Here is a 54,829-nt window from a genome sequence, read left to right as displayed (position 1 = left end):
GTGACGGGCGGTGTGTACAAGGCCCGGGAACGTATTCACCGCGGCATGCTGATCCGCGATTACTAGCGATTCCGGCTTCATGCAGGCGAGTTGCAGCCTGCAATCCGAACTGAGAATGGTTTTATGGGATTGGCTAAACCTCGCGGTCTTGCAGCCCTTTGTACCATCCATTGTAGCACGTGTGTAGCCCAGGTCATAAGGGGCATGATGATTTGACGTCATCCCCACCTTCCTCCGGTTTGTCACCGGCAGTCACCTTAGAGTGCCCAACTAAATGCTGGCAACTAAGATCAAGGGTTGCGCTCGTTGCGGGACTTAACCCAACATCTCACGACACGAGCTGACGACAACCATGCACCACCTGTCACTCTGTCCCCCGAAGGGGAAAATCCTATCTCTAGGAGTGTCAGAGGATGTCAAGACCTGGTAAGGTTCTTCGCGTTGCTTCGAATTAAACCACATGCTCCACCGCTTGTGCGGGCCCCCGTCAATTCCTTTGAGTTTCAGCCTTGCGGCCGTACTCCCCAGGCGGAGTGCTTAATGCGTTAGCTGCAGCACTAAAGGGCGGAAACCCTCTAACACTTAGCACTCATCGTTTACGGCGTGGACTACCAGGGTATCTAATCCTGTTTGCTCCCCACGCTTTCGCGCCTCAGCGTCAGTTACAGACCAGAAAGCCGCCTTCGCCACTGGTGTTCCTCCACATCTCTACGCATTTCACCGCTACACGTGGAATTCCGCTTTCCTCTTCTGCACTCAAGTCCCCCAGTTTCCAATGACCCTCCACGGTTGAGCCGTGGGCTTTCACATCAGACTTAAAGGACCGCCTGCGCGCGCTTTACGCCCAATAATTCCGGACAACGCTTGCCACCTACGTATTACCGCGGCTGCTGGCACGTAGTTAGCCGTGGCTTTCTGGTTAGGTACCGTCAAGGTACCGGCAGTTACTCCGGTACTTGTTCTTCCCTAACAACAGAGCTTTACGACCCGAAGGCCTTCATCGCTCACGCGGCGTTGCTCCATCAGACTTTCGTCCATTGTGGAAGATTCCCTACTGCTGCCTCCCGTAGGAGTCTGGGCCGTGTCTCAGTCCCAGTGTGGCCGATCACCCTCTCAGGTCGGCTACGCATCGTCGCCTTGGTGAGCCGTTACCTCACCAACTAGCTAATGCGCCGCGGGCCCATCTGTAAGTGACAGCCGAAACCGTCTTTCAGCTTTCCCTCATGAGAGGAAAAGGATTATCCGGTATTAGCACCGGTTTCCCGGTGTTATCCCAGTCTTACAGGCAGGTTGCCCACGTGTTACTCACCCGTCCGCCGCTAGACTCCGAAGAGTCTCGCTCGACTTGCATGTATTAGGCACGCCGCCAGCGTTCGTCCTGAGCCAGGATCAAACTCTCCAAGAAAGTTGATTAGCTCATTTGTTACGTTGGCTCATGTTCTAACTATATATAATAGAAGAAACACGATTAATATTATTTGTTTGCACGATTTTGTTTGTTTAGTTTTCAAAGAACAAGCTCATTACTCCGTTAGAAGCAACTTTATTACTATATCATTTCAGCGAATCGTTGTCAATGTTTTTTATCAATATTTTAAACACCAACAAGTTGTTAACTTGTCATTAACGACTGCTTTAATATAATACCACCACGCCTATGCCGCGTCAACAAAAACCTAGAATTATTTTTCCATTACTGACTTTCTTCTATAATATAAGTAGAAAAGCCGGCCCAGTTACCAGGGCCAGCTTCCTTTTACTTTGTAATCTTAACGATTCCTTCTTGCTTCAATTCCACTTGACCCTGGTTATTAAGTACAACTTTTTCACCTTCGGCTAAGTTCGTGAAAACAATCGGAGTTATTGTAGATGTTGCATGTTCTTTAATGTAATTTAAATCAACTTTTAATAACGGCTGCCCCTGTTCAATGATGTCATCTTCAGAAACTAACGTCTCAAAACCTTGACCTTTTAAATTAACAGTATCAATACCAACATGAATCAGGATTTCACGCCCTGTATCAGATAAGATACCAATGGCATGTTTAGTTGGGAATAGGTTGACGATTTTTCCATTTACCGGTGAAACCACCGTTCCTTCAGCTGGTACTATCGCAAAGCCATCGCCCATCATTTTTCCAGCAAACACCTGATCAGGCACTTCAGTAATTGGCTTTATTTCCCCTTTAAGCGGTGCTGCAAACACTTCATTCTCACGCGCTTTTTGAATTGCATCTGAATTCACATTACTTTGTTCCGGACTTTTTTCCGCTGTATCAACAGAAGTGGTACGAGGTCTCTTACCGGACATAATATCTTTCATTTGACCCTTAATGGTTTCAGAACGTGGTCCGAAAATTGCTTGAATGTTATTTCCTACTTCTAAGACTCCAGCTGCACCAAGTTTTTTCAATTCAGCTTTGTCCACATTTTTAATATCATTAACCGATACACGAAGACGTGTAATACACGCATCTAAATGAGCAATATTATCTTTTCCACCCATTGCATCTAAAATATTAGCTGCTAAATCACCTGAACCTGATTTTCCTGTTGCCGCTTGATCTTCTTCTTCCTCAAGTTCACGACCTGGAGTTTTTAAATCAAACTTGCGAATCGCAAAACGGAAACCGAAGTAATAAATAACCGCAAAGACAAGACCTACTGGAATAACGATCCAAGCATTTGTTTGTGGGTTGATTAATCCAAATAAAATATAGTCAATTAGTCCACCTGAAAAGGTCATCCCGATTTTTACATTTAACAAGTGCATAGTCATAAATGATAATCCAGCAAAGATAGCGTGGATACCAAATAATACTGGAGCAACGAATAAGAACGAGAATTCAATTGGTTCGGTAATACCAGTAAGGAAAGAAGTTAACGCCGCAGAAGCCATTAAGCCTCCCACAAACACTTTCTTTTCTGGACGAGCTTCATGATAAATAGCTAATGCAGCAGCAGGAAGTCCAAACATCATGAATGGGTATTTACCTGTTGTGAACGTACCTGCAGTTAAATTTTGAACACCATCTTTAATTTGTTCCATGAAAATACGTTGGTCACCACGAACAAGGTCACCAGCAGCGTTTGTATAGCTTCCAAATTCATACCAGAATGGCGCATAGAAAATATGATGCAATCCAAATGGAATTAATGAACGTTCAATCACCCCAAAGATAAAGGCAGCAATCGTTTTGTTCGCATCAACCATATTCGTAGAGAACGCATTTAAGCCTGATTGAATTGGCGGCCAGATAAGGATCATTAACAATCCTAAAAGAACAGTACTTGCAGCAGTTACAATCGGAACGAAACGCTTACCAGCAAAGAAACCTAGATATGATGGTAATTCAATTTCAAAGAATTTATTATACATATAAGCGGCAATTAGACCGACGATGATACCTCCGAAAACACCCGTTTGCAGTGTAGGTATTCCTAGTACAGAAGCATAACTTTGAGGATGCTTCGCAAGTGCATCTGCATCAATGCCCAATGCAGTTCCCATTGTTGCATTCATAATAAGGAAACCGACAATCGCAGCAAGCCCTGCTACACCTTCTCCCCCTGCTAGTCCAATCGCAACCCCAACAGCAAATAATAATGATAGGTTTCCGAATATGACACTACCAGCTTGTTCCATAATCTTTGCAACCATCGCAATCCCGCTATTATCTAAGAATGGGGCGATGTCAATTAGTGTTGGGTTTTGAAGTGCATTACCAATAGCCAGTAAGATCCCAGCAGCTGGCAGAATCGCAACTGGTAACATTAATGCTTTACCGACTTTCTGTAAAACACCAAAAGCATTTTTAAACATATAAAGTCCCTCCTATTTTTTATTTAGCTCATAAAGCGGTTACATATTTGTTAGAAGTAACAACAAAAAAGGCATGAGTAAAGGTCCAATTGAATAAAGCTATGGGTATAGATTACCCCAATAACTTGAGTTCAATTAAACTTTTTACTCATGCCTGATCGAATCAGTAACACGTAAAAGAATAAGTGCTATTTATATTTTTTTTGAAGTCGTTGTAAATGCATCGTTAGATATACTGCTTCTGCATCAAAGACTTTTAATTTCAAGGTTTGTTGCATCACTTTTATGAGCTTCCATGAAAGATTATAGCATATAGGATATTCATCTTTCAATAGGGAAGAAATTTTTTCTGGCTCATCCACTTTTTCACCGTTTACAACTCGTTCAATCGCAAAACGGAGATGGCGAACAAGTCTCATATAATCGATTCCTTCTTTATCTATTACTAGCTCCAACTGTTCTTCAACCATATCGACCAGTCTGCTGACAAGTTGGGAATGTTGGTTTACATCAGATAGGTCTTTATTGGTTATTGCACTGTGAATATGCAAGGCGATAAAGCCAACTTCGCCGATTGGAAAGCTAATTCCGGTGTTATCCTTAATAAGTTGGACAACTTCTTTAGCCACTTCATACTCATGACGATATAGCGCTTTTGTCTCCACTAAGAAGGGATTTTTCATTTCCATCCCCTGGGAAGCCCGTGTTAAGGCAAACATTAAATGATCAGTTAAGGCAACATGAATATGTTCATTTAACATCGAATTTGTTCGTTGCTTGATTAACTCAATCGATGCGATGATCACCTCTAAGAAATCGTTATCAATAAAAGGGAGCAATTTAAGATAATTTTGTTGCTCCTTTTCATTTTTTAAGACAAAGAGCTTTTCAGCAGAGTCCTTCTCAATTAAATCACCATGTTTGCGATTAAAGCCGATCCCCTTACCAATCAAAACTACTTCACCATAGGAAGGGTGTTCAGCAATCAATACATTATTATTTAAAACCTTTTCAATTTTCAGCTGCGCCATTCCCTTTTTCCCCATTTCTCCCATTTTACCTTTGTAATTACAGAATAAAAGACAGAAAACAGGAAGTCAACGACAAAGTTCGACAACATTATGTCCTACCTAGTTGGTAAATTATTCGAACGATAATTTTTGACAAAATAAAAGGAACTGTGGTGCGCCCACAGTTCCCTTTAACATTATTTTAAGAAAATAAAATATAGAACAAAGATTACAAAGAAAAAGTACATAACTGGGTGAATTTCTTTTGTACGACCCTTGATAATCATTGTAATTGGGTAAAAGATAAAGCCAACCGCAATACCTGTTGCAATGCTGTAAGTCAGCGGCATAGCAATCATTGTTAAGAATGCAGGAACAGCAATTTCAAAACGCTGCCAATCAATTTTCCCTAGTGAAGATACCATTAACACTCCAACAATAATTAACGCAGGTGCTGTTACAGGTGCAGTAACCACTGATAATAACGGAAAGAAGAACAGCGATAAGATAAAGAATCCAGCTGTTACTAAGGCTGCAAATCCAGTTCTAGCACCAGAGGCAACCCCTGCAGAGGACTCGATGTAAGATGTTGTAGTTGATGTACCTAATACAGCACCAACAGTTGTTGCAATCGAATCCGAAATTAGCGCGCGTCCAGCTCGAGGCAGCTTATTGTCTTTCATAATTCCCGCTTGGTTTGCTACTGCAACAAGGGTACCTGCATTGTCAAAGAAATCAACAAACAAGAAGGTAAGAACAATTCCAAGCATGGCAGTTGTATAAAAAGAGCTATCTCCGAACGAAGAGAATGCTGCACCAAACGTCGGTGATAAGCTTGGAACAGAATCAACTACTTTAGTCGGCATATCAATTAAGTTAAAGATCATTCCTACGATTACTGTGATGACCATACCATAAAATACGGCTCCGTTAATACCTCTAGTCATCATAATTACTGTTACGACGATACCAAAAATAGCAAGTAGTGTAGGCCCGGCTGTCAAATCGCCTAATCCAACTAGTGTTGCATCATTATTGACTACAATCCCAGCATTTTGTAATCCAATAAAAGTAATGAACAAGCCAATCCCTGCACCAACAGCATGTTTTAAATCAACTGGAATCGCGTTAATGATTTTTTCGCGCAGTCCAGTAAGAGTCAATAAGAAGAAAAATACACCTGAGATAAGAACTGCTCCAAGGGCGTGCTGCCAAGGAATTCCGCTCCCTAATACCACCGTATAAGCAAAGAACGCATTCAAGCCCATTCCTGGAGCTAATGCCAGCGGATACTTCCCAAGGAGTCCCATGACAATTGATCCTAGTGCAGATGCAAGAGCTGTTGCCACAAATACTGCACCATAGTCCATTCTTAAGGCATCAGGATAGTCCTTTATGGATGCTAATGATAATGTTAATGGATTAACAACTAGTATATAAGCCATTGCTAAGAAGGTCGTTAGTCCCCCAATAAACTCACGGCGATAATTTGTCCCATGTTTCTCAAATTCAAAATACTTATGCATTCTTTTGCCCCCTAAGGTTCTTTCTTTATTGTTTATGCAAAAAAGCTCCGGTTTATTCTACCGGAGCTGACGTAAGGCAAGTGCAATAAATAGAGGAAAAGAAAACATACCTCTTATATTAAACACTGCCTCGTAGTCAAGCCATTTACGGTGGCTCGGTAGAAACTTTTGGGCCATATCCCCAAGATTATACGATGCAATTATTATTACCTTCTCTTAACACGTTTTTTATTTTAGCAGGAAAGAAACCTCTTGTAAACAAAAAATACGAACGATATTAAAATAAATTTTAACATCGTTCGTGAATATGGATGTTCCTGATAAAATTAGTCGCCTTTTCCAAAAATAAATAAGAACTGGAACCAATAATCGGTTCCAGTTCTTTGCTTTTCTTATTGTCAGCGCCTAGGCGCTTCCGCTTTTCTTATTCCCACTCAATCGTTGCTGGCGGCTTACTTGTAATATCGTAAACCACCCGGTTGACATGCGCCACTTCGTTAACAATTCTTGTTGAAATGACTTCTAAGACATCCCAAGGGATCCTTGCCCAATCGGACGTCATTCCATCAATGGAGGTCACAGCACGAATTCCAATCGTGTAATCGTATGTTCTTGCATCCCCCATTACACCGACGCTGCGAATGTCCGGTAGTACAGTGAAATATTGCCAAATTTCTCGGTCGAGACCGGCCTTTTTAATTTCCTCGCGAAGAATCCAATCCGATTCACGAACAATCTCCAGTTTATCCTCTGAAATGGCCCCAAGCACACGAATGCCAAGACCTGGTCCAGGGAATGGCTGTCTCCAGACGATATCATCCGGAATGCCTAGCTCAGTTCCAAGTGCCCGGACTTCATCCTTAAATAAGGTGTTTAGCGGTTCGATTAGTTTAAATTGCATATCTTCCGGTAATCCGCCTACATTGTGATGGGACTTAATGGTTTGTGCAGTCGCCGTACCACTTTCAATAATATCGGTATAAAGCGTACCTTGGGCCAAGAACTCAATACCTTCCAGTTTTGTCGCTTCATCATCAAATACATAAATAAATTCATTACCAATAATTTTTCGTTTTTTCTCAGGGTCAGAAACACCTTCTAACTTCGATAAGAAACGGTCTTTGGCATCAATTTTGATAACATTCATGTGGAAGCCTTCTGAAAAAGTCTTCATCACGCTGTCAGCCTCATTTTTCCGAAGCAAGCCATGATCGACAAAAATACAAGTAAGTTGATCACCGATTGCCTTATGAATCAGCACAGCAACAACGGATGAATCCACCCCGCCGCTTAAAGCACAAAGAACTTTTTTATCGCCAACCTGCTCACGAATCTTTGCCATTTCCATTTCAATGAAATTACCCATTGACCAATCGCCAGTGCACTCACACACGTTAAAAACAAAATTTCTTAGCAACTCATTCCCATAAACGGAATGACGTACTTCCGGGTGGAACTGAACAGCATAAAGTTTTTGCTCTTCATTACTCATTGCTGAAATTGGACAGGTTGGATTTGTGCCATCAACAGTAAAACCTGCAGGAGCTTCGACAACAAGATCACCGTGACTCATCCACACGGTTTGCTCATTTGGCAGTCCGGCAAATAACGCTGATGGATTCTGTACCGTCATCGTTGCTTTTCCGTATTCACGTTCTTTCGCTTTTTCAACTTTCCCATTAAAATGGACGGTCATTAATTGCATCCCGTAGCAAATACCAAGGATCGGCAGACCCATTTCAAAAATGGCTTCATCACAGCGGAAAGAATTTTCATCGTAAACACTATTTGGCCCGCCGGAGAAAATAATCCCTTTTGGGTTTAACTTGCGGATTTCTTCAGCTGTAATCGTATGCGGATGTAATTCACTGTATACTCCGAATTCACGGATCCTGCGGGTTATTAACTGGTTATATTGACTTCCAAAATCTAATACAATAATCATCTCATTCTTGCCTGGCAAAGCATCCACCTCAATTTTCTCAAGTTATAGTTATTATGAACCTTTACAGCAAAGGATATAAAAAAAACTAGAATTCTCCCCTCCAAAAAATATCAGGAAGGCAGAATTCTAGTTTTCTCGTAAAAAGACCACAGAAAAATCCTGCCTTCATAGTCAGGTCATTATACGGTGACCCGGTAGAGACTCTCGAACCAAATTTTCGAGGATATATGAAGGAATCGTACTATATTTTGAATAGTACAAGCATCTTTTTAGGCAAGTGCTTGCGCTAAACATGAATTAGTACATATTGTAACAATAGGTGGTTTTTCCGGTCAAGCAATTGTCTTTTTGATTAAATTTTCCCATAATTCATGCGATTCTTTCCAAGTGCCCTTTGGCAATTGCTGATGATACAGATAATTTTCATAAATAGCCGTTAGTTTTGACATTTCTCTTGTCGAAAAGAAGGAATCAATGTAACAGGCATAGTTTCGTAGGGTTTGGTTTTCCTTCCGCTTTAATCCGTAGCGTTCAAACTGTTCCAACAAAGCTAAGTAGGCAGCACTGATGTTTTCGTCCTTTTTCTTAAATCGGTATATGACTAACAGTCCATATGGAAACCACTTACCGCGACTGCGGTAAAGAATACCAACTACTGCAGCCACTATTATGATTATGAAAACCATCCGCTTCCAATTGTTTTTCACAAACAATTGGGTCTCTTCCCAGACCCTTTTAACATCAAAGAAAGATTTCGAATCATTTGCTTTATTAGGATCCTTAATCTCTTTCTGCTGAGGCTTCTTCACTGGAGCTGGACTGGCTTCTTGATTATTGGATGATGTTGGGCCATTCGTTTCGTAATTGATGATAATTTCATTTGAAAAGCCCTTGGTTGGCTCAAATGGAACCCAGCCTTGTTTCGGAAAATAGACCTCAACCCAAGAATGGGCATTATTATTTGTTACCTCATACACTTGAGTCCCTGAAGTCTCATCACTATATTGGAGGAAATCTCCGCCTGTGAACCCTTTTACCCAGCGCGTTGGAATCCCGAGTGTTCTCAGCATCACCGCCATCGAAGAGGAGAAATTGTCACAATAACCCCTTTTTGTCTCAAACAAAAATTGATCCACATAGTCATCTTCGGTGTCAGGCACCGCAACATTTTTCTGGTCATAAGTGAACGCAGATTTTCCAAAATAACTTTCGATCGCTTTTGCTTTATCAAACCAATTGGTTTTTGTGGCCGTAATCTCTGCTGCTAATTCTTTCACTCGTGGCGGAAGATTCTCCGGCAGGAGTGTATATTTTTGATAAAATTTCTCGTTGATGATAGTTGGGTCATAGCTCGTTGTTTGGACTAAGTCTGAAGCTTTATACTTTGGTTTTTTATATTCAACAGTAAAGGCCTGCGGTACAGCAGGGACATTGTCATTAGCTAATAGGCTGATTCGCTCATTCGTCGTATCGATTTCATATTGACTGCCCTCTGGAAGCAGCTTTAACACTTTGCTAATTCCGGCTGGATACATAAGAAAATTGAAATTATAATCTGGACTTGTCACCACCCGCGAAGTCTCTATAATGGTCTCTACGGTGTCAGGCACCGAAAAGACAGGCACAAGGTCTTCCCGACGGAATGAAATAGGTGTGGTGCCAGAGGTCAGCCAGCCTTTTCCTGTATAGACGTCCTTCGTTTCCATCTTCCAATAATTTTTTCCGTTCCCTTCATACTGAAAGACTCGGTTGTTATCCCCTATAAAAGGACCGCCTAGTTCCGCATCATTGGTTCCATAACCGATACGATTGACACTTCTGGCCTTGTCTTCAGGAACCTTATCGTTATTGGCTGTTAGATATGGAACTGGGTCCGGCCAAATCGGCGCAGCTTTCGGTGCAGCTATGCCAACTAACACACTAAATGAAATCATAACCGCCAGCGGCACCATCCACCTGCGCAGAAACGTAGGTTCGGCGCTGACATTTTCTTTTTGAAGGATTCGGTAGTATGTCAGCATACCCATTACTGCAAAACCAGCCACCACCGTTCTGACAATGGCATATTTAGCAACATACGGTGTAAATGTATCTAAAACCGTAATATAGACTAAGGTCATAAAGAAAAATATAAAGATTCTCTTTCGGTTTAAGATCCAATAATTGATTAAGTACACCATTAGCCACAGCAAGATAAAGAATAACAAAGTCCTGAACTCATTGGATAAGTCATTCCAGTTCCTTGCTGCAAGCACACTAAGGTTATCAAAGATATCTTTAAAGAAGGCCGTAAACCACGTTGAATCAAAAAACCCTTCTTCATAATGAAGCTGGTTAATGGCAAAGAAAATAAAGATCATTTTGAAACTATAGTTCCAAATCCATTTCAAATGAAAGTAAGATACAGCAAACGAAATCACGATAAAGATAAAAAACATCTCAATATGATTGGTTTCTGTTAATTGTTCAATCGGACGCAGCCATTCACTTAATAATAAAAAACTAAAGGCATATAACAAAAAGGATGAAAAATCTCTTTTGATCAACGGAAGTTCACCTCCGAAAAGGCTGCCGTGAATTCGCCTTCCTGAACCAAGACAACCCGTACTCCACGGGCATTGGCAATTGCCATCAGCGAGCGTTCCTCATCCATCGGCGCTTCTTTCTCCCCTTTAATCAGAAAAAGCGTAATCGTTCCACCTTTTCGCTGCCCAAGGAAGCTTGCTTTTTCAATCAAAGGTTTCGTAATTTGCGCAGTGATTAGCATAAACGAAACCGTTTGCTGGATGCGAAGGCCATCGGTATCTAACACCTTTTCAAATGGTAAGGTACATTTCGCCTCTATTTTTGCCAGATGAAAAAAAAGCTGCTGGAGATGCTGTTCTCCGCCGCGAATCGGGAAAGAGGCTCGCTCGTTGCTAATTGTTAACAGACTGGTCTGGGCACCCTTTTTCAAAATAGCCCGCAATAACGAGGCTGTAAAGGAGACAACTGGTTCAAACTGCTTCGTGGGTACACAGTCCATGACCACAAAGACATCATGTGATTGCCGCTGTTCGAATTCCTTTGTCATGAGGATATTTCGTTTGGCGGATGCTTTCCAGTTGATCCAAGAAAAGCGATCACCCGGCTGGTAATCCCTCACCCCAGTCGCCATGGATGTATCGCGCTGGACACGTTCCCTTGAAGCCGTCAGACCCGAATCATAATGATTTTCAAAAGACCGGTATAATAGCTCTGAATACGCCGGATAGACAATGATCTTGCCCTCCTTGGAAGCCTTTTTTTCCTTTTCAAATAATCCGAGCGGATCTCCAATTCGCAAGGTAAAGGATTCGAAAAAATGTTCTCCGCGCGGCAGCTCATCAATGATATATTCATAGGAAAATTCCTTTTTTAAGCCCGGAAGAAGCAGGGCTTTCGCTCTCTTTTGCTGAGGAGCAAATTTCAACGCTTCATCTAACTGATCCTCAATTAATAAATAAAAAAGCGGAAATGATTTCGCTCTTTTTACTGTAACAATTACCTTTAAAGGCTCTCCGGCATTAAATTCTGTTTTTGGCAATATTCTTGTTACTTCAAGTTCATTTAAAGAGTAAAAAGAGATGGCCGCACCATAAATGGCAAAGGGAAGAAAGCTATAAAATAAAAACCAACTTACAAATCCTCCTTGAAACATGGCATAGGAGAAAGCTAATAAAATCAAAAAAAGCAGCAGAATAAACTTCCAAACTTTTTTCAATATCATCCTTGTTTTTTTCATTTATTTCACTAACCTTTGAACTGGAACAGGGACTCTGGCAACCACCTGGTTCACTAAATCTTCAGCCGAAATCCCTTCAAATTTTGCCTCCGACTTTAAAATAATCCGGTGGGATAAGACAAAGCGGGCTAAATATTGAATATCATCCGGGAGAACATAATCGCGGCCATACATGTACGCATAAGCCTGCGCTACTTTCATCAAGGCAATTGATCCCCTTGGACTAGCCCCAAGGTAGACACTGCCGTGGCCCCTTGTGCGGTTAACGATATCAACGATATAGCGCTTCATCGTATCATCGACAAACACATCTTTGATTTCTTTTTGTAAATCAAGAAGGCCTTCGAGGTCAATGACAGGAGTTAACTCCTCAATCGGCGGGACCTTTTGTGCTCTGTTCAACACTTCCATTTCCTCTTGTAAGTCTGGATAACCCATTCTCATTTTTAATAAAAAACGGTCCAATTGGGCCTCGGGAAGCGGATAGGTCCCTTCGTATTCAATCGGATTTTGCGTCGCCATAACAAAGAATGGCTTGTTCAGTTGATGGGTCACACCATCAATGGTGACACTTGCTTCCTCCATCCCTTCTAAAAGGGCAGACTGGGTTTTCGGGGAGGTCCGGTTAATCTCATCGGCAAGTATGATATTCCCCATTAACGGGCCGGGGCGAAATTGAAATTCCATTTCTTTTGGATTATATATAGAGACTCCGGTTACATCGGATGGCAGAAGATCCGGAGTGAATTGAATTCTACGGAAATTGGCATTCACTGACTTGGCCAACGCACGGACCATCATCGTCTTCCCAACACCTGGTACGTCTTCTAAGAGGACATGGCCCCCAGCTAAAAGGGCAACCAAGCTAAGTTCAGCAACGTCCCTTTTTCCAATCATAACCTTTTCTATGTTTACTAGTATCTTTTCTATCGTGGGATTCTTTTGATCAACAGACAAGGTGACTCCTCCTCGGACGGGTTATACCTATTTTGGGCCATTCCATTTATGTATTCTATAGATTCCTAAAATATTCCTTTATAGCAGACGAACAATATTCAAAACTAGTTAAAAATTAGACGGAGATACTAAAAAATGTTTCTCTAAGCAAAAAAGCCTCCTTCAGCAAATGAAGCAGACTAAACAATTTTAAGATTGGGCAGGTTATATCATGAATTTCACTTCTGTTTTACATCATAATTCTCCTGAATAAACTCCATTTCTTCCTCAGGTGAAGCTTTGCCGTTGGCTTTTCCAACCGTGCCGCCCTGCAGCTCCCAAATGGCATTGTGATTCATAACCACGTAATCGAAATTGCCTTTATCCCAAGATTTTAATATAGTTAAATAAACATCAGCATTCTCATATTCTTTTTTATTGGCTTCGACCACTTGTAGTAATCTTTTCACCCGCTCAGGCGTTAAAGGCAGTGCGCCCCACTTTTTGTCAGCTAATACCTTTTGGTGTGACATATTATGTATGGCTTGCTGAACATCGTTTTCACTCATGCTAAACGGAAATCCACGTTCAACCTTTTTAGTTTGTTCATGGACTTGAACTACCTTTTCACCCTTCGGTGCAGTTCCTACGCTAACAGAGACATTTTCCTTATCAAAATATAAATAACCCCCTATCAAAACACACGCAAGTATAACTGGTATCCATATTTTTTTAGGTATTTTTTTCATCGTTTCCCCTGCTCCTCAAAATGAGAGGTTTGGAGCATCCCTCCGCACCTCCAAGATAGGCTTAGATTTAATAATTCCACATTTCCCCTATATTTCCCTTTAAAACCTCTTGAAAAATGGTAATCTATCATAAAAAAGCCTACTCTATAAAAAGAGTAGACTTATCGTTACATTCCTTCTCTTAAATTGGATTATCTGGAAATTCATTATAATATTTATCGATTAACTTTTTATCATGTTCATCATCAGGTACTTCTCCTAAGTACTTATTTTTCCAAATAATCATTTGGTCACTAAAACTATATTCTGTATTAAACCAATTTGTATAATCATAATGCATCTTAAATTTCCCATTACTCTCAAGAGATAACGTAAATGAATACCAAAGTTCCTGCTGATTTTCTTTAAAAATATTTCTCAATTCATCGCTCAATGCAAACAGCTTTCTTTTATTCTTTTTAAATTCTTCTTTATTAATAGCATAGTTAAATGGGATTTTCACACTATAATGAAAGGATTGTTTACTTTCTGGTGTATTATAAAAAAAATAAGTTCCCCCTCCAGATTCTGATATTTGAGCATAAAAGTAAAATTTCTCCCATTCTTCCGGAATCATTTCATTAACTGTTTCGGCTATTTCTCTATATAACTTATTCATTTCTTTTTCCACTTCGAATCAACTCCCCGCACCATTTCTAATCATCTTCTCAAATATCCCTTTTCCTTCTATTTCATAGACTATCTCAAAAAAACTTGGTCTTAGTGAACTTCCTGAATAAACCGGCTCAATTTTTACAGATACTTTTTTCGGTGGAATTTCTTTCAAAGCTTTTGCCCATTCCTTCTCCACTTTATACCACTCTCCACCCGAGCGATTGATTTGTCTATTCTGAGCAATTAAATTGTCAATATCTCCAGATCCATGGAATTGGGTTCCTATCAAGTGCCCGCCATCGTCATCCAATAGCCTGTCTTCTCGGCCCGCTGCCACTTGCATTCCAGGTTTTCGTGTTCCTTTTAGAAGTATTAATTCTTCCGCCTCAACATCTACTATTCTACCAAGTTCATCTGTTGTATATTTATACTCCTCCTCAGTAATGTAGCGTACGTTAGGTAAAAGTTCTTTCCTTCCATTTTTCCCTTTTATAATATGTTTCCCAAAATCATTCTCTTTTATTTCAGTTATCTTATTAAACTCACTAACTTGATCCGAGCCCTTAGAAACACCTTTAATATTAACACCGTCAATCCTGCTAAGCACATCTTTTAACTTTATCTCCAATGAATGAGTATTCTCAGCCGGCAAACGTACCTTCCCAATATCACCTAAACCTTCTATCGCCAAGCCCATTCTCCGCGGCGGGGTCAAGTTTTTCGCTTGGGTGATTGCTGAGTCTACTACTCTTCCTGCTTCCAATGTATCTTTTGTCAGCTTATTGTTGAGTATATTCGTTCCATCTTTTATTGCTGCCGAAGCACTTTTCAAACGTGTAACTGTTAGCTGACCAGCAGTTTTTACCATGTGATCGATATGAGTCATTCCTTGATGGATACTCCCTTTAACTCCTGTCCGCAATCCGATTGTTCCGATACTCTCCCCAAGATGGGCGAGACGGACCGTGCTTGAGAATTTCGTTAACCCGCTGACACCGGGAACAATATCTAATGGAGCCAATAGTCCGCGGAACCACCTCTCCGATGTCCCTAGCTCTCGGCCTGACACCCAGTCCTTGCCGGAAACAGCTGAACTAATTTCCATCGCACCATAGGCTGCCCCTAAGGCCATACCTGCCGGAGGACAGATGAGTGTCGTCCCTACAATGACAACTAACGCCCCAATTTGCACCCAAAATTCTTTGTTTTCTTGCTGGTTCCGAATCGATTCATACTCATAGGCACGTGTATTTAAAACGGCTTGTTGATATTCTTCTTGCGAGAAATCCTGGTCTGAATTAAGTTCTTTCCATGCATCGTATTCAAGCTTCATTTGATTAGCATAGTAATTATCAACGCTAAACAAATCATCCAAGCTAACTTCCGTTTTAGGAACTTCAAACGATTGAGCAGGTCCGTAACCTGCATAGACATGCTGAGTCTCTGTCATTCCAACTCGATTAGTAGTCGTATAGTTGGAAATCGTTAAATCCCGCATCGCTTCAACAAATGCATCCATATCTTCGTAGAACGGCTGATCAATTGTTCGATCGACAATCTCCCCAACCTTCCCGGTAAAGCTATGTAATACCTCAAAATCTTCAAACAATCCTTGGTACTTGCTTTTTTGACTGTTGTGCTGAAAGGAGATGACCCCTTCAATATCATATTTCGCGATATCAGACACAGCATCCTCTAAATTATCACTTAGATCTTTCAGCGTATCAATCATCCCTTTACCCCAGCGACGCAGGCTGATTAAATCGCCAATCCCGTCTTTCATCTTATCCCAATCAGACGGGATATATTTTACATCCATTTGATCATACCCCCGTTTGAATTAGACCCTCTCTCGCTAACTCATAAAAGAGTTATTTATTTTAATCTTTCATGTATGCCTACTAGGTTATAAAGTTTATCATAAGCAGTATTTTCATCTTCTGCTTTAAAAATAATCGATTTAAAGCTTCTCTCACCGGTTTCATATACTTTCCAAATTCTATCCTCACCGTCATAATAACATCCGAGGACAAAGGAAGCTTCTGTATTGCAATCCTCAATCTGATATGCACCAATATTAGGATTTTCATTTGAAATCTTATTTAAAAATTCATTTTTTGTCATAATTCTATTCACTCTCTTATTTAATGGTATAATATTTTTTCAGTTCTCAATCTTTTAATAAAATTGTCAAGCGCATCACTTTGGGAGCTCCCGCGGAAATAGAAATCAAACGCGACGGTAAGCATGTTCACTTTATTATGACTGGGGAAAAAATTGCGCTATTGATTGGAAAAAAAGTAAATCCCTCACCACAATATTTATAAATCTTCTGGATTAATAGCTGTTTTTTCTTCCATGAGTTTTACCTTACTTTTAGACACCCATCCAAGCCATGTATCACGATCTACTCTTGGTAGATTTAAATCATTTCCAATAAGTAAAGAGAATGCCGCCACTTGGTACTCATTTCCTTTTTTCTGTAAAATTTGGACTTTCTCCCCTTGGATAATTCCATAAAGGGCAATACTCACACAATCCACTAATTCGCTTGGATCTACTATTTTTGAATATACCCCAGTATTATAAAGATCTTCAAATGTACTATCAATTTTTCCCTTTTCTTCAGTTATAATCTTAATATTATTGTCCATATCCACAGTTATTTCATACTCAGTTCCTCTGTACTTACCATATATTCCTGACTTCAACATTACATTCACCTCTATCTGAGCTTTTCTCGATTCATCCCTTTATTCAAATCCACTTATTCATACTTCTCGTTATCTATTACGTATGACTCCTCCAATGTCACTTCTTTTCTAGTATTTGTTTTCCTCAAATAATTCTCTTTAACATAAATAAGTTGATAATCATCATTCGGGCCAAGTCTTTTCGTAAAAAGATCTCTATCTTGATAGTCCAGATTACATTCTCTTCCTATATTAGAATCGACTGTAACAATTTCTATCTCTTTACTATCCTTGAAATGACCAACAACATAGAATTCATAATTCTTATATCGGGCCATAAAATACTCACGAAATAGCTCTGTTACATCTTCCATACTTACTTCTCTTACATATAAATCTTTAGTATATGCCGACATCGCGGGCCTAAAATCTATTTCTTTTCGGTGTGAAAATAATTTAATTTTTCTTACTTCCCCTGCAACTCTATTAATGGAAGCTTGATATTTTTTATTTTTATAAATAGCAACCTCTCTATTCACATACCCACTCCAATTTTAATAGTTATAAAAAAACTGCTACTTTTTGGCAGATTCTCCAAGTTATCTCATTGAAATTATAAAAAGGATTCAAAGCTCATTTGACTTTGAATCCTGGATTTATATCTTGTATCTTCCTAAACGATACGAAAAACCATAGCCTCTTAAAATTATGTTTTTATATTAGACTACGTTTCCTTCTACTTTCTGTAATACTATACATTAAATCAAATATTTCTTCTTCTGATCCTCGTTGAACGATATCCAAATCTTGTCGTTCACCTATCATATATATTTCCCAAAAATCCCCTTCTCTAAAACATCCTATTGTATAAGGTACATTTGAAACCATACCTATAACAATTTGCAATTCATTTAAATTTATGTTTTCTTTTTCGACTCTTTTTTCGTATTCTTCATTAGTCACTTTTTAACCCCTATAAAAAAAGAATAATAAATTTATTGAAACAATATTTTTTCCGTTCTCAATCTTTTAATAAAATTTTCAAGCGCATCACTTTCATTATCAAATACAGTTATGGAACCTTGGACAACACTAGCTCTCTCATCGGTTACATATACTTCCCAATTATTATTATTACCACTTATCCCTACTTCATTTTCTCTTAAAGGATGATCATTATACCAATTAAAACGTTGCAGCCCTTCATTTTTTATTATTTCCTTTGCTTCTTCATTCGTCATATCATGTCCTCCTTAGGATAACTTTAAGGTTAGTTAAATTATAGTTTATAAATTATTAGTAATTACTATAGCAATGGATTCCTTACCTTAAATTAGTATCACTTAACTTCCTTTAACAGTCCCAATTCTTCTAACCATCCTACAGGTAATGGAAGTTCATATTGTATTCCTCCACCTGACGACCCAAAACCTTCTGCAATTCCCCCTTGATGTGTAACTAATTTACTGTAATCCCCATTATAATATCTTAGTACCTGAGCTTCTATTTTTAATTTCAGTTGAGGATTGTTACACTTAGCAACATATTCCTCTAGCTTTGAAAAATCGCCCGTTACTTCATATTGATGATATTTTGAGAGGTCTTCTAAATATGGTAATGATCTTTGGTCATAAGTGAATGGAGTACCTTCTGGTACAGGTGAAGTGTATCTGCCATTTGCAGGTCCATATCTATCAAGGGTTTCAGCAGGTTTGGGCACATATACTTCTTTAATTGCATTCCCATCAGCATCAAGTACATAGCCTCCATTTGGAACCTCAGACCATTTGATTGAACCGTCCTCATTTAAAACTCCTGGATTCTTAGGTATTTGTATATCTTCCGGCCATTTTCCAGTTTTTAAATATTCCTCGGCATAGTTTGTATTAGAGTAACTATCATTATTCTTTAAATATTTATATAAATCTTCCTGTGAACAAGTAGTTTCTGTTAATAAGGTATCAACAGTTTTAATACCTTCCTTAGGACTACTCTTACCGAGATTAACACCATCAATCTTGCTCAACACATCTTTCAGCTTATTCTCAACCGCATGAGTATTCTCAACAGGGATTCGAACCTTTCCAACATCGCCAGCATCGTCAATTGACAAGCCCATCCGCCGCGACGGGGTAATGTTTTTCGCCTTTGTTATAGCAGAATCCACGAATCTTCCTGCTTCCAGTGTATCTTTTGCCAGTTTATTTTTCACCACATTGGTTGTATCTATTATTGCCGATGACGCACTCTTCAAACGTGTGACCGATTGCTGGCCAGCGGTTTTTACCATGTTATCGATATGATTCATGCCTTGCTGGATACTCTCTTTAACTCCTGTCCGCAATCCGATCGTTCCGATATTCTCCCCTAGATGGGCAAGACGGACCGTGCTTGAGAATTTTGTTAACCCACTCACACCAGGAACAATATCCAATGGAGCTAACAGTCCACGAAACCAGCGCTCCCCTGTCCCCAGCTCCCGACCTGACACCCAGTCCTTACCTGACACAGCTGTACTCAATTCCAGCGCCCCATAAGCAGCCCCTAATGCCAAGCCTGCTGGAGGACAAATAATCGTCGCCCCCACAATAACGGCCAACACCCCGATTTGAACCCAAAATTCCTTGTCTTCTTGTTGGTTACGAATCGATTCATACTCAAAGGCACGCGTATTTAGAACACCTTGTTGATATTCTTCTTGCGAGAAATCCTGGTCTGGATTAAGTTCTTTCCAGGCATCGTATTCAAGTTTCATTTGTTCTGCATAATAATTATCTCCACTAAACAAGTCATCCAAGCTTACTTCCGTTTTAGGAACTTCAAACGATTGAGCAGGACCGTAACCTGCATAGACATACTGAGTCTCTGTCGCCCCGACTCGATTCGTCGTCGTATAGCTGGAAATCGTTAAATCCCGCATCGCCTCGACAAAGGCATCCATATCTTCATAGAAAGGCTGATCAATTGTGCGGTCAACAATCTCTCCGACCTTCCCGGTAAAGTTGTGTAAAATCTCGAAGTCTTCAAATAATCCCTGGTACTTGCTTTTTTGACTGGTGTGATGAAAGGTTATGACCCCGTCACTATCATAGTTCGCGATATCAGACTCAGCATCCTCTAAATTATCACTTAGATCCTTTAGGGTATCAATCATGCCTTTGCCCCAGCGGCCAAGGCCAATTAAATCGCCAATGCCGTCTTTCATCTTTTCCCAGTCTGGTGGGATATATTTTACATCCATTCAATTATACCCCCAGTTTCGCAATGATTTGCTCAGCAATCGCTTCGTCTGCCTGCATCATCGTATTTAGGATATCAATCACCAACGCAGCCGCTCGGGAGTAGTTGTCATATAAATCCATTACTTTCTGATTCGCCTCCGCATATACTTCCATGGCTTTTTTTGCTTTTCCTTCTGTGTAATAATCAAGACTTCCGAGCTTTTCAATATTCGGGGCGGCATTAGTCTCCAGTTCCGTAATAATTGCTTGTAATAAGGTGAAAATTGTTGTCATCTCATCAGGATTTACATTGATGAGCAGGCTGGAACCGCCCCCATCAGCTTTAAGCATATGACTTCTCCTCCTTATAAGGGAAATCTATTTCGTCAAATAGGACCTTCAAAAACCAATATTGACTAGCATGGTAATATTTTTTATTTACCGTATCGACCATGATTAACTTTTCGTCTTTCGTAAAGATGAGCCACTGCTGATAATAGTGCCAATTAAATCGGTCTTTATGTTCTTCCTTAAGATGGAAGAATTCTAAATTCATAAACATCTCTTCCGGCTCAAAACACTCTGTCTCGCGTCTTTCTTGATTGGATAATTCTTTTTTTAGGAACGCTTTTTCCATTTCAACCGGTTCTCTTACAATCACCGGAAATTGTTCACTTAACATTTTTAGAAGTGTTGCTTTAGAGGTGATACGTAACTGATAAGACCCTTGTCTCTCCAACTCTACCAGCACAATAACCTCGTCTCTTTCACGTTCACGGAAGGCAAAGAGAAGATTATTGATACGAACGTATTTCTGACTTTGATGATAAAATTCTATGGTTTGGATAATTAGTGCACCTGATCTTGTTATCTTTCCCTCCGGTGTGATGATTTTCTTCTCAATCAGCCGGTCATGGGCCTCTTTAAAGACTTCTTCGCCTTTTAATTGGTAAACTTCTTTCTCAGGTAAACCAAAAAGAACATTCCCACCAAAAGCTGCCGCTAATAGGTATAATTCAGCCACTGAAAACGTATCTGTTGAACGTTCCATCATAAATTCTTCACTTCCCTTACTGAGCCGTCTTTAAGGAAATCATCGAAGTAGCCATCAAGGTTGTTTAACGCTGTTGTTTGTTTTGCGACGGCAGATTTTAGATCATGATGATATTTCTGAATGATTTCTAGATAACTTAAGAAGGAATCTCTAGATTTCCCGCTCCATTTAGCCGAATGCAGGTAAGAAATTAGTTGTTCACAAGATTCATAGGTTTGTTCAATCGATTGCTCTAACGCCTTCGCCGCAGCCTTCGCTTCATTTACCTTATCCCCATCAATTCTAACGGTCCCCACTGATCAATCGCTCCAATCTCTCTTGTAGCTCTTTCAATTCCTTTTCTCTTTTTACTCTTTCCGCTTCCGCCTCTTTAATGGCCAAATCCTTATAATGAACATATCGTTCATATGCCTTATTTTTCGCTGAAACTAGTGAACTCCGCTTTTCTTGATCTGCTTGAAAATACTGTTTTAACTTTTCCGTTACTTCTTCCCTGCTGGTTTCAAAATCATTTGAAGGTATATCTGAATGAGATAGATACGGAATCGTACCTAGATAGGAACTGTACGCTTGATTTGCTTCTGAAACCTTATGATCGTGTTCCGAAATGGCACTCTTGAGCTTTTCATATAGCTCATAATAATCATCTCTTTTTTTCTCCGTATCACTTTTAAACCAATCAAACATGGACATTCACTTCCTCTCTATTTACGTAAGGAGCCGCAATTTTGATTTTCTCTGCCTTGCCTTGTCTAATGTAGTAAGCTTCATAAGGAAGTAGGTTTTGCTCTTTATAAGGACGACTCAAGACCTCAAGGATGCTCTGATCCGTAATTCTTCCAATTAATATTCCCGCCTTTTGTTTCTTCACTGTTGTGGCGATATCGTCATATTGTCTTTCTAATGCGCCATGGGAAGCTCCGATCACAAAGTAAATTCCTGTTCTCGCACCCGTATCAATCAGATTAGCCAGCATCGATTGGCTCGTAAACGACATCGATTCGATGATGAATGAGACATCCGTGATAAAGACAATCATTGGGCGAATTTCCTTAAGGAAATCATTCCTTGTCGCCCGGCCGTCAGTAGCTGTTTGCACTTGACGGAAGGCATCTTCCCTGGTTTCAAATAATTGTTGGAGCCGTTCTACAAAGACATCCATTGTTTCTGCATGATCCGCGTAAAGATTCACATTTTCCTTATAAACTCTAAATCTCGAAGAAACATTATCGATTAATCCCACATCAATGTGCTGATTAATCGAGATACTGGAAATCAGTGTTAGATATGTTTGTTCAACAGCGTCCATGCGATCGCTTAAGATTAATGTGTTTTGATCTTCAATGACAGATAACTCCATTGGCTCTACATTTTCAAAATCGACAGCAAACGGGATACCGCCATTGTTTACGATCGCTTTCGTCTCTTGTTTTTCAATAAAAGAAGTAAACTCAATAACATCTGGAACCATAGGAATTGGTAATGGCAGTTCCCCATGCCAGGCATTCCGCATCTCTTTACTCTCTTCTTGTATCCGATTAATAATCGAGAGCGTGTCGTCACCTTTGACAGGTAATGCCGTTTGAAATAATGTTGGCTGTTCTAATTTAACCAAGCCTCTTCCAGGAACTTCTTCAATTTGTAAATCCGTTCTTCCCACAATATTACGAGACTCCATTCCATCAATCATAAATAAAGAGATTTGATGTTTAATATTGGCAAGAACAGGGGCTCTCAGCACACTCTGACGTCCCGCACTAATAGCCATATGAATTCCTACACTAACACCTTCCCTGGCAATCTGCGCAGCCATTTTTTCAAAATCATCACGATAGGCAGCATCACTAATGGAATCGAACGTATCAATAATTAAAAGAATAACTGGAACCTCTTCACCACTTACTTGTTCATACATTTGAATATTAGCGACACCATATTTACTTAATCGTTGCTTACGTTCTTTCAATTCCTGCTGCAGGCGGCGGAAAAGCTTTCCTAACTTTATCTCTTCATCCCCCATAATCGTGTCTGCTGTATGCGGAAGTTCCCTCAATGGCAGCAACCCATTCGTTCCGAGATCAATCAAATAGAAGTGGACTCGTTTAGGACTATGTTGTCTAGCAATATTCATGGCTACAGTTTGCAAAAAGGTTGACTTCCCATACCCTGGACTAGAAAAGACAGCCATATGACCATCCTTCGTAAGATTTAAGGTAAGTGGTTTTTGGGCCTGCATTTCCGGGAGATCTACAAAGCCAAAGGTCACCTCCAACGGTTTCTTGTCGCCATACCATGCCTCTTTGTAGTTCATCTCAGCAAAATCAGAAAGGAAAATCCGCTCTTCTAACGGCGGCAGCCATGGTCTAGGCAGATCCGCGATACGATTTTCCGCTGCATAGGCATGGATATAATCCACAACTGCATCCAGTTCGGTTGGAACCTTTGTTATCTCCTTCTTATTCGATAGACCACTTAAGTCATCCGAGAGGATGTCGTATTGTCCAAGCTCATTAATGGCATAAATGGTCGTATCCAGTAAGTCTTGTTCATTTTTATTCGGGATATAATCGGCACCGCTCCACGCACTTTGAAAAAGTTCATAGATTTCATTGTTCCCTACTTGTAAATAAGAACGGCCAGGCAGTGTAATATTCGCAGCATCCGGCGTTTTTAAGATTTCCATCGAATCACTGGCGTTTTGTACTTTGAGTGCAAGTTTAAATTTAGAGTTGGACCATATTTGGTCATCCACAACACCACTGGGTTTCTGGGTAGCCAGAATCAAATGAATTCCAAGTGAGCGGCCAATACGGGCTGTGGAAACCAGTTCTTTCATGAATTCAGGCTGCTCGGATTTGAGTTCGGCGAATTCATCTGAGATTAAGAATAAATGGGGCATTGGTTCACTTGCCTCACCTGATTTATAGAGCTTTTGATATTGATTAATGTGGTTGACATCATGCTCGCCAAATACACGCTGGCGCTTTTGTAATTCTGCTTTAATCGAAGCAAGTGCACGCATCGATTGCGTACCGTCTAAATTTGTAATCGTTCCTAATAAATGCGGGAGATCTTTAAATAAATTGGCCATTCCTCCGCCTTTGTAATCAATGAGCAAAAACGCAGCTTCATGCGGATGAAAGTTTACCGCAAGCGAAAGAATATACGACTGAATGATTTCTGATTTCCCAGAACCCGTTGTTCCCGCGATTAAACCATGCGGTCCATGTGCTTTTTCATGGAGGTTCAAATTGACAAGATCTTCTTTCCCCCGCAATCCTAGTGGAACAGCCAAGCTTTTATAGGTTTCATTTTTAGGCCAACGCCACTCAATACCGAGCTCCTCCACTTTCTCTACACCGTACATTTCGAGAAAAGTCACGCTTTCTGGTATTGAATTCTTTAGACTTTGCAGATGATTAAGCGATGCCAGCGCGCGAGAGAAATCTTCTTTATTAAAATCTTCCGGAAATTGATCCGGTGCGAATCTCCGATTGACCAATTCACCCTTCTCAAGAATCATCACTCCAGTTGAGGCATCACGAATATCAATGACCGTTTTCACATGTTCAGGAAGAGACTGCATAACATCTTGGACGAACACAAGTGAAACGCCTAATTCACTTGGGTCTTCATTAAAATATTCCATCACAGAATGATCCAAGATCATCTTTTCATCTGTGATCAGCACCACAAAGTGAGGAGTAAAATGCATTTTTTCACTCTTATTACTTTTCTCACTAATCGCGAGCTTGCGCGCTTTTAAGATCTGATAAAGTGAGTTAAGCACTTGATCACGGGATCTTTCGTGATAAACAAATCCCCTTACGTTTAGCTCTCGTAAACTAGCATGCGGGAGCCAGCGCATCCATTCCCATTTTCCCTTTTCTTCTTCCGGAAAGATCGTGACAAACTGCACATCATGGTAACTATGAAATAAAGACGTCTGCATCACCAGCATTTGTAGCTGTTCAAGCACGAGCGAACGCTGCCCGATGTATCCAACAGGTCCGTTTATAAGTGACGTCGCTGCCGGGACCTCCTCTAATGTGAGGTACTGAGCTCGAAGCTGGCGGGCTGCATCTACCAATTCATCCTTTACAAGGGTAAACTCCTCGATATTAAACTCAATCTCGAAGCTCGAATCAATCCGGCCCAATCCAAGACGATACATAAGAAAGTCATGATGTAAGCTGGTCTTTTCATACACGCGGGAATTCACTTTCATGGCCATATCCCGTAACTGCTGCACGTCTGGAAAATGATAATGGAGTGCATGCCGCTGCTCTTCACTTACCTGATATAATTGCTGTGTTTTTTGTTTCAAGTACTCTCGGTAGCTTGTATCCCGCTCTTTAATATCCATACTGTATTTCTTCAAACTTTTTAGATAGGATGTGATGGAAAAAATGACCGTGGTTACTGTCATGGCAAGCATAATGATGATATAAAACCCATTTGACATAAATAATGAAACCAATATCATTGCTGCAATCATCACCAGCGGCGGAACGATCACCCGTGCCAGTTGTTCACTCGGTTTTCCAGGCTTATTAGAGGGGTTAGCAATTTTTTGTTTTTCCTCAGGCTCACGGTAGATAATCCTTGGTGAACGATGATAATCAGGGTAATGACTGCCGAATTTCTGGTCAATGTCAAATAAACGAATTAATTTAGTTCCGATGATTGATTCTGCTCCGAGAATTTCAAGTTCGTCCTGGCCAAGCTTCATCATCATTCCTTCAAAAAAAAGCTGGTCTCCTGGTTCTAGCTGAACTACACCCTTTGTTCGAATATAATTGTGGTAAACCTCACCTTCAAAGACTTCAAGTTTAAAAGGATCTCCTAACTTCTCACGAATAAGTACAAAATCCAGTGTTTGGCTCTCGATTCTTACATCATCGTAATCATTAGCACCAAATGTAATACTAAAGTTTTGTGTTGTATCGTATACACACCTCTCAGTCTCTTCCATCAAATACATCCGGATGGCATCATTATGAGTGTTAAATGTAAGGCGTTCGTTTACCCGGAGCTGTTGTTTACCGATTGTGCACGCAACACCATCCCACATAATGGACAATCCTGGATGTAAATCGATAAATGTCATCGTATTGGAAAGATCATTTCCAACTGTTATTGTTTTTGGTTCATTTATCGTTAAATGGCATTTATGCAAATGATCTTTATAACTCAGAAGTAATAATCGTTGTGTCATCTTTCTCTCCCTCAGTTCTGCGGGTTTAGTATGGATTCCAGACCATATTTGTCAGCATATGTATCATATTGGTCTTGATATTTTTGAACTTTCTTTTCACGTGCTGTCCCACTTAAATCAGGGTCATTTTTTGCCTGCTCTATTTGCTTAATCAGTCCATACATAATTAATTGGGGATCATCAATATACTTTGCAAGATCGATAGACCTAGCAAAATCACCCCGGCCATTGTAAATCCAATACAATAAATAGTTAGGATCACTTTTTATACTAATATTTTTCAAGATTACCTCTTTCTGATCATCAGAAAGCTTTTCTGTTTTAATGAAGGAATACGCAAGAACATACTTACTCGTATCTGGTAATTTTTCTGGTGTTTGATCTTCTAAATCATTAATGACATTCCCATAATCTATAGATAAAAAATGACGATCTGCTTCGAGAAGATCTTTCTGGAAAGGTGTTTTTACAAAACTAAAATAGACGAGCGGCACAGACAATATAGCGACCAGTGCAATCATGCTAAAGGTTAATTGTTTATAAAGGCGAAACTTCCTTTTCGGTACATTTACTATGTTTTTTTCTAACTCCTGCTTTTCCTTAGTGTACTGTTCTTCCAAAAATTTGACTAAAGAAGTGAATTCCTGAAGTTCACCCACTTGACGTTCAAACGCAGAATCCTTGGCATTTGCTAATGAACCAGAATAGAGGTCATCGTAGGTATACTTTTTTGAAAATAATGCGATAATGATACATTTATATTGGAGAAAAAGTTTATCTTCGTTCAGTTCAAATGGGGGAATTAACTCCCGGATACCGCGAAACACGATTGATGGTAAAAGATTCTCATCAAAAATCAGATTGTCGGGATGTAAGAAGAAGGTCATGCGCGTGGTTAGGATTGTTCTGAATCGAGCAAGATTACACAAAAGGCGTAGTTTTTCTTTTCTGCTTAGCTTTTGTATGTCATCCCATGTGTGAGCCCGTGGATCGACTTCAAATGAGAAGGTAAACTTGTCGTCTCCTTCTTCAACGATTGCAGGAACGAATAAATCTGAGTCATGGTTAATTAAAGCCAATTGGCGTACATCTTTGACTCGTGTTTGGGATTTCGGCAAGTCGAGCTGCCATTTATTATTAAGAATGAGAAACTTGTATGTCATGGACTCCAATTGGATGCTTTTTTCATTCATGGGTTCTAACTCCTTTTAAGAAACAGGCGCTATCTTCCCATCAGATAGGCCTGTTTCTTTATACTTATAAGACTAGTAAAAGGTCTCCATTGGTTACCGGGTAATCGATAAGCCGGTCGTCATCTGCCAATAAGAGTTCCTTATTAGAGAGCTTTACTGCAAATAGAGGTGCTCTAGCAAGATCCAGATTTAAGGATTCGACCAAGTTCACCAGCAGTTGTTTTATCGGTTGATGAGCAGGGATTCTTACGTCATATTGCCCTTGGCCCCATCTGCTAAAATCAACGGTCACGTTAACATGTGTTTGACTAGGCATGATGTTCCCTCCTTTAACCGTGCATTTTTCTCATCATTGTCAAAAAACCGCCGCAGCCAATCACGACCATTCCTAAAAATGCCGTGATTGTTTTAGTGTTTAGAAAACCATCATGTTGATCATCCAGCTCGTTCTGGGCGGAAGCTGTATTATATTGAACGGAATAATCACTTGAAAACAATGCTGATTCGGTTTGCTTCAAGGTAATATCAGACTTACTCGGCGTAACAAAAAGCCCTTGTTGTAAATCGGAAGTAGATTGTTCCAGTTCGATTTGTTTCGTTTTAAAGGCAGTCTGAGTTTGTTCTTTGAACAGGTCAGGTGCCAATCTTTCCAATTCTGTTTCTTGATAATCCTGAGTGTCTAATGTCTTCCTATCAACTGCATCTTGGCCAATCCGATCCGTTTGTAATCGGATTTTCCCGCTATGGTCAAGGGTTTCATCTGCTAAAGGCTGGAGTGAGAACATCATTAGAAAGCCTGCAAGAACAGCGATAACGCTAAAGAGCTTCACTAATTCCTTCATGATGAACCTCCTCGCTTTTAACGGACCGATTAGTGACAAACAAATGACCAACTATGCTGACAACAGTTAAGGCTGCTAAGCCAAAAATAATCCACTTCGTTTCAGCTGTTCCACTTCCAAAGTTCATTAATAACGTCTCAATGTATTGCAAAGGTGAGTAGTCTCTTAATGCCGCAGCGGCAGAGAATTGATCAAAGTGACGCCCGAGCGCCTCTGTTAGGAATAAATAGAGGCTCAAAATCACCAAAAGGATAAACATACCGGCCATTTTCAACTGCCGTAATAAATATGATGCTACCAAGAGCTGTGTGACCATAATTAACGTGATTAAACTGGTCCATTGCAGGAACTCCCCTTCACTCATTTGCAGCATATAGGCAGACAGCAGCCCCATTACGATTCCCTCGATGAGACCAATACTTACCGTTATAATGGTAAGCGGTATATTATTGACGACTACAGATTTTTCACCTGCAAATGTATCATCTTGTTGACGTTTTCGCTCATGATTAGAGAGAACATAAGCGGTAAATAACGCGACAATAAAACAAATCAAAACAACAAAGTAGGGTGTAAAGGTATCACCTGCAGCGATGACTCCAGCATTCTTGGTTTCGACCGGATTTGAAAGAAAGCTTAACAACTCTTCATTCGGACGGTCACCTATGCGGCTATTGGCCAGCACTCCTGCGAAATTGCCAGCAAAGTTTTGATCCTCTGCCAATTTAGTTGTTAAATTATTCGAAAGGTCCCCGGCCTGTTTTACTAAATTCGTACCACTGGCTTGAATTTCCTTCGCTTGTCGATCGATCGTATCGAAGGTTCGATACACCGAATCAGCGGAAGCTAAATTAGACTTTGACTGATCCGCAAGGGATTGACTTGCAGCAATCAGCGAGTTAAATTCATTTCCTATCGATAAAACGATCTGTTGTTCTTCATCCCCATTCAGTAAAACCTTTGCTTGCTCCGTTTGTAAATTAAGACTAGCTTCACGCCATGCTCCCAAATCTTTTAACGTCTCTGAAAGATTCGTATTTAAAGTTTCTGCTTGTGCCGTTGTTTCCTTTATCTTTTCCGACATTTGCGCTGCATTTTGATTGGCATTATCAACTAGCAGCATATATTCATCTATTTTGCCTTTTACATCTTCTGTTTGACCGCGAATTTCCTCTGTAATTTGTTCAGCAACATAAGCGGCTAATACATCCACAATGTCTTGCTTATTAAATAAATAATAAAGAGAATCTACTGTTGCCATTTCGGTAAGATTGGTTTGATTCAAATCATTTACTAGGTCCGGACGATTAAATAACTCCATGCCCATGCCAAAGTATAAATTATACAGCGTCATTAACTTATGGAAATCACTGACGGTATCACTGGAAGCATTGATTAGAACATTGGTTGAGTCCCCAGTGAGAGGTGACATCACTTGGTGGGTAATATGATTATTTAAAATTTCCAATCTCTCAATAATACTTTCGTTATCATTGTCATTTGATTGAGTCACGTTTTGTGTATCGACCGGCTTTTCATCACTTGTACCTTCGCTCGGCTCTTCAGCTGCGACTGTCAATTCACTTTCTTCGGACGGTACGGATGGATTTGATTCTTTTTCAAGTTTAGCTGAATTTGCCTGTGTTGTTTGCGGTTGTTCTGGCTGTTCTGGTTGATCTGGCTCTTCTGGTTGATCTACATCGGTAATATCTTTCTGATAAAGTTCCCAACTCCATGTAATCGGCTGGAATACATCAAGGATTGCATCCATATTATGAAGTGCCACATTAACTTTCACAGTAAATTGCCCTTTATCTGTTGAAGGCAGTTTAATTTTATCTTTATGGAGAAATGGCTCAGTATAATCCATTTCCTCGCTATTTGGTAATGTTAATAACACTCTCTTAATCTCAAATTCTTTTGGAATCGAAAGGGTAAATTCCTGCCCGTTCTTTTTATTTTTATCCAAGTGTACGGTATCTGACAGAGTTACCCCCTTTGTCATTAAATCACTTTTTAATTGTTCTACCGTTTTTGACAAAGGTATCCCATTTGCAACGCGATTGGGAGTATAACCAAACTCTTGATTGTATTTATTGGTTACAGCTATGACATTTTTCAGCTGTGTAATCGTTTGATTACTTAAGCCTAAGCCGTCTAAATCCTTACTATCCATTGTCGGCAATTGATCGATTTGCTTCTGTAATGTTTCCCGAGCATTTTTATCTGGAGCCGCAAACATATGATTTAAGGATACATTTTGCTCCTTACCGGAACTATTTTTTATCTCGCTTTTAAGCTTGTCGGTAATTGCTTGCTGCATATCTGATGCCAATGTTTCCGACAGCTCTGTATTCATTTGATCCATTTTATCCTTCGTGTTCTTTAAGTATGTTTGAAGGGCAACTGATTCAGTTAATATTGTCGCGGATTGATCATCATTTTTGTGAAACTGATCGTTAATCGCCTTATTGGCTGACGTTAAATAATCTAATTGCTGCATGACATCGCCATGATTCATTTCACGATCTAACATATTAAGCCGACCGGAGAACTCTTTAGTTAAAAGGCCATTTGCTGCTTTAAATTTCGTAAAATCCACTAGGCTGGATTGGTAGGTATGACTCGCGGTTACATCCTCACCCAAACTAGTTGAGAACCCTTTTAATAGATCCTGTAAGCCCGTAAAACTCTCTTTCGATATCACTGTGTTACTCTCAACTGCTCCAAACTGATTGGTGTAACCGGCTAAGGGATGATGGATGGATTGATTATAGAAGTTCGTATATACTTGCTCCTTATTTACCAATGTACCAATATTGTCCTGAGCATCATGTAAATTGCCGATGACACTGGCAAAATAGACATCAATAATTTGGCGGTTAAAATCTCCTAAGATAGTGCTCGCCGTTTTCTCGGCTTTTGCTTTTATATTGCTGTTTTCCGAAGCATTAATTTTGTAGTTCAATACCACCTGTTCTGGCGATTTCGAATCAATTGATAATGCCTTTTCTGTAAAATCATTCGGAATGACAATTATCATGTTGTAGACATTCCGCGCAAGGCCGCTTTCAGCGACTCCACGGCTGACAACATACCAGTCATGTGTATCATCTTTCTCAATGTTCTTGATGAATTCAGCACCGAATTCATAGTTCTTATCATTAAATTGAGCACCTTGATCCTCATTAACCAATGCTACAGTCATTTTCTGCTCATCAGTACTGGCTTTGCTATTTGAAACTTGATTCAATGCCAGATAAGAGATGCCCGAAGATAATGCAAGGATTAGAACTATAAATAACAAGGCACCCCGCTCAATCCTTTTCATTTACTCAACCCCTGAAATTTTTAATAGTAATAAAGAAATGATTTCTATTTTTATATAAAAACAAATTAATATGTTGGGAATTTTTTAAATTTGCATTTTACGACAAATAAAGAATAAAAGCCACACAACGATTGTCGCGTGGCTTTTGATTTATTGGGAACTAGTCCCGAATGACTTATTCCACTGATCCAATGTTAATCTTCCAGATGTCAGGCAATCGGATTAATTAAGCCCAAAATTTTGTGATAATTGCTCATCTTGTTGAGCAACTGCATCCGCTGTCTTGTTCAATTGTGTGTTGATTTCTTGCATCAATTGAGCAAAATTTTGTACCTTTGGCTTCAATTGGTTAAACTGATCATCGAATCTTTGGAAGGCACGGCCTTCCCATTCACCACGAAGTTCATTTTGTAAATTTGTTAAGTCTCTTAAAATTTGCTCAATTTGTTGTGAACTTTGCCCATAGCGAGTTGCTTTAGCTTTTAACTCTGCTGGGGTCATACGAATTTGTCCAGCCACTTGTTCTCCATCTCCTCTACCTATAGTTTGCCCTAGAATCGATTTATCACTTTTTCCAGACCAATATCACTACGTTGGAAGTATATTCCTATCTATTTTTTATCATAGGTTCATACAACATTCAAATCACCCCGGATTGGAGTAGGCTTTTTTCTAGTACTTTCTTTCTATTTATTTTTGAAATTAGGGATTTTTAGGAGGAACATGTGAAAAATATAATTCTTTCTCATCAAGACAATGGGTTGGTTTTTAAGCGAAAATTAAGGGAATATAAAAAATCGTAGAACTTTTTGCCTGTTTTCGGGAATGAGTTGGGTTCCTTGTCCAGTTCCAAATACACAAACTTTACTTGACAAGAAAACGTAATAGATTGGCATTTTGATGTTAAGAAGTGAAAAAAGAGGCTTCTCAAAAATTGTATTAATGAGAGGCCTCTCTATGTTTTTCATGTGAACACCGATGGGTTTATTTCCGGATCCCAGTCGTCTTAGCTAATTGCGTATATTTTTCTGTTTCCTCTTTGACAGCTTTCGTAAAGTCTTTAGAGTTTAAGTAAGATGGCTCCAGTTTAATTTTCTCTATTTCTTTTAAGAATTGCTCATCCTTTTCCATTTTTGCTATAGCAGAATCCCACTTTTTCACAATGTCATCAGGAGTGCCCGCGGCAAAGGATAATCCGGCCCACCATTTCACTGTCAATCCTTTATATCCTTCCTCCTCCACTGTGGGAACCTCTGGGAAAATTGGACTCCGTTCTGACGATTGAACTGCTAGTAGTTTAATTTTTCCTGACTCTGCAAGAGAATACAATTCTCCCACCGTGTGTACAGCTAAAACGACGTGACCCCCTGCTACTTTTGCTGCTGAGTCACTCGCACCTTCGGATGAAACCATATTCGTTTTTTTATAATCTACACCAATAGAATCAAGCCATTCGGCAACACCAAAGGCTGAAAAACCTGCTGGTCCTACGCTTGCCCACGTTAATTTTTCAGGATTTTTCTTAACCCACTCTGTAAATTCTTTAAAACTCTTCCACTGGGCATCTGATTTTACAGCATAAGCTAATGTTCCTTCCGCAACCCGGGAAGTAAATTTATTATCTTTTGCTGTTAATATTGGATTTGAATTTCCTGCTTCATACATGGTTGTTGCAGAGTTATTATTCACTAGCACAGTATAACCATCCGCTTTAGCTTCTTTTAGTGCATATTGAGCCCCAATTATTCCGCCGCCGCCTGGCTTGTTGGTAACTACAACAGGTTGCCCCCATTCTTTGCTCAAATGTTCGGCTACGGCTCTAGCTGCTAAATCCACACCGCCACCTGCTGCAAATGGAACAACCAGTTCGATTTGTCTTGTTGGATAGGAATCCGCCTTCTTTTCACTAACCGATGCAGTTTTAGTATCGTTAGAGCAGCCCGTCAAAAATACCATTAAGAGCAATAAAGTAGAAAAAATGGCAGAATAAAACTTCTTCATATTAGTACCTCTCATTCTATATTATTAAAATTCCATCTGGCCGCCTGTCTCCTGCATGATACGCTTTTTTGTCCGTTTCATTAAAAAGATAGAGATGATCATTAATACCCCTGCTAATAGAAGTAATGTTAATGAAATGGGCCTTTGGAAAAAGATCAACAAATTTCCTGATGATATTTCAAGCGATTGAATAAATGAACTTTCCATTTTTGGACCTAAGACTAAACATAAAACAAAAGGGATAATGGGCCACTGATATTTATGAAACAGATATCCTAGTATTCCAAAAATTATTGCTACAATCACATCAAACATACTGTTTCGAACAGAGTAAGCGCCTAATACACTAACCATCAAAATCAAAGGACCTAAAATCCCAAAGGGCACCTCTGTAAGTTTTGCCCATAGGCCAATCAATGGGAGATTTAAGATAAGTAGAATAATATTTCCAACGAACATACTAGCAATAACCGTCCACACCAGCTGGCTATTTTGTTCAAAAAGAACTGGTCCTGGCGTTAATCCATAGATCATTAATGCCGCTAATAAAATAGCTAGAGGTGGTGATGCCGGAATACCTAGTGCTAACAAGGGGATGAAACCTCCAGAACTTGTTGCATTATTGGCGGATTCTGGACCTGCGACCCCTTCGATCGCACCTTTGCCAAATTTTTCTGGGTTCTTTGAAACCTTTTTTTCCAAGTCATAGGAAAGGAAAGAAGTAATTGTTGCCGATACTCCTGGTAAAATTCCTAGAATAAAACCAAGCAGGCTTCCTCTTAGGATAGGAAATAAACTCGTTTTCATATCCGCCTTATTTGGATAGGCATTTTTTATTTTTTCATGTTTTATGCTAACCCGTTTTTCCTCAAGTCCTTTTAACACTTCTGTTATGGCAAATAATCCAATAATCACGCTAATCATTTCGAATCCGCCAGTCAGAGCACCCACCCCAAAATTAAATCTTGGCATACCACTTGAAATGCCAATCCCGACCAACGAGATTAAAAACCCAAACAAGCCCATAATCATTGACTTCGCAAAAGAGTAGCCAGTTAAATTGAATAAAATCAATAAGGCAATGAGCATTAAGGTAAAGTACTCCGGCGGTCCAAACTTTAACGCTTGATCTGCCAAGATAGGAGCAAATAAAACAAGACCAATTAGTCCAATTATTCCTGCAATGAAGGAGCCTATGGCAGCAACACCAAGTGCCGCTCCCCCTCTCCCCAATTTTGCCATTGGGTATCCATCCAAGGTGGTGGGTACGGAAGAGGCTTCGCCAGGTATGTTCATTAAAATGGCCGTCGTAGATCCCCCATACATGGATCCATAATATATTCCTGCCATCATCATAATTCCTTGTGCAGGATCAAGAATAGTTGTCATTGGCAAAAGGATGGCAATTGCTGATGTTGGTCCAAGTCCTGGAAGAACTCCGACAAGTGTTCCAAGCAGCGAACCCAATACTACAATCAATAGATTGAAAGGGGTAAGGACTTCAGTCAGTCCATGTAAAAGATACATGATGGATTCCATTTCTATACTTCCCCCTTCTAAAAAGGTAAATTGTTACTCGGAAAGGGTGTTTTCAACAAGACAATAAATAATAAGTACAAAGCAGTAGTAAGGACTACCGAGATAAGTATTGAGAAAATCCACCGATAATTTCCGATTATTTTAATCATGTATATAAACGTAATCATTGTACTGAAAAAATAACCAATGTATTCGATTAAAAGACAATAAATAAATAAGCTGCCGATAGATACAATCATTATAAAAGCGGTTCTTCCTCTAGGCAGGACAGGTTTAGTCTTCTCTTTGCTCGTTCGTTCAAATAGAAGGATTCCTCCAGCGATAACAAGGAGAACACCTATTAATCCGGGAAAAGTGTGGTCCCCAGTCAGTATTTTGTTTCCATAGGGATAAAGTCTAATAGATTCAACGATGGACAAACACCCTAAAATGATTGAGATAATGGCACCAATTCTGTCCGGAGAAATAAACTTTATTTGCATTAGATCTCTCCTTCCTGTGTTCCAACTTTTAACGTCTGTTCAACACTTTCTAAATGTTTCTCCATATACTCTCTTGCTTTTTCAGCATTACGTGCTTTTATCATTTCTGCTATTTTTACATGTTCATTCCAAGAATATTGGATACGTTCTGGTATTTTAGCTGTTTCCTTTCTCATAGATCGGAGCTGCCCAGTAAGATTTATCATCATGCGAAGTGCTAATGCATTATGTGAAAGTTTTAGGATTATTAAATGGAATTCCTGGTCTCTTTTTGACAAACTTGACCTTTCTACTTTATCCGCCTTTATCAGCTGGATAGTGTCTACCACATACTGATATAATTCATTTACCTGCTTATCAGATGCTCTCTCGACTGCCCATACCACCGCTTGTGTTTCAATAAGTTTTCTAATTTCAAACAAATCCGCAAATTGGTCGGTCCTAACAAACAAATGATCGGTCAATGAATGCAAATTACTATTTTCATTCATTACGAAAGCACCTTGTCCGTGCTTGATCTCGATTAATCCCAATGTCGAGAGAATTTTATAGGATTCTCTTATTGTGTTTCTGCTTACATTAAGCCATTGTGACAGCTCCCTTTCAGCTGGCAATTTTTCTCCCAGCTTTAATTCTCCACTTTTGATGAGACGCTTAAATTCCTCCACAATCTTACTTGGAACAGTTGAACGATCAAACTTTAGTTGCTTAAACATCAAATCCACCGGGAATATCCAATTTGAACTTTTCTGCAAGGGCCTTTAATTCTTTTCTAACTTCAGCGGATAAAATAATGCCTGACTCCAATCTTTCATTGTACGACTTTTCCCTGCGTTCTCCTGGATAAAGAATCGACTCGACTCCTTCTTTTTTAGGACTATCCTTGATTTGAGATAACATGGTTTTCAACGTTTCTGAAAAATTATGGAGCGGAAGGAACTTTTCAATGTCAATCAAGAGAAAGAAATGGCCAACGTTTGCTATGTCTTGCGAATCTTCATATATACTGTTTACAGTTGGACCATATGCTGCTCGTGTTAAAATTCCTGAAAGAATCTCAACAGCAAGAGCCCAGCCGTATCCTTTTACTCCTCCGGAAGGAAGTACAGCCCCAAGTAAAGCCGCCTTTGGATCTTCGGTATCCTCCCCATGTTGATCGATGGCCCAGCCTTTTGGAATGGAGTTTCCTTCTTTAGCCGCAGAGATAATTTTTCCTCTTGCCACTACACTTGCAGACATATCGATGATACAATCGGGTTGATTATTTACAGGAAAGCCAAAAGCAATTGGGTTGGTGCCAAAAAATGCTTCTTTTCCTCCCCAAGGCGGTATTCCTGGTGGAGAATTGGTCATAACAATGGTTGCCAGACCTTCTTTACAGCCTAATTGACAGTAATAAGAAGCAGTGCCAAAGTGATTGCTATTTCTGACTCCAATGGCAGCGATTCCTGTTTCTTTTGCAAGAGCTATACCTTCTTTTAAAGCGTGATAAGCAACTGCCTGTCCCAGACCATTGTCACCATCTACAGATAAGACCGATAACGCCTTTTTCTGAATCGAAATGGAAGGGGTCGGATTAATCCGTCCTTCCTCCATTCTTTTAGAATAAATAGCCAACCTGCTAATGCCATGGCTGCTGACCCCTTCCAGGTCTGCTCTCACTAAAGAGTCTGCCACAACACCTGCATCGGCCTGATTCACATGTTGACTTTTTAATACATTTACTATAAATTCTTTTAAATGCTCCGGTTGGTATATCACCAATGCCATCACTGCCTTTTAATTAACGATTATTTTACAACCATCAGGGAATCTACCCCTTTAAGAACTTTTACTACTTCCTCACAGATCATATTAGTAACTCTCTCTTGTGATTCCATTGTTAACCCGGCGATATGCGGAGTGATGATAATACGTTTATTGTTTAATAAAAAATGGTCAGGTTCCACAGGTTCTTTATCTAAAACATCTAAATAGGCTCCTGCAATTTCCCCTGATTCAACTGCTTCTAATAGAGCATGTTCGTTTACAATCCCGCCTCGAGATGTATTAATAAGAAAGGCCTCTTTTTTCATTAAATTAAATTCTGACGAACTAAACATCGAACGTGTATCTAGTGTTAATGGAGTGTGTATGCTAATGAAATCGGACTCGATAAGTAATTGATGAAATGGAATCTTTTCGATTCCTGTTTCGACAAACGGGAAACTTAAATCATGTAAATAGGGATCATAACCAACTACCTTCATACCAAATGCTAAGGCACGCTTCGCAAGCCTATGACCTATATCGCCAGTTCCAACTAAACCTAACGTTTTTCCGTATATCTCATTTCCAGTAAATCGTTGTCTGTTCCAATTCCCAATACTTACGTCTTCAGCCGCTCTAGAAAGTGACCGATTAGCATTCAAAATTGCGGACATTACGTACTCAGCAACAGAAATGGAGTTGGCATTTAGGGCAGAAATAATTTTAACTTTTCGCTGGTTCGCTGCTTGAAGATCAATATTATCAAGTCCCACTCCCAATCTACCAATTACCTTCAGCTTCTTTGCAGCAGAGATCACTGTTTGGTCAACGTTGGTTTGATTTCTGACTATTAAAGCATCAGCATCTATTATTTCATTAATTAACTTCTCTTTATTTGCCCATAAATCTGGGATCTCTATTACTTGTCCCATGATGTTTAGCAGAGAAATACCGGAAGAAGACATCTTTTCTGAAATAATTATTTTCATTTTCGCCTCACTTAAGCACTACGATAAAGTTTAGTAAGGACAAATTCTCTATGTCCGAGACTTTCAGCAGCGGTTAAACGTCCGTTAATGGTTCTAATTAACATTTGTAATAATTGATCCCCAGCTTGTTGAAGGTTATATTCCCGATTTAACAAACCGGTCACATCCACATCAATATGCTCTGACATCGTCTCAACCGTAATTGGATTCGCTGAGATTTTTATTACAGGTACGATTGGATTACCAATAATATTCCCTTGGCCTGTTGGGAAGAAATGGACAACTGCTCCTCCGGCTGCCATTAAAGTTATGCACTCGGCGGCAGCAGATGAAGTATCCATAAAATTCAAGCCGGTTTTTGTCGGTGCTTCTGCAGGACCTAATGCATCGACTACTTTTTTCGTGCCTGTTTTTTCAATATTACCAAGGGCTTTTTCTTCAATAGTGGTAAGTCCCCCCCTAATATTCCCTTCTGTAGGCTGACTTCCTAGCAGGTCAACACCTTTTGATTCAATTTCTTCTATATAATTATTGTAAATGTCTAAGAACTTATCTTTTACTTCAGGTGTCTCACAACGATCAACGATTAAATGTTCTCCCCCGGTTAATTCCGAAGTCTCACCAAAAAATACCGTTCCTCCTCCATCGACTAACCGGTCTACTACATTTCCTACCGTTGGGCACGACCCCAATCCTGTCGTCGTATCTGACTCGCCGCATTTGATACTTACTAGAATTTCAGAAAGCTCAACAGGTTCTCTTTGGATTTCAGAAGCCTGTTGGAGGAATTTTTGGGCTGTTCTTGCTGCCCTCTCAATTGTGGAAAAATCACCATATCGCTCGATAGAATAACCCGCTACAGGTTTTCCTGTCTTCTTAATTCCTTCTACAATTCGCTCGGTCCACTTTGGCTCAATCCCAATTACGACAACGGCCGCCACGTTTGGATTCGCCCCATTGCCAATCATTGTATTAAAAAATAAATCAAGATCAGGTCCATATTGCAATCTGCCGTATGCATGCGGGATTGCTAATGTCCCAGGCACAATTCTACCTACTGCTTCTGCTGCAGCATTGGAGATATCATCCACAGGCAGGATCACTACATGATTTCGAATACCAACTCTTCCATTTTCTCTACGGTAACCCCAAATAATATTTTCCATTTTTACCACCTCGCCGTTTTTAGGTTATGTGTATGTACATAACTTCCTTGTTTAATTTCTTCAGTTGCAATGCCGATTGGCACGCGGTACTCAATCACCTTACTGTTCTTAGTAATATCTTCTAGCGCAATCTTATGTCCTAGAGGAATATCATGTTTGGAGTTTATTAGAATGGTAGAATCATCCTCTAAATAAACTCCCTGTACAGCCTCGTCTGCAGAAATGTCCGCAATGGCAACTCCAACGGAATCACCGATGTGATGAATTAAGAATTTGTGTGACAATTTACACCATCTCCTTTATTGAATTTTAATGCTGGTTGAACGTCCAGTGGTCCAACCAATTAAGGCATGAGCGACACTTAAAAATGATCGAAATGAAATGATAATTCCTTTTTTTAGGCTGTGTTAAACTCGTCTGTTGATTTCCGTGCCGGGGAGCCTCCTCGTCGCTGTGCTCCTGCGGGGTCTCCCCTGCCCCGTACTCCCGCAGGAGTCTTCGTGCCTTCCACTCCAATGAACAGAGTGCTAAAATCAACATTAACCTTTAACACAGCCTTTTTTAACAAAAAAGGCCTTGCACGCTTTAGAAGCGAAGCAAGGCCTACAGTTGTCTGTACGGCATATACATTATTCCGATTGGTTAACTATGTTTTAAAATTTATCATCGGATAAAGAGAATGTCAATATAATTATAAAAATTTTTTCAATAATGAAATATCTTTATAAAAAAAGCTCCCGGAAAAAAACCTGCCATGTTTATGGCAGGTTACAGATAATCGCAGGGTCTTATTCTCCTACTATTCTTGCGTCCTTAAGCATCTCCTCTGTTAAGGTAATTCCTTCTTCCTGAGCTGCTTTTTTGTTAATGAATAGCTCAAGGTTTTCCGGGAAGCCAACAGGAATTTCGCTTGGTTTTTTTCCTTTGAGAATTTCCACTGCCATTTTACCGGTAGTGTAGCCTAAATCGTGATAGTCAAATCCATAAGATGCGAATGTTCCGCGTTTTACAGAATCACCTTCACCAACAAAGGTTGGGATATCCTTGGCATTGGCAACAGTTATAACTGACTCAAGGGCAGCAACAACGGTATTATCCTTTGGAATGTATAATACGTCCGCACGACCTACCATTGACTCGGCCGCCTGCTTTACTTCAGAACTAGCTGTTATCGTGGTTTCAACTGACTCCAGTCCGGCTGCCTCTATTGCTGTCTTCGCGTGTTTTACATTTACAACAGAGTTGGGTTCTCCATTGTTATATATGATGCCTACTTTCTTGGCATCAGGAATAAAGGTTTTAATTGCGGCAATCGTGTTCTTTATCGCGTCAGGATGTGTATCAGATGTACCTGTCACATTCCCGCCTGGCTTTTCTAAGCTTTGGACAAGCTCGGCTCCCACTGGATCGGTAATCGCAGTAAATAAGGTTGGAATATCCTTCGTCTGATTGACCACCGCCTGAGCACTAGCTGTGGCAATAGCCAAAATAAGGTCATTCTTGTCTGCGACTAAATTTTGGGCAATGGACGTATTATTGTTCATGTCCCCCTGAGCATTTTGATAATCAAGCTTCAGATTCTTTCCTTCTTCATAGCCGGCATCCTTCAGTGCTGCGATAAAACCCTCACGAGCTGCATCAAGAGACGGATGTTCAACAATTTGCGTAATTCCTATTTTTACAACTTTCTCTTTTTCCTCTCCTCCTGTTTCCTTACTTCCCCCACTGCACGCGGAAAGTAACAATAATAATCCACACAATACTAATGCTAAACTCTTTCTCATCTGTAATCCTCCCCAAAATATTCCACTATTTATGTAGTTTCTCGATGAACAATTAAGAAAGCGATTTCCTTTATCGATATAACTTTTGAAAATTTATAATATTCAGATTCTATCATGTCCACCAGTCTAAGACAATAGTAAATTTCATATCTAGAAAGCAGCACTGAGAAAATAAATAAAGCTCTTATAGTAAACGTTGTTGCTGTATTTGATTTGTGGCCCATTCGGACAGTTTTCATAGTTTCAAAGGCACTCATGTCCAAACATCGGTCAGCTTCGGACAGCTTTCATAGTTTCAAAGGCACTCGTGTCCGAACATCGGTCGTCTTCGGACAGCTTTCATAGTTTCAAAGGGAGTCGTGTCCGAACATCGGGCGTCTTCGGACAGCTTTCGTGATTTCAAGGGCACTCGTGTCCGAACATCGGTCGTCTTCGGACAGTTTTCATAGTTTTAAAGGGAGTCATGTCCAAACATCGGGCGTCTTCAGACAGCTTCCGTGATTTCAAAGGCACTCGTGTCCAAACATCGGGCGTCTTCGGACAGTTTTCATAGTTTTAAAGGGAGTCATGTCCAAACATCGGGCGTCTTCAGACAGCTTCCGTGATTTCAAAGGCACTCGTGTCCAAACATTGGTCGTCTTCGGACAGCTTTCATAGTTTCAAAGGCACTCGTGTCCAAACATTGGTCGTCTTCGGACAGTTTCCATAGTTTCAAATGCACTCGTGTCCTAACATCGGGCGTCTTCGGACAGTTTCCATAGTTTCAAAGGAAGTCGTGTCCTAACATCGGTCGTCTTCGGACAGCTTTCATAGTTTCAAATGCACTCGTGTCCGAACATCGGGCGTCTTCGGACAGCTTTCATAGTTTCAAAGGGAGTCATGTCCGAACATCAATCGTCTTCGGACAGCTTTCATAGTTTCAAAGGCACTCATGTCCTAACATCGGGCGTCTTCGGACAGCTTTCATAGTTTCAATGGCACTCATGTCCTAACATCGGTCAGCTTCGGACAGCTTTCGTGATTTCAATGGCACTCGTGTCCGAACATCGATGCCGATAACAGCATAAATAAAAAAAGCACTAAACCTGATTAAGTAAGGTTCAATGCTTTTTCGAGAAATAATGATATTACATTATGCCTTCCATTCATCTAGAAATATAGATTAAATAATAGCTTCTAACTTTGTCGATATATACTTCAGAATTTGTAGATATTTCCCGGGAATTTGTTGAAATTTGAAAAATAGTGAAATTTTAATTGAATGAGGTCGTGGGGTGAAATTTTATTTGTATCGGGTATCGCAACGGTTTCTTCTAGTCCTTTTTTATGTTGGTACCCAAGGCCTTTAGTATATCGCCTAGCGATACGAAACAAACAGCATATCGCCCCGCGATACAAAAGACATTAGAGCAGCCTAAAAGGACACTTTATTTTCTAAATATCGATAAAAGTCCTCCCCATTTTACTCTAGGTTTCTCAATCGCCTCTTCTAAACGTTTATTAAAATCATTTTGTGAACGCCATTCTTTTTCCAGTTCGTCCCGTATATTTTGTATCTCTTTTTGTAAGGATTCACTTTTTTGTATTTCTTGTAGCAGCAATGTTTCGTAATGGGTATTTTGTTGTTCAATTAATTTTTCAATTTTAGTATTCGTTTTTTGCGCTGAATTTGCAATACTGGAACTGATAACATGGTGATCTTGCTGAAGTCGGGAAACCGAGGTCTTCAGCTGTGACATATCGTTTGTCAATTGAACATTCATTTCACGTGCAGCTGCAAGTTCATTGACTACAAACATTAAGACCTCTTTTAATTGCTTGGGGTCTTGGGGTAAATTCCCAAATATTTCCTGCGCTACAATCTCTGTTTCACTGGATCCTTCTAATCTTTCTTTTTGTTGATACACAATATCTTTAGCTGTATCGTCCAGGGGCTTGTCCGTATCGCGTAACGCTATAAGCGCTCCTATATCGGATTGAACAAAGATACGTCGATCGCCATCCTTCAAAAACTCATATCCATTCCGCTCTAAGATTTGGCCATATTTTCGAACAGTGGGCGTTGCAATCCCTACTTCTTCTGCCGCTTCTTTGGAAGAGAACGCACGTTCATTCGGTTGTATATCACGTCGCATATCGAACCTCCTTTTCTATTAAATATGAAGGATTTATGACTTATTTGCAAGAGTTATATCGCCCAGCGATACGAAACATAATTAAGAACAGGTCGGCTTTCTTGGATGCTGGCACGTGTGTTTATATAAAAGAATAACCCGCCTTATAGAAGGCAGGTTACAGAAAAAAATAAATTTTATTCCACTATCTTTAATTTTTCTTTGATCCAATCATTCCGTAATCCTTTATCGTAATCGATACATCATAAGTAATGGGAAGCTCACTAAATTTTTCATCCCAATTCCCCTTTACGCTTTTCCAGACATTGGGGTATTTTATTCGTAATTGATTGCCAAATCCCCCCACATCCACTCCCAATTCCTTTTGCATTTTTTTGGTGGTATTCACTACTAAGCGCCTCACTTCCTTCTCAGTCGCACTTTCGATTTGTTTAATCGTTTTGTCCTTAAAAGCAGGTTTAAAGTGAGGATTCCAATATTCAGCAATTCTTCCCTCGGACTCAATTTTTACATCAAACGAAATTCTACCACCAATAACATGCGGCTTAATTTTGCTTTTCATTGACTGAATCTGATAATATGTGGGTTTATCCGAATCTTTTTGGTAGGCTTTTACCGCTCCGCTTTTACCCTCTCCTGTTATCCAATTTATGCCTTCAATTTCTTCCTTATTAAGAATCCCAATCATCTTGTTGGTTCTTCCTTTGATTACCGCCGCTCCATCAAGTTCGATTTCTCCCTTTTTTATATCTATCAGTTGTAAAAGGAAGCTGGTCTGTGAGTTCGATTTCCCCCATATTTTCATTAATGAGATGTGCCTCAAAGCTTTCGTTGTAAGTTCCTGTTCTGCAATTTCTACCAAGCGTATAGCAGGAATGACTTCTGGTTCCTTTGATTCTAGTGTTCGTGCGGCTGCTCCTTTAGAAATAAAAACTAAGGTACTTCCTCTAATATCGATATCCCGAAAGAACAAATCTGTTATTTCTCTAATTGGCTCTTCACGAGCAAGATTTTGTCCAATAATCACTGCCTTTTCATGTGCCCCTGAAATAAACCCTTCCCTTCGTAAGGTCGTTTCCCAGCCAATTGGTTCTAGTGAATTTCCTGTCGCAGAGACATTAATATAAGGTTTTTGTTGTGGCAATTTGTTATTTGAATTACCGATTGCATTTGGTATTACATATTGAAGAGTTGATCGTATTTTTCCATCTTTTGATTTATCTACTGCTGTGCCGACAGCGATATTTAAATCTTCAATGGACTTGCTGCTCCAACAGCCTGGCAGCAGAAAAAGCAAAAGAATCGAGACAAATGAATTTCTTAGTATAGGTTTACATTTTTTCATATTTTCTTTCCTTCACCTTGGAGATAGCGAAAAGGAACAGCGGCATAATAAAAAATAAATAAAGGGCGAATTTACCAATCACATCTGACATTTTAAATACCTCATTTATATTTTTAGGAATCATAGAAACTAAATAAATGAGCGGCATTAAACTATAAATAAACGCGGAACTATTTTTCGAAAAAATCTGATTCAATCCTAGAGTAGCAATAAATAATGCAATGACATACGTAGAGAATATTTGCATAATCCAAATGACAAGAATGAGGGAATCGAATCGTTCAAATAAAAGGCCTTTGATTTCAAAGCTTCGAATAAATGTAAGTACAGGCCATGTTTGTGTCACCACCGCTTCTACTGACATGGTACCTACTACGATTACCACGGTAATGGTATAAAAGATAAAGGGTATTCCAACTCCAAGTAATGGAACTTTTGTTACCTTGGTCTTTTCCTTCATAAACATATAAATAAAGAGGAGAATTTCGAAGCCTGCAAAGGAAAGAGAGGAAGTTGTTAACCCCTTCAAGACAGGTTTAACCCCCGATCCTAGCACCGGACGTAAGTTATCCACCTCAAATAATTCGATGCCTAAAAACATGACCATAAGGAGAAACAGGACCGTAATTGGAAAAATAATTTCTAATAACCGCGCAATGGCATTTACCCCGCCCTGAACTAAGTAAAGACCGATCCACAAAAAGGGCATCATGATAGCCCATGTTGGTGTCCCCTGAAGTAGGAATAATCGGGTAGTTTCAGCCATAGTTCGAACCTCATAGGCGGACAACGCAATATAGTAGCAGATAACTGTTAAACTTAGCAGCGATCCTATCCATTTTCCAAGAAGTTTTTGATTAAATTGATAGAAAGTTTCATTTGGGTATCGTTGGCATAATTTTAATATGATTATTGCTACAAGAGTAATAATTACTCCACTAACAATTATGGCGATCCAAGAATCGGGAGTTTTGATTTTCTCTGTCGTGGTTCTGGGCAGCGTTAATATCCCTGCACCGAAAATAAAATTTGTGATAAACATTACTGCTTGATGAGAAGTTATTCGATCTAAAGGACTGGAGGTCATAATTGGTCAACTCCTTTCAAACCGTTACCTTTTTCTTACTGAATCTTTTGGATGCAACAGTTTTGGACGGCGTTTCATCAGGAATAGGGGGACCCGTATCATGAAGTCCTTCCAATCCGACAATCGAAATGATACAGCAGGGCTCAAATATGGAATGCCAAAACTTTTAAGCCTGACCAAATGGCTGCATATCAATAGGAAGAATAGTATGACTCCATATAATCCAAACACACTAGCAAATAGCATTGACGCAAAGCGAAGAATTCTTAATGCAATCCCTACATTATATTGCGGTAACGTGAATGAAGATATGGCCGTGACAGCAACAACGATGACCATGATTGGACTTACTATTCCTGCTTGCACTGCTGCTTCTCCAATGACTAAACCGCCGACAATCCCTATCGATTGTCCAATAGGTTTCGGTAAACGAAGCCCGGCTTCTCTTAATACTTCTATTGATACTTCCATTATGAGTGCCTCAATTAAAGGGGGAAAAGGAACTCCCTCTCTGGTGGCTGCAATGGAGAAAATGAGCTTTGTTGGAATTAACCCTGGATGAAAGGAAATAAAAGCAATATATAAAGAAGGAACAAATAAAGCAATAAAGGCTGAAAAATAACGTAATATACGAATTAATGTCGCAGCCATCCATCTTTCGTAATAGTCCTCAGGAGACTGTAGCAGCATATGGAAGGTAACAGGAACAATTAAGGCAAAAGGTGAGCCGTCCAACAGTATAGCTACCCTTCCTTCCATCAAAGCCCCCATAACACGATCAGGTCGTTCTGTACTTTGCACTTGCGGGAATGGACTTAAAAAATTATCTTCGATTAATTGTTCAATATAGCTAGAGTCATGGACATCATCAATTTTTATTTTGTTAATCCGTTGCTTAACCTCTTCTAATAAATGAGGGTCTACAATATCTTTCATGTAGATAATGACTAGTTCCTTTTTGGAGCGCTCTCCCACCTGAGAGCTGATGATAGATAGGTTTTGATCTTTGCCATGCCGCCGGAGAAGAGCTGTATTATCCTTTAAATTTTCAATAAAGCCTACCCTGGGTCCATGTACTAATGCCTCAGTAGGCGGCTCATCAATATTTCTTGTTTTAGCATTAGAAACGCCAGCCAGGAAAACGTCTTCTAGACCATCGACTAAAATCGCAATTGACCCAAACATTATTCCGGAGGTTATATCCTTAAGAGCACGAGCTTCACTTAAACCGCATACAGAAAGGGCTTGATTTTTAATATACTCCTTTAAGGAGGAATTTTTTAGAGGATGGCCGGTATCTTTTGGTGAAGCCCACATGAGATCAACCAAAATATGATTATTAATTACATCCGTATCTGCCAACCCATCTATAAAAATAATAGCAATACGTATGCCCGTTGTTCCCATTTGAAACTCACGAAATTTCACATCTGAATTATGCCCAATCTCTTGGCGAATTAAATTTAGATCTTCCGTAAGATTGCCAGTCATTTCATTAATAGATTCTTGAAATGGCTGTTTATCCTGTTTTGCATTTTTTGCAGATTTTTCAATTTTCATCCGGTTTTTGTTTAGCCTCCGCCATCTCATTAATCATCACTCTTCTCTAATGAATGAACCCATTTGAAAAATTTAAAAAATCCAAGTGGAACTATAAATGTAATAAATGCTTGTACGAAAATGATATAGTCCGGTATGATAGCAAGGATTTTCTTGAACATTAAAATCTCTCCTATAAATGCTCAAAAGTATTTTCGTTAGAACGTTTTAGAATACACGATTGTATTGTTTACCTTTTATGTTAAAATTAACCGATTATTGGAATAGTAATTTACTTTGATAAAAACATGGATAAATTTTAACAGCACAAAAAGCCACTCCCTAATTTTTATAGGAAGTGGTTTTTGCTATTGATGCCAATATAAAAGTAAGCCTAACTATACATTGTCCCTTGCAGACTACATGCGTATCACTAGCCTATAAGCTCCTCAACTTCCCCCTTAGTTGGAAGGGCGGAAATTGCTCCTTTTCCTGTTGTAGTGAGAGCCCCGCTTGCATTGGCAAATCGCAATATCTCTGTTTGATTGCCCCGTAATACTTCCTCGAGATTAGCCAGGGTTGCTTTCAACTCTAGCAATTGATATAAAAATCCGCCCATGAATGCGTCACCCGCTCCTGTAGTGTCCACAGGTTTAACTGAGTATCCTCTCGATTCAATCTTTTCATCCTTTAAAAACAAATCTGCGCCAGCAGCTCCCTTTGTGTAGATAACTGCCTTCACGTTTCCAACGAACAGCGATTGCATCGCAACGGACTCCTCTTTTATTCCCGTAATAAAATTTAGCTCTTCATCAGAAACCTTTACGATATCCACAGTCGGTAAGAATTCGAGAATCGCCTTACGACAGTCATCTGGATTTTTCCAAAGCGGCAGCCGCACATTGGGGTCAAAACTGACCAGGCCATCCGCCTCTGACACAGCTCTAATTGCCTTTTTATGAGCCTGTTTCATTGGGCTTTCCACAAGATCAACCGAGCAAAAATGGAGTATATCCCCAGCTTGGAACCACGCTGGCTCGATCTCCTCCTCTCTTAACAGCAAATCAGCAGAAGGATTACGGTAAAATGAAAAATCACGTTCCCCATTTTCTTTTAACGAGACAAAAGCCAAAGCCGTATTCGCTTCACCAGTCCGGTATACTTTGTCCATCTCAACCCCAGCCTCGACAAGCTGCTCGACTAAAAAGTCACCAAACGCATCGTTTCCTAATTTAGAAATCATCGCTGCTTTCTGCCCATATTTAGAAACGGCCGCAGCCACATTTGCCGGCGCGCCCCCTGGAGCTCTCTCAAAAGAAAAAACATCCTTTAAGGCCACCCCTTTTTGAAGTGGAATAAAATCAATTAATATCTCTCCAATCGAAAATAGCTTTCCCATTCTTTCACCTCAAGTAAGTCTAAAAAGTCTATATGATATCCCATTTAGCAGCCTTTACTTTCGTTTGACCACCACGAGCAAACACGCGAATTCCATTACTATTTTCACCAGGAAAAATCCTTGCGGTAAATACTTCTTCCCCATTATTTACAAACACTTCAACAGAGGAGACATCAACAAAGATTCGGAACGAAATCTTTTCAGCATCCAACATACACTTCCGAACGGTACCAAACTCCTCAGCAAAGGATTCACCCGACCCAGTCCGGTCAAATACAACCTTTTTCGCAACCGCATCATATTTAATCACGGTTTTATCTATTTCTCCGACCCGGAGTTCCAAACCAAACTCCTCTGCTGTACTATCAGAGAATTCCACAAGAAGCTCATACACGTCTCCCTCGAAATGATCCAAACTAACATTTTCATTCTCAACTGTTTGACTCGCTTCCACCTTTTCTCCGCGAAGCAATACTAGCTCAGGCACTGGCTGCTGAACCAGCTTACCGTCTTTAACCGATAGCTCACGAGGGAGTGTTAAGCAGTGTGCCCACCCATTTTTATCAGTAGGATAGTCAATCTCCGGTAATCCCATCCAGCCGACTAAAATACGTCTCCCTTGATGATCCACCGTCGATTGTGGTGCGTAAAAATCAAACCCGCGATCCAACTCATGAAATGCACCATGCTTTAACTCGATATTCTCTAAATCTATTGGACTTCCAAGTACATACCCTGATTGATAAATGTTTTGATAGTGGTCGCCTTCCGCTTTTAACCCTTGTGGGGAGAAAAGGAACACACCTTGCTCGTCCAGCTCAAAATAATCCGGACATTCCCACATATAACCGAATTCTCCACCTAAACCAGTCTTCAATTCACCCGCAAACTGCCAATCTTTTAGATCAATAGAGCGATATAAAACGACACTTCCTGTCTCATTCTCCCTTTGAGCACCAATCACCGCGTAGAAGTGCTCCCCTTGTTGCCAAACCTTAGGATCGCGAAAGTGATCGGAATAGCCACTTGGAATAGCAGCAATCACCGGTGCATCCATTTTCACAATGCTTCCATCCGGACTCATTACGGCTAAACATTGATACGGGTGTCGATTCCAATATTCATCGCGCGTGTTGCCAGTGTATATTAAATATAATTTCCCATCATGCTCAATTCCGCTCCCGGAATATGCCCCATGACTATCAAATTCATTCGACGGCTCAATGCCCATTCCAACATTTTCCCAATGAACAAGGTCTTTAGACTTTGTATGATACCAATGCTTCAACCCATGAACCGGCCCAAGCGGAAACCATTGATAGAATAAATGATATTCCCCATTAAAATAACTAAAGCCATTCGGGTCATTTAACAATCCTGTCAGCGGCTGAATATGAAAAGACTGCCGCCATGGACATTGATTCACTAGGTTGGCTAACCCTTGAATTTCCTCTTCGGTCACGTCGTCCATGCTTCTGTATCGTTGTTCGGTTGTCCATTCCATGCTGATTCACTCCTAATACAGAAAGGAGAATCACAGGATTCCCCTTTTCATTCTTTTATTATGCTGCTTGACCAGATGATCTTTTAACTGCTATTTTCTCTTCTCTTTTTGCTAAAACAATCGTAACGATAAATGCCACGGCAAACGCAATGGCCATACCGATTACATATGAAATAATTGTATCTGGACGAATCGAGATAATTCCTGGTATACCAGCTGCCCCTAACGCCGTTGCTTTAACTTTGAACACTGTAACAAAGCCAGATCCGACAGCAGAACCAATAATGGCACCGATAAATGGATAGCGTAATTTCAAGTTAACCCCAAACATCGCTGGTTCCGTAATTCCTAATAAGGCAGAGATTCCAGCTGCTGAAGCGGTTCCTTTGATTTTGGCATTTTTCGTCGTCTTTAGCACAGCAAGTGTCGCTGCTCCTTGTGCAATGTTTGACATTGCCGCAATGACAAAGATAAACGATCCACCCGTTTTCACAACATCAGCAAGCAATTGCGTTTCTACCGCAATAAAGCTATGGTGCATACCTGTAATAACGATTGGCGCATAAAGTAAACCGAAGATGATTCCGCCAATGACACCTGTTGTGTCATATAGCCAGACAATTCCATCTGTTAATAGATTACCAGCTGAGCGTGTAAGCGGTCCTACCAATGTGAACGTTAAAACTCCGGTAATAAAGATAGACAATAACGGTGTTAATAGATTGTCTAAAGCAGAGGGAACAACCTTCCGTAAAGATGATTCAATTTTTGCTAGAATAAAAGACGCGGCAAGAACAGGAAGTACGGTTCCCTGATAACCTACTTTTTCAATCTCTAACCCAAAAAGATTCCAAACCGGGACTTCATTTTTCAGTAACGCGGCACCGTAACCGTACCCATTTAATAAGTCCGGATGAACCATTAGCATTCCAAGTGTGGCCCCAAGGAAAGGATTCCCTCCAAACCGTTTCGTTGCTGAAAAACCAATTAAAATCGGTAAAAAGACAAAGGCTGCATTGGCAAATGTATTGATAAGTGCTGCTAAATCCGCCATTTCTGGATTGGCATCCACTAAGGATTTTCCTTCAATAAACAAGTCTGGAGCCGTTAAGATATTGTTGATTCCCATTAGTAAACCACCAGCGACGATCGCTGGGATAATTGGAACAAAAATGTCTGATAGCATTTTGACGAATCGCTGAATCGGATTCAGTTTCTTCGCCGCCGCGTCTTTCACATCACTCGTTGACATTTCCGTTTGACCAGACATCTCTGCCAAGTGCTTGTAGACCTCGTTCACCGTTCCAGATCCTAAGATAATTTGAAATTGACCTCCTGTTGCAAAGGTCCCTTTCACGACATCCATGTTATCCAATTCTGACTGATTAACAATTGATTCATCATGTAAAACTAGACGTAAGCGTGTGGCGCAATGCGCTGCAGCTGATACGTTTTCCTGACCACCAATGGCATTAAGAACTTCTCGCGCAATTTTTTTATGATCCATCTTAATCCCTCTCTTTTCCTTTGATTTGATCTAGGAACCGGTTCCATTTTCGAGTAAAAATAAATCCCGTCCGGAACCGGTTCCAAAGTGTGCTAAAAAAAATAAATAATTAAAAGAGAAACCGAATTCAATTGTTACCAAGTGAAAAGGTTCTCTTGATTGGAACCGGTTTCGCTGTTTTTATTATAGTGGACGATTAAAGAAATTGTCAACGCTTTCCCGCTCAATAATTTCAAATTTAGAAATAGTTACTCTTTCGACAGGGCGTTCATTGACTAACTCTACGATATGTTTTGCAGCCGTTTCCCCCGCTTCTTTATAAAAAAACTTCGCTGTCGTTAAGCCTGGATGCATGATCTCTGTCACATCATATCCGCCAAAACCCGTTAATGCTATATCTTTAGGAATCGTTAGCCCCTCTAAATACGCAGCCTTCATCACCCCAAGGGCAATATTATCGGTCGCACAAACAATGATCGAAGGCTGGAATTCATGGATGATTTCCATTGCACTAGCTTGCGCTGCTGGAATCTTGAACAATGTCTCATAGAATCGAACTTCACAATCCTCTACTTCTTGAACCGCCTTTTTAAAGCCTTGTTTTCGCTTCACCCCTACTGAAATATCCCGTTCCGTTACACCTAGATATGCAATTTTCCGATATCCTTTTTCAAGAACATACCGCCCCATTTCATAACCAGCACAAAAATCATCATGAATTAGACTATAAAAATCCTCATGCTCTTGTCCTATTAGCAGAACAGGAACTTTAACGGTTTCAAATGCCTCGATATGCTGCCTCGTGATTTCGGTAGCAAGCAAAATAATTCCCGCCATCTTTTGATTGGCAAAGCTATAAATGCTTTCAATCTCTCGCTCTAGATTTTGACTTGTATTAGAAATCATCATTTGATAATTCAGCTGTTTTAATTGCTCATCAATACCAATTAACGTTTGCGAAGAAGCGTAGGAATCAAGCCGCGGGACAATCGTGCCAATAATATTCGTTTTCTTCGCTTTCAAGCTCTGTGCAAATGGATTCGGCGTATACCCGGTGTCCTTTATCGCTTGTTCAATTTTTTTCTTCGTCGCTTCCCCAACAGAGCCGCCATTCAAAAACCGAGAAACCGTACTCTTCGCCACACCCGCAAGCTTGGCAATATCTAAAATTGTACTCATGATTCTCAACCTCATTACATATCAAATTCATATACTCATTATAGTATCATGAAAAGTCAACCGCATTAAATTTTAAAGCCAGGATCTTGATGATTTAAGCGCGTAAATAAAACATAAAACAGATGCTGAGCACCTGTTTTATGTTTTGTTAATCTTGATATTAATTAATCTAAAAACTAAGGTCTTCACCGTTAGTTGCAATCACTTTCTTATACCAATCAAATGATTTTTTCTTTGTTCTTTTTAATGTTCCATTTCCTTCGTCATCCATATCTACATAAATAAAACCATATCGTTTTTTCATCTCTCCAGTTCCTGCTGAAACTAAATCAATGCAGCCCCATGGTGTATAGCCCATTAAGTCAACACCGTCTAAAGTAACCGCCTTTTTCATTTCTGCAATATGATCCCGGAAGTATTGGATCCGATAATCATCCTCCACATATCCAATCTCATCCGCTTTATCAATGGTTCCCATTCCGTTTTCAACAATAAAGAGAGGTTTTTGATATCGGTCATAAAGTTCAGATAAAGTGTATCTTAGCCCAATTGGGTCAATCGCCCAACCCCACTCCGTTTTTTCTACGAAAGGATTTACATCTCCCATTTGTCCGCCTGTATCGGTATTCTGAACAATTTCAGTATGGTATACACTGCTGCGGTAATAACTAAATGATAAAAAATCGGAAGGATGCGCCTTGATTATTTCATCATCCCCTGGTTCCTTTTTTATAGTTACCCCCATTTCTTCAAAAAGACGGCCAGCGTACGATGGGTAATACCCTCTCATCATGATATCGGAATAGATCAGAGCTCCTCTTCGATAATCCAAAGCTCCAAATACATTTTCCGGCTTACAATCTTTCGGGTAAATGCAGCTTAATGCAACCATACAGCCAATCTTTGCATCCGGAATAATCTCGTGACAAAGCTTATTGGCACGTGCACTCGCTACAAACATATGATGCTTTGCTTGATAACGTACCTGCGCAGCAGCCTCCCTGGTTCCCATAAAGGCATAACCATTTAATACATTAATTTCATTAATGGTGATCCAGTACTTAACTAAATCTTTATACCTTGTAAAAACTTCTGTACACATTCTTAAAAAACAATCAATCGTCTCACGTCCGCCCCATCCATTAAAATGTTCAGCCAAATAAGCAGGAGTTTCAAAATGATAAAGAGTGACTAATGGTTCGATATTATATTTTTTGCATTCTTTAAAAATATCTTCGTAAAATTTTAGCCCCTCCTCATTTGGTTGTTCCCCTTCAATTCCACCTTTTGGGAAGATACGGGACCAACTAAGAGATAGCCGGAAACACTTAAACCCCATTTCTCCCAAAAGAGCAATATCTTCTTTGTAATGGTGGTAAAAATCTACCGCTTTATGGCTTGGATAATAAACATTTTCATCAATATAGCCTGATGCACCTTCTGGTATCGTATCTACTTTCGGGTCC

The 54,829-nt window shown here is 39.9% G+C and carries 45 protein-coding genes, 1 rRNA gene and 2 riboswitches (2 of these 48 only partly in view); all 46 genes read right to left on the bottom strand.

The annotated features are described in order from the left end of the window. Window positions 1-1,405 (bottom strand): 16S ribosomal RNA (locus tag AC4QJR_RS01740) (it extends 133 nt beyond the left edge of the window). Between the two features lie 351 nt (window positions 1,406-1,756). Further along, a complete protein-coding gene (gene ptsG, locus AC4QJR_RS01735) occupies window positions 1,757-3,823 on the bottom strand; it encodes a glucose-specific PTS transporter subunit IIBC (protein ID WP_496525077.1) in 2,067 nt (688 codons plus the stop codon). A 188-nt stretch (window positions 3,824-4,011) separates the two neighbouring features. Beyond that, window positions 4,012-4,854 carry a glucose PTS transporter transcription antiterminator GlcT gene (gene glcT, locus AC4QJR_RS01730; protein ID WP_098573459.1) on the bottom strand — a complete coding sequence of 281 codons (843 nt, stop codon included), beginning with the start codon at window positions 4,852-4,854 and terminating at the stop codon, window positions 4,012-4,014. A gap of 176 nt (window positions 4,855-5,030) precedes the next feature. Then, complete coding sequence (locus AC4QJR_RS01725) at window positions 5,031-6,359, bottom strand: NCS2 family permease (RefSeq protein WP_375377358.1); 1,329 nt, start codon at window positions 6,357-6,359, stop codon at window positions 5,031-5,033. A gap of 113 nt (window positions 6,360-6,472) precedes the next feature. After that, a riboswitch (purine riboswitch) is annotated at window positions 6,473-6,574 on the bottom strand. A 209-nt stretch (window positions 6,575-6,783) separates the two neighbouring features. Further along, window positions 6,784-8,304 carry a glutamine-hydrolyzing GMP synthase gene (gene guaA, locus AC4QJR_RS01720; RefSeq protein WP_098573461.1) on the bottom strand — a complete coding sequence of 507 codons (1,521 nt, stop codon included), beginning with the start codon at window positions 8,302-8,304 and terminating at the stop codon, window positions 6,784-6,786. Between the two features lie 148 nt (window positions 8,305-8,452). Next, window positions 8,453-8,555: riboswitch (purine riboswitch) on the bottom strand. An 81-nt stretch (window positions 8,556-8,636) separates the two neighbouring features. Continuing rightward, window positions 8,637-10,850 (bottom strand): transglutaminase TgpA family protein, encoded by a 2,214-nt coding sequence (locus AC4QJR_RS01715; protein ID WP_496525076.1) that lies wholly within the window; start codon window positions 10,848-10,850, stop codon window positions 8,637-8,639. After that, window positions 10,847-12,067: a DUF58 domain-containing protein gene (locus AC4QJR_RS01710; protein ID WP_496525075.1), complete on the bottom strand. Its 1,221-nt coding sequence runs from the start codon at window positions 12,065-12,067 to the stop codon at window positions 10,847-10,849. Before AC4QJR_RS01710 ends, AC4QJR_RS01715 begins: the two co-directional genes overlap by 4 nt. Next, complete coding sequence (locus AC4QJR_RS01705) at window positions 12,068-13,024, bottom strand: AAA family ATPase (RefSeq protein ID WP_496525074.1); 957 nt, start codon at window positions 13,022-13,024, stop codon at window positions 12,068-12,070. Between the two features lie 218 nt (window positions 13,025-13,242). Beyond that, on the bottom strand, window positions 13,243-13,752 hold the full coding sequence (locus AC4QJR_RS01700) for a DUF6241 domain-containing protein (protein WP_098573457.1): 510 nt from the start codon (window positions 13,750-13,752) through the stop codon (window positions 13,243-13,245). A gap of 181 nt (window positions 13,753-13,933) precedes the next feature. Further along, window positions 13,934-14,422, bottom strand: coding sequence for an antitoxin YezG family protein (locus tag AC4QJR_RS01695; RefSeq protein ID WP_251463186.1), 489 nt, complete (start codon window positions 14,420-14,422; stop codon window positions 13,934-13,936). 6 nt (window positions 14,423-14,428) lie between these two features. Further along, the gene (locus tag AC4QJR_RS01690) at window positions 14,429-14,986 is read right to left on the bottom strand and encodes a DNA/RNA non-specific endonuclease (protein WP_496526592.1); all 558 of its coding nucleotides are present in this window, start codon (window positions 14,984-14,986) and stop codon (window positions 14,429-14,431) included. Window positions 14,987-16,281: 1,295 nt separating this feature from the next. Then, a complete protein-coding gene (locus AC4QJR_RS01685; protein WP_496525073.1) occupies window positions 16,282-16,530 on the bottom strand; it encodes a hypothetical protein in 249 nt (82 codons plus the stop codon). Between the two features lie 197 nt (window positions 16,531-16,727). Next, entirely contained in the window at window positions 16,728-17,120 is a 393-nt protein-coding gene (locus AC4QJR_RS01680) for a UCP033725 family protein (protein ID WP_496525072.1), read from the bottom strand. A 53-nt stretch (window positions 17,121-17,173) separates the two neighbouring features. Further along, on the bottom strand, window positions 17,174-17,638 hold the full coding sequence (locus AC4QJR_RS01675) for a UCP033725 family protein (RefSeq protein ID WP_496525071.1): 465 nt from the start codon (window positions 17,636-17,638) through the stop codon (window positions 17,174-17,176). 175 nt (window positions 17,639-17,813) lie between these two features. Continuing rightward, window positions 17,814-18,062: a hypothetical protein gene (locus AC4QJR_RS01670; protein ID WP_098576706.1), complete on the bottom strand. Its 249-nt coding sequence runs from the start codon at window positions 18,060-18,062 to the stop codon at window positions 17,814-17,816. A 32-nt stretch (window positions 18,063-18,094) separates the two neighbouring features. Continuing rightward, a complete protein-coding gene (locus AC4QJR_RS01665; protein ID WP_098576705.1) occupies window positions 18,095-18,340 on the bottom strand; it encodes an Imm59 family immunity protein in 246 nt (81 codons plus the stop codon). A 98-nt stretch (window positions 18,341-18,438) separates the two neighbouring features. Then, a complete protein-coding gene (locus AC4QJR_RS01660; protein WP_496525070.1) occupies window positions 18,439-20,340 on the bottom strand; it encodes a TNT domain-containing protein in 1,902 nt (633 codons plus the stop codon). Window positions 20,341-20,344: 4 nt separating this feature from the next. After that, window positions 20,345-20,671, bottom strand: coding sequence for a hypothetical protein (locus tag AC4QJR_RS01655; RefSeq protein ID WP_375377366.1), 327 nt, complete (start codon window positions 20,669-20,671; stop codon window positions 20,345-20,347). Then, window positions 20,664-21,374, bottom strand: a complete 711-nt coding sequence (locus tag AC4QJR_RS01650) for a DUF5081 family protein (RefSeq protein ID WP_496525069.1) — start codon at window positions 21,372-21,374, stop codon at window positions 20,664-20,666. Before AC4QJR_RS01650 ends, AC4QJR_RS01655 begins: the two co-directional genes overlap by 8 nt. Continuing rightward, a complete protein-coding gene (locus AC4QJR_RS01645) occupies window positions 21,371-21,670 on the bottom strand; it encodes a WXG100 family type VII secretion target (protein ID WP_496525068.1) in 300 nt (99 codons plus the stop codon). Before AC4QJR_RS01645 ends, AC4QJR_RS01650 begins: the two co-directional genes overlap by 4 nt. After that, window positions 21,657-22,061 carry a chorismate synthase gene (locus AC4QJR_RS01640; protein ID WP_496525067.1) on the bottom strand — a complete coding sequence of 135 codons (405 nt, stop codon included), beginning with the start codon at window positions 22,059-22,061 and terminating at the stop codon, window positions 21,657-21,659. Before AC4QJR_RS01640 ends, AC4QJR_RS01645 begins: the two co-directional genes overlap by 14 nt. Further along, window positions 22,054-26,592: a type VII secretion protein EssC gene (gene essC, locus AC4QJR_RS01635; RefSeq protein WP_496525066.1), complete on the bottom strand. Its 4,539-nt coding sequence runs from the start codon at window positions 26,590-26,592 to the stop codon at window positions 22,054-22,056. The genes AC4QJR_RS01640 and essC overlap by 8 nt, the downstream gene beginning before the upstream one ends. An 11-nt stretch (window positions 26,593-26,603) precedes the next feature. Then, complete coding sequence (gene essB, locus AC4QJR_RS01630; RefSeq protein ID WP_496525065.1) at window positions 26,604-27,785, bottom strand: type VII secretion protein EssB; 1,182 nt, start codon at window positions 27,783-27,785, stop codon at window positions 26,604-26,606. A gap of 64 nt (window positions 27,786-27,849) precedes the next feature. Then, on the bottom strand, window positions 27,850-28,101 hold the full coding sequence (locus tag AC4QJR_RS01625; RefSeq protein ID WP_496525064.1) for an EsaB/YukD family protein: 252 nt from the start codon (window positions 28,099-28,101) through the stop codon (window positions 27,850-27,852). Window positions 28,102-28,114: 13 nt separating this feature from the next. Next, window positions 28,115-28,627 carry a type VII secretion protein EssA gene (gene essA / locus AC4QJR_RS01620; protein ID WP_496525063.1) on the bottom strand — a complete coding sequence of 171 codons (513 nt, stop codon included), beginning with the start codon at window positions 28,625-28,627 and terminating at the stop codon, window positions 28,115-28,117. Next, on the bottom strand, window positions 28,602-31,958 hold the full coding sequence (gene esaA, locus AC4QJR_RS01615) for a type VII secretion protein EsaA (protein ID WP_496525062.1): 3,357 nt from the start codon (window positions 31,956-31,958) through the stop codon (window positions 28,602-28,604). Before esaA ends, essA begins: the two co-directional genes overlap by 26 nt. Window positions 31,959-32,180: 222 nt before the next feature. After that, entirely contained in the window at window positions 32,181-32,477 is a 297-nt protein-coding gene (locus AC4QJR_RS01610) for a WXG100 family type VII secretion target (RefSeq protein WP_026565218.1), read from the bottom strand. 465 nt (window positions 32,478-32,942) lie between these two features. Further along, window positions 32,943-33,959 carry a tripartite tricarboxylate transporter substrate binding protein gene (locus AC4QJR_RS01605; protein WP_496525061.1) on the bottom strand — a complete coding sequence of 339 codons (1,017 nt, stop codon included), beginning with the start codon at window positions 33,957-33,959 and terminating at the stop codon, window positions 32,943-32,945. Window positions 33,960-33,983: 24 nt separating this feature from the next. Further along, window positions 33,984-35,498, bottom strand: coding sequence for a tripartite tricarboxylate transporter permease (locus AC4QJR_RS01600; protein ID WP_496525060.1), 1,515 nt, complete (start codon window positions 35,496-35,498; stop codon window positions 33,984-33,986). Window positions 35,499-35,515: 17 nt separating this feature from the next. Then, window positions 35,516-35,980, bottom strand: coding sequence for a tripartite tricarboxylate transporter TctB family protein (locus AC4QJR_RS01595; RefSeq protein WP_375377377.1), 465 nt, complete (start codon window positions 35,978-35,980; stop codon window positions 35,516-35,518). Beyond that, window positions 35,980-36,696, bottom strand: a complete 717-nt coding sequence (locus AC4QJR_RS01590) for a FadR/GntR family transcriptional regulator (protein ID WP_496525059.1) — start codon at window positions 36,694-36,696, stop codon at window positions 35,980-35,982. The genes AC4QJR_RS01595 and AC4QJR_RS01590 overlap by 1 nt, the downstream gene beginning before the upstream one ends. Beyond that, entirely contained in the window at window positions 36,689-37,750 is a 1,062-nt protein-coding gene (locus tag AC4QJR_RS01585; RefSeq protein ID WP_496525058.1) for an Ldh family oxidoreductase, read from the bottom strand. Before AC4QJR_RS01585 ends, AC4QJR_RS01590 begins: the two co-directional genes overlap by 8 nt. Window positions 37,751-37,770: 20 nt before the next feature. Continuing rightward, window positions 37,771-38,718, bottom strand: coding sequence for a hydroxyacid dehydrogenase (locus AC4QJR_RS01580; protein WP_496525057.1), 948 nt, complete (start codon window positions 38,716-38,718; stop codon window positions 37,771-37,773). An 11-nt stretch (window positions 38,719-38,729) separates the two neighbouring features. Next, on the bottom strand, window positions 38,730-39,884 hold the full coding sequence (locus AC4QJR_RS01575; RefSeq protein WP_496525056.1) for a UxaA family hydrolase: 1,155 nt from the start codon (window positions 39,882-39,884) through the stop codon (window positions 38,730-38,732). Window positions 39,885-39,886: 2 nt separating this feature from the next. Next, complete coding sequence (locus tag AC4QJR_RS01570; RefSeq protein WP_496525055.1) at window positions 39,887-40,168, bottom strand: UxaA family hydrolase; 282 nt, start codon at window positions 40,166-40,168, stop codon at window positions 39,887-39,889. A 504-nt stretch (window positions 40,169-40,672) separates the two neighbouring features. After that, the gene (locus AC4QJR_RS01565) at window positions 40,673-41,668 is read right to left on the bottom strand and encodes an ABC transporter substrate-binding protein (RefSeq protein ID WP_496525054.1); all 996 of its coding nucleotides are present in this window, start codon (window positions 41,666-41,668) and stop codon (window positions 40,673-40,675) included. Between the two features lie 1,427 nt (window positions 41,669-43,095). Continuing rightward, entirely contained in the window at window positions 43,096-43,803 is a 708-nt protein-coding gene (locus AC4QJR_RS01560; RefSeq protein WP_251463194.1) for a hypothetical protein, read from the bottom strand. Window positions 43,804-43,993: 190 nt separating this feature from the next. Then, window positions 43,994-45,148: a Ger(x)C family spore germination protein gene (locus AC4QJR_RS01555; RefSeq protein ID WP_496525053.1), complete on the bottom strand. Its 1,155-nt coding sequence runs from the start codon at window positions 45,146-45,148 to the stop codon at window positions 43,994-43,996. After that, complete coding sequence (locus AC4QJR_RS01550) at window positions 45,135-46,235, bottom strand: GerAB/ArcD/ProY family transporter (protein WP_496525052.1); 1,101 nt, start codon at window positions 46,233-46,235, stop codon at window positions 45,135-45,137. Before AC4QJR_RS01550 ends, AC4QJR_RS01555 begins: the two co-directional genes overlap by 14 nt. Before the next feature lie 24 nt (window positions 46,236-46,259). Further along, on the bottom strand, window positions 46,260-47,825 hold the full coding sequence (locus AC4QJR_RS01545) for a spore germination protein (RefSeq protein WP_496525051.1): 1,566 nt from the start codon (window positions 47,823-47,825) through the stop codon (window positions 46,260-46,262). After that, window positions 47,825-47,956, bottom strand: a complete 132-nt coding sequence (locus tag AC4QJR_RS01540) for a hypothetical protein (protein WP_496525050.1) — start codon at window positions 47,954-47,956, stop codon at window positions 47,825-47,827. The genes AC4QJR_RS01545 and AC4QJR_RS01540 overlap by 1 nt, the downstream gene beginning before the upstream one ends. 251 nt (window positions 47,957-48,207) lie before the next feature. Then, window positions 48,208-49,173: a carbohydrate kinase family protein gene (locus AC4QJR_RS01535; protein WP_496525049.1), complete on the bottom strand. Its 966-nt coding sequence runs from the start codon at window positions 49,171-49,173 to the stop codon at window positions 48,208-48,210. A 28-nt stretch (window positions 49,174-49,201) separates the two neighbouring features. Then, a complete protein-coding gene (locus AC4QJR_RS01530; RefSeq protein ID WP_496525048.1) occupies window positions 49,202-50,677 on the bottom strand; it encodes a sucrose-6-phosphate hydrolase in 1,476 nt (491 codons plus the stop codon). 58 nt (window positions 50,678-50,735) lie between these two features. Continuing rightward, a complete protein-coding gene (locus AC4QJR_RS01525) occupies window positions 50,736-52,184 on the bottom strand; it encodes a sucrose-specific PTS transporter subunit IIBC (RefSeq protein ID WP_496525047.1) in 1,449 nt (482 codons plus the stop codon). 183 nt (window positions 52,185-52,367) lie between these two features. Next, the gene (locus AC4QJR_RS01520) at window positions 52,368-53,363 is read right to left on the bottom strand and encodes a LacI family DNA-binding transcriptional regulator (RefSeq protein ID WP_496525046.1); all 996 of its coding nucleotides are present in this window, start codon (window positions 53,361-53,363) and stop codon (window positions 52,368-52,370) included. A gap of 169 nt (window positions 53,364-53,532) precedes the next feature. After that, a protein-coding gene (locus tag AC4QJR_RS01515) for a family 1 glycosylhydrolase (protein WP_496525045.1) crosses the window boundary here: on the bottom strand, window positions 53,533-54,829 show its 3' portion. It continues 197 nt past the right edge of the window; only the last 1,297 of its 1,494 coding nucleotides appear in the window; its start codon lies off the right edge, out of view; its stop codon occupies window positions 53,533-53,535.

This window comes from Neobacillus sp. BP17, assembly GCF_059579525.1.
The sequence above is the reverse complement of the archived record's forward strand: the minus strand, read 5'-3'. Positions and strand labels throughout refer to the sequence as shown.

Excerpts from the sequence above, each read along its gene's own strand:
- AC4QJR_RS01520 (WP_496525046.1), bottom strand. The coding sequence starts at position 53,363 with ATGAGTACAATTTTAGATATTGCCAAGCTTGCGGGTGTGGCGAAGAGT.
- esaA (WP_496525062.1), bottom strand. The coding sequence starts at position 31,958 with ATGAAAAGGATTGAGCGGGGTGCCTTGTTATTTATAGTTCTAATCCTT.
- essC (WP_496525066.1), bottom strand. The coding sequence starts at position 26,592 with ATGACACAACGATTATTACTTCTGAGTTATAAAGATCATTTGCATAAA.
- AC4QJR_RS01660 (WP_496525070.1), bottom strand. The coding sequence starts at position 20,340 with ATGGATGTAAAATATATCCCACCAGACTGGGAAAAGATGAAAGACGGC.
- AC4QJR_RS01530 (WP_496525048.1), bottom strand. The coding sequence starts at position 50,677 with ATGGAATGGACAACCGAACAACGATACAGAAGCATGGACGACGTGACC.
- AC4QJR_RS01565 (WP_496525054.1), bottom strand. The coding sequence starts at position 41,668 with ATGAGAAAGAGTTTAGCATTAGTATTGTGTGGATTATTATTGTTACTT.
- AC4QJR_RS01680 (WP_496525072.1), bottom strand. The coding sequence starts at position 17,120 with ATGTTGAAGTCAGGAATATATGGTAAGTACAGAGGAACTGAGTATGAA.
- AC4QJR_RS01575 (WP_496525056.1), bottom strand. The coding sequence starts at position 39,884 with ATGGAAAATATTATTTGGGGTTACCGTAGAGAAAATGGAAGAGTTGGT.
- AC4QJR_RS01595 (WP_375377377.1), bottom strand. The coding sequence starts at position 35,980 with ATGCAAATAAAGTTTATTTCTCCGGACAGAATTGGTGCCATTATCTCA.
- AC4QJR_RS01550 (WP_496525052.1), bottom strand. The coding sequence starts at position 46,235 with ATGACCTCCAGTCCTTTAGATCGAATAACTTCTCATCAAGCAGTAATG.
- AC4QJR_RS01535 (WP_496525049.1), bottom strand. The coding sequence starts at position 49,173 with ATGGGAAAGCTATTTTCGATTGGAGAGATATTAATTGATTTTATTCCA.
- AC4QJR_RS01665 (WP_098576705.1), bottom strand. The coding sequence starts at position 18,340 with ATGACGAATGAAGAAGCAAAGGAAATAATAAAAAATGAAGGGCTGCAA.
- essB (WP_496525065.1), bottom strand. The coding sequence starts at position 27,785 with ATGAATGAAAAAAGCATCCAATTGGAGTCCATGACATACAAGTTTCTC.
- AC4QJR_RS01525 (WP_496525047.1), bottom strand. The coding sequence starts at position 52,184 with ATGGATCATAAAAAAATTGCGCGAGAAGTTCTTAATGCCATTGGTGGT.
- AC4QJR_RS01725 (WP_375377358.1), bottom strand. The coding sequence starts at position 6,359 with ATGCATAAGTATTTTGAATTTGAGAAACATGGGACAAATTATCGCCGT.
- AC4QJR_RS01545 (WP_496525051.1), bottom strand. The coding sequence starts at position 47,825 with ATGAGATGGCGGAGGCTAAACAAAAACCGGATGAAAATTGAAAAATCT.
- AC4QJR_RS01650 (WP_496525069.1), bottom strand. The coding sequence starts at position 21,374 with ATGATGGAACGTTCAACAGATACGTTTTCAGTGGCTGAATTATACCTA.
- AC4QJR_RS01560 (WP_251463194.1), bottom strand. The coding sequence starts at position 43,803 with ATGCGACGTGATATACAACCGAATGAACGTGCGTTCTCTTCCAAAGAA.
- AC4QJR_RS01540 (WP_496525050.1), bottom strand. The coding sequence starts at position 47,956 with ATGTTCAAGAAAATCCTTGCTATCATACCGGACTATATCATTTTCGTA.
- AC4QJR_RS01555 (WP_496525053.1), bottom strand. The coding sequence starts at position 45,148 with ATGAAAAAATGTAAACCTATACTAAGAAATTCATTTGTCTCGATTCTT.
- AC4QJR_RS01600 (WP_496525060.1), bottom strand. The coding sequence starts at position 35,498 with ATGGAATCCATCATGTATCTTTTACATGGACTGACTGAAGTCCTTACC.
- AC4QJR_RS01700 (WP_098573457.1), bottom strand. The coding sequence starts at position 13,752 with ATGAAAAAAATACCTAAAAAAATATGGATACCAGTTATACTTGCGTGT.
- AC4QJR_RS01585 (WP_496525058.1), bottom strand. The coding sequence starts at position 37,750 with ATGGCATTGGTGATATACCAACCGGAGCATTTAAAAGAATTTATAGTA.
- AC4QJR_RS01710 (WP_496525075.1), bottom strand. The coding sequence starts at position 12,067 with ATGAAAAAAACAAGGATGATATTGAAAAAAGTTTGGAAGTTTATTCTG.
- guaA (WP_098573461.1), bottom strand. The coding sequence starts at position 8,304 with ATGATTATTGTATTAGATTTTGGAAGTCAATATAACCAGTTAATAACC.
- AC4QJR_RS01640 (WP_496525067.1), bottom strand. The coding sequence starts at position 22,061 with ATGTTTGATTGGTTTAAAAGTGATACGGAGAAAAAAAGAGATGATTAT.
- AC4QJR_RS01625 (WP_496525064.1), bottom strand. The coding sequence starts at position 28,101 with ATGCCTAGTCAAACACATGTTAACGTGACCGTTGATTTTAGCAGATGG.
- AC4QJR_RS01655 (WP_375377366.1), bottom strand. The coding sequence starts at position 20,671 with ATGCTTAAAGCTGATGGGGGCGGTTCCAGCCTGCTCATCAATGTAAAT.
- AC4QJR_RS01590 (WP_496525059.1), bottom strand. The coding sequence starts at position 36,696 with ATGTTTAAGCAACTAAAGTTTGATCGTTCAACTGTTCCAAGTAAGATT.
- AC4QJR_RS01605 (WP_496525061.1), bottom strand. The coding sequence starts at position 33,959 with ATGAAGAAGTTTTATTCTGCCATTTTTTCTACTTTATTGCTCTTAATG.
- essA (WP_496525063.1), bottom strand. The coding sequence starts at position 28,627 with ATGAAGGAATTAGTGAAGCTCTTTAGCGTTATCGCTGTTCTTGCAGGC.
- AC4QJR_RS01685 (WP_496525073.1), bottom strand. The coding sequence starts at position 16,530 with ATGACAAAAAATGAATTTTTAAATAAGATTTCAAATGAAAATCCTAAT.
- AC4QJR_RS01580 (WP_496525057.1), bottom strand. The coding sequence starts at position 38,718 with ATGAAAATAATTATTTCAGAAAAGATGTCTTCTTCCGGTATTTCTCTG.
- glcT (WP_098573459.1), bottom strand. The coding sequence starts at position 4,854 with ATGGCGCAGCTGAAAATTGAAAAGGTTTTAAATAATAATGTATTGATT.
- ptsG (WP_496525077.1), bottom strand. The coding sequence starts at position 3,823 with ATGTTTAAAAATGCTTTTGGTGTTTTACAGAAAGTCGGTAAAGCATTA.